At 70.3% G+C, this 56,555-nt stretch carries 54 protein-coding genes and 4 tRNA genes (2 of these 58 cut by a window edge); 16 read left to right on the top strand and 42 right to left on the bottom strand.

What is annotated here, in order from left to right:
* The 11 genes from C1N81_RS27220 to C1N81_RS27170 all read right to left on the bottom strand — a co-directional run.
* Positions 1-2,809, bottom strand: partial view of a DNA-directed RNA polymerase subunit beta' gene (locus tag C1N81_RS27220; RefSeq protein WP_394433401.1) — the 5' portion only. It extends 1,091 nt beyond the left edge of the window; the window shows 2,809 of its 3,900 coding nt (coding positions 1-2,809); its start codon is at positions 2,807-2,809; the stop codon falls past the left edge of the window.
* Positions 2,810-2,906: 97 nt separating this feature from the next.
* The gene (rpoB, locus tag C1N81_RS27215; protein WP_394433399.1) at positions 2,907-6,392 is read right to left on the bottom strand and encodes a DNA-directed RNA polymerase subunit beta; all 3,486 of its coding nucleotides are present in this window, start codon (positions 6,390-6,392) and stop codon (positions 2,907-2,909) included.
* A 582-nt stretch (positions 6,393-6,974) separates the two neighbouring features.
* Positions 6,975-7,358, bottom strand: a complete 384-nt coding sequence (gene rplL / locus C1N81_RS27210; RefSeq protein ID WP_394433398.1) for a 50S ribosomal protein L7/L12 — start codon at positions 7,356-7,358, stop codon at positions 6,975-6,977.
* Between the two features lie 114 nt (positions 7,359-7,472).
* Positions 7,473-8,003 (bottom strand): 50S ribosomal protein L10, encoded by a 531-nt coding sequence (rplJ, locus tag C1N81_RS27205; RefSeq protein WP_394433396.1) that lies wholly within the window; start codon positions 8,001-8,003, stop codon positions 7,473-7,475.
* A 273-nt stretch (positions 8,004-8,276) separates the two neighbouring features.
* Complete coding sequence (locus C1N81_RS27200; protein WP_394433394.1) at positions 8,277-9,212, bottom strand: hypothetical protein; 936 nt, start codon at positions 9,210-9,212, stop codon at positions 8,277-8,279.
* Positions 9,213-9,317: 105 nt separating this feature from the next.
* Positions 9,318-10,031 carry a LolA-like protein gene (locus tag C1N81_RS27195; protein ID WP_394433392.1) on the bottom strand — a complete coding sequence of 238 codons (714 nt, stop codon included), beginning with the start codon at positions 10,029-10,031 and terminating at the stop codon, positions 9,318-9,320.
* A gap of 139 nt (positions 10,032-10,170) precedes the next feature.
* Positions 10,171-10,902, bottom strand: a complete 732-nt coding sequence (gene rplA / locus C1N81_RS27190) for a 50S ribosomal protein L1 (RefSeq protein WP_394433390.1) — start codon at positions 10,900-10,902, stop codon at positions 10,171-10,173.
* Between the two features lie 76 nt (positions 10,903-10,978).
* The gene (gene rplK, locus C1N81_RS27185) at positions 10,979-11,413 is read right to left on the bottom strand and encodes a 50S ribosomal protein L11 (RefSeq protein ID WP_361081096.1); all 435 of its coding nucleotides are present in this window, start codon (positions 11,411-11,413) and stop codon (positions 10,979-10,981) included.
* A gap of 197 nt (positions 11,414-11,610) precedes the next feature.
* On the bottom strand, positions 11,611-12,483 hold the full coding sequence (gene nusG / locus C1N81_RS27180; protein ID WP_394433388.1) for a transcription termination/antitermination protein NusG: 873 nt from the start codon (positions 12,481-12,483) through the stop codon (positions 11,611-11,613).
* Between the two features lie 77 nt (positions 12,484-12,560).
* The gene (secE, locus tag C1N81_RS27175) at positions 12,561-12,848 is read right to left on the bottom strand and encodes a preprotein translocase subunit SecE (protein ID WP_394433386.1); all 288 of its coding nucleotides are present in this window, start codon (positions 12,846-12,848) and stop codon (positions 12,561-12,563) included.
* A gap of 108 nt (positions 12,849-12,956) precedes the next feature.
* A tRNA-Trp gene (locus C1N81_RS27170) sits at positions 12,957-13,029 on the bottom strand.
* A 213-nt stretch (positions 13,030-13,242) separates the two neighbouring features.
* On the opposite strand from C1N81_RS27170, the gene C1N81_RS27165 reads away from it, so the two are divergent.
* Entirely contained in the window at positions 13,243-14,490 is a 1,248-nt protein-coding gene (locus tag C1N81_RS27165; RefSeq protein ID WP_394433384.1) for a pyridoxal phosphate-dependent aminotransferase, read from the top strand.
* A 133-nt stretch (positions 14,491-14,623) separates the two neighbouring features.
* The gene (locus C1N81_RS27160) at positions 14,624-15,667 is read left to right on the top strand and encodes an adenosine deaminase (protein ID WP_394433382.1); all 1,044 of its coding nucleotides are present in this window, start codon (positions 14,624-14,626) and stop codon (positions 15,665-15,667) included.
* A gap of 139 nt (positions 15,668-15,806) precedes the next feature.
* On the opposite strand, the gene C1N81_RS27155 is transcribed toward C1N81_RS27160, so the two are convergent.
* From C1N81_RS27155 to C1N81_RS27110, 10 genes are all read right to left on the bottom strand, one after another.
* Complete coding sequence (locus tag C1N81_RS27155) at positions 15,807-17,222, bottom strand: tetratricopeptide repeat protein (RefSeq protein WP_394433380.1); 1,416 nt, start codon at positions 17,220-17,222, stop codon at positions 15,807-15,809.
* A gap of 91 nt (positions 17,223-17,313) precedes the next feature.
* Positions 17,314-18,378, bottom strand: a complete 1,065-nt coding sequence (locus C1N81_RS27150) for a UDP-N-acetylmuramate dehydrogenase (protein ID WP_394438268.1) — start codon at positions 18,376-18,378, stop codon at positions 17,314-17,316.
* 61 nt (positions 18,379-18,439) lie between these two features.
* Entirely contained in the window at positions 18,440-18,820 is a 381-nt protein-coding gene (locus tag C1N81_RS27145) for a DUF3291 domain-containing protein (protein WP_394433378.1), read from the bottom strand.
* A 33-nt stretch (positions 18,821-18,853) separates the two neighbouring features.
* Positions 18,854-20,299, bottom strand: a complete 1,446-nt coding sequence (locus tag C1N81_RS27140) for a DHA2 family efflux MFS transporter permease subunit (RefSeq protein WP_394433376.1) — start codon at positions 20,297-20,299, stop codon at positions 18,854-18,856.
* Positions 20,300-20,391: 92 nt separating this feature from the next.
* On the bottom strand, positions 20,392-20,949 hold the full coding sequence (locus C1N81_RS27135) for a TetR/AcrR family transcriptional regulator (protein WP_394433374.1): 558 nt from the start codon (positions 20,947-20,949) through the stop codon (positions 20,392-20,394).
* A 139-nt stretch (positions 20,950-21,088) separates the two neighbouring features.
* On the bottom strand, positions 21,089-21,517 hold the full coding sequence (locus C1N81_RS27130) for a MaoC family dehydratase (protein WP_394433373.1): 429 nt from the start codon (positions 21,515-21,517) through the stop codon (positions 21,089-21,091).
* Positions 21,518-21,519: 2 nt separating this feature from the next.
* On the bottom strand, positions 21,520-21,972 hold the full coding sequence (locus C1N81_RS27125; protein WP_394433371.1) for an FAS1-like dehydratase domain-containing protein: 453 nt from the start codon (positions 21,970-21,972) through the stop codon (positions 21,520-21,522).
* A 76-nt stretch (positions 21,973-22,048) separates the two neighbouring features.
* A complete protein-coding gene (gene rpmG / locus C1N81_RS27120) occupies positions 22,049-22,213 on the bottom strand; it encodes a 50S ribosomal protein L33 (protein ID WP_003948671.1) in 165 nt (54 codons plus the stop codon).
* Between the two features lie 90 nt (positions 22,214-22,303).
* Positions 22,304-22,376: transfer RNA gene (locus C1N81_RS27115), tRNA-Met, on the bottom strand.
* Between the two features lie 46 nt (positions 22,377-22,422).
* Positions 22,423-22,495 (bottom strand) — tRNA-Thr (locus tag C1N81_RS27110).
* Between the two features lie 193 nt (positions 22,496-22,688).
* Here C1N81_RS27110 and C1N81_RS27105 point away from each other — a divergent pair.
* Together C1N81_RS27105 and C1N81_RS27100 are read left to right on the top strand one after the other, a co-directional pair.
* Positions 22,689-23,951 (top strand): amidohydrolase family protein, encoded by a 1,263-nt coding sequence (locus C1N81_RS27105; RefSeq protein WP_394433369.1) that lies wholly within the window; start codon positions 22,689-22,691, stop codon positions 23,949-23,951.
* 337 nt (positions 23,952-24,288) lie between these two features.
* Entirely contained in the window at positions 24,289-24,945 is a 657-nt protein-coding gene (locus C1N81_RS27100) for an SDR family oxidoreductase (RefSeq protein WP_394433367.1), read from the top strand.
* Positions 24,946-24,972: 27 nt separating this feature from the next.
* On the opposite strand, the gene C1N81_RS27095 is transcribed toward C1N81_RS27100, so the two are convergent.
* Complete coding sequence (locus C1N81_RS27095) at positions 24,973-25,191, bottom strand: hypothetical protein (protein WP_394438265.1); 219 nt, start codon at positions 25,189-25,191, stop codon at positions 24,973-24,975.
* A 209-nt stretch (positions 25,192-25,400) separates the two neighbouring features.
* Here C1N81_RS27095 and C1N81_RS27090 point away from each other — a divergent pair, with 209 nt between their 5' ends.
* The gene (locus tag C1N81_RS27090; protein ID WP_394433365.1) at positions 25,401-26,165 is read left to right on the top strand and encodes a nucleotidyltransferase domain-containing protein; all 765 of its coding nucleotides are present in this window, start codon (positions 25,401-25,403) and stop codon (positions 26,163-26,165) included.
* 62 nt (positions 26,166-26,227) lie between these two features.
* Here C1N81_RS27090 and C1N81_RS27085 read toward each other — a convergent pair.
* Positions 26,228-26,309, bottom strand: a tRNA-Tyr gene (locus C1N81_RS27085).
* Between the two features lie 225 nt (positions 26,310-26,534).
* Here C1N81_RS27085 and C1N81_RS27080 point away from each other — a divergent pair.
* Positions 26,535-27,023, top strand: a complete 489-nt coding sequence (locus tag C1N81_RS27080; RefSeq protein WP_394433363.1) for a YajQ family cyclic di-GMP-binding protein — start codon at positions 26,535-26,537, stop codon at positions 27,021-27,023.
* An 88-nt stretch (positions 27,024-27,111) separates the two neighbouring features.
* Here the strand turns inward: C1N81_RS27080 and C1N81_RS27075 are convergent, their stop codons facing one another.
* The 14 genes from C1N81_RS27075 to C1N81_RS27010 all read right to left on the bottom strand — a co-directional run bounded on the left by C1N81_RS27075 (position 27,112) and on the right by C1N81_RS27010 (position 39,777).
* Positions 27,112-27,384, bottom strand: a complete 273-nt coding sequence (locus C1N81_RS27075; protein ID WP_394433362.1) for a GlsB/YeaQ/YmgE family stress response membrane protein — start codon at positions 27,382-27,384, stop codon at positions 27,112-27,114.
* Positions 27,385-27,490: 106 nt separating this feature from the next.
* On the bottom strand, positions 27,491-27,883 hold the full coding sequence (locus tag C1N81_RS27070) for a YccF domain-containing protein (protein WP_394433360.1): 393 nt from the start codon (positions 27,881-27,883) through the stop codon (positions 27,491-27,493).
* Positions 27,880-28,743, bottom strand: coding sequence for a zinc metalloprotease HtpX (htpX, locus tag C1N81_RS27065; RefSeq protein ID WP_394433358.1), 864 nt, complete (start codon positions 28,741-28,743; stop codon positions 27,880-27,882). Before htpX ends, C1N81_RS27070 begins: the two co-directional genes overlap by 4 nt.
* A gap of 192 nt (positions 28,744-28,935) precedes the next feature.
* Positions 28,936-29,394: an MscL family protein gene (locus C1N81_RS27060; RefSeq protein WP_394433356.1), complete on the bottom strand. Its 459-nt coding sequence runs from the start codon at positions 29,392-29,394 to the stop codon at positions 28,936-28,938.
* A 167-nt stretch (positions 29,395-29,561) separates the two neighbouring features.
* The gene (locus C1N81_RS27055; protein ID WP_394438263.1) at positions 29,562-31,073 is read right to left on the bottom strand and encodes an NADH-quinone oxidoreductase subunit N; all 1,512 of its coding nucleotides are present in this window, start codon (positions 31,071-31,073) and stop codon (positions 29,562-29,564) included.
* Positions 31,074-31,090: 17 nt separating this feature from the next.
* On the bottom strand, positions 31,091-32,713 hold the full coding sequence (locus C1N81_RS27050) for an NADH-quinone oxidoreductase subunit M (protein ID WP_394433354.1): 1,623 nt from the start codon (positions 32,711-32,713) through the stop codon (positions 31,091-31,093).
* A gap of 6 nt (positions 32,714-32,719) precedes the next feature.
* On the bottom strand, positions 32,720-34,738 hold the full coding sequence (locus tag C1N81_RS27045) for an NADH-quinone oxidoreductase subunit 5 family protein (RefSeq protein WP_394433352.1): 2,019 nt from the start codon (positions 34,736-34,738) through the stop codon (positions 32,720-32,722).
* The gene (gene nuoK, locus C1N81_RS27040) at positions 34,735-35,169 is read right to left on the bottom strand and encodes an NADH-quinone oxidoreductase subunit NuoK (RefSeq protein ID WP_394433350.1); all 435 of its coding nucleotides are present in this window, start codon (positions 35,167-35,169) and stop codon (positions 34,735-34,737) included. Before nuoK ends, C1N81_RS27045 begins: the two co-directional genes overlap by 4 nt.
* Complete coding sequence (locus C1N81_RS27035) at positions 35,169-35,798, bottom strand: NADH-quinone oxidoreductase subunit J family protein (protein WP_394433349.1); 630 nt, start codon at positions 35,796-35,798, stop codon at positions 35,169-35,171. The genes nuoK and C1N81_RS27035 overlap by 1 nt, the downstream gene beginning before the upstream one ends.
* Positions 35,795-36,400 (bottom strand): NuoI/complex I 23 kDa subunit family protein, encoded by a 606-nt coding sequence (locus C1N81_RS27030; RefSeq protein WP_394433347.1) that lies wholly within the window; start codon positions 36,398-36,400, stop codon positions 35,795-35,797. Before C1N81_RS27030 ends, C1N81_RS27035 begins: the two co-directional genes overlap by 4 nt.
* The gene (locus C1N81_RS27025) at positions 36,400-37,368 is read right to left on the bottom strand and encodes a complex I subunit 1/NuoH family protein (protein WP_394433345.1); all 969 of its coding nucleotides are present in this window, start codon (positions 37,366-37,368) and stop codon (positions 36,400-36,402) included. Before C1N81_RS27025 ends, C1N81_RS27030 begins: the two co-directional genes overlap by 1 nt.
* Positions 37,365-38,708, bottom strand: a complete 1,344-nt coding sequence (locus C1N81_RS27020; RefSeq protein WP_394433343.1) for an NADH-quinone oxidoreductase subunit C — start codon at positions 38,706-38,708, stop codon at positions 37,365-37,367. The genes C1N81_RS27025 and C1N81_RS27020 overlap by 4 nt, the downstream gene beginning before the upstream one ends.
* Complete coding sequence (locus tag C1N81_RS27015) at positions 38,705-39,361, bottom strand: NADH-quinone oxidoreductase subunit B (protein ID WP_394433341.1); 657 nt, start codon at positions 39,359-39,361, stop codon at positions 38,705-38,707. Before C1N81_RS27015 ends, C1N81_RS27020 begins: the two co-directional genes overlap by 4 nt.
* Positions 39,352-39,777 carry an NADH-quinone oxidoreductase subunit A gene (locus C1N81_RS27010; protein WP_394438261.1) on the bottom strand — a complete coding sequence of 142 codons (426 nt, stop codon included), beginning with the start codon at positions 39,775-39,777 and terminating at the stop codon, positions 39,352-39,354. The genes C1N81_RS27015 and C1N81_RS27010 overlap by 10 nt, the downstream gene beginning before the upstream one ends.
* A gap of 244 nt (positions 39,778-40,021) precedes the next feature.
* Here C1N81_RS27010 and C1N81_RS27005 point away from each other — a divergent pair, with 244 nt between their 5' ends.
* The 5 genes from C1N81_RS27005 to C1N81_RS26985 all read left to right on the top strand — a co-directional run bounded on the left by C1N81_RS27005 (position 40,022) and on the right by C1N81_RS26985 (position 46,819).
* Entirely contained in the window at positions 40,022-41,191 is a 1,170-nt protein-coding gene (locus C1N81_RS27005) for a sensor histidine kinase (protein ID WP_394433339.1), read from the top strand.
* 146 nt (positions 41,192-41,337) lie between these two features.
* Positions 41,338-42,699: a sensor histidine kinase gene (locus tag C1N81_RS27000; protein ID WP_394433337.1), complete on the top strand. Its 1,362-nt coding sequence runs from the start codon at positions 41,338-41,340 to the stop codon at positions 42,697-42,699.
* Positions 42,700-42,823: 124 nt separating this feature from the next.
* Positions 42,824-43,483, top strand: a complete 660-nt coding sequence (locus C1N81_RS26995; RefSeq protein WP_394438259.1) for a LuxR C-terminal-related transcriptional regulator — start codon at positions 42,824-42,826, stop codon at positions 43,481-43,483.
* 275 nt (positions 43,484-43,758) lie between these two features.
* On the top strand, positions 43,759-45,711 hold the full coding sequence (locus C1N81_RS26990) for a 2-oxoacid:acceptor oxidoreductase subunit alpha (protein ID WP_394433335.1): 1,953 nt from the start codon (positions 43,759-43,761) through the stop codon (positions 45,709-45,711).
* Positions 45,704-46,819: a 2-oxoacid:ferredoxin oxidoreductase subunit beta gene (locus C1N81_RS26985; protein WP_394433333.1), complete on the top strand. Its 1,116-nt coding sequence runs from the start codon at positions 45,704-45,706 to the stop codon at positions 46,817-46,819. Before C1N81_RS26990 ends, C1N81_RS26985 begins: the two co-directional genes overlap by 8 nt.
* A 159-nt stretch (positions 46,820-46,978) precedes the next feature.
* Here C1N81_RS26985 and C1N81_RS26980 read toward each other — a convergent pair whose 3' ends face one another.
* On the bottom strand, positions 46,979-47,359 hold the full coding sequence (locus tag C1N81_RS26980; protein WP_394433331.1) for a winged helix-turn-helix transcriptional regulator: 381 nt from the start codon (positions 47,357-47,359) through the stop codon (positions 46,979-46,981).
* 100 nt (positions 47,360-47,459) lie between these two features.
* On the opposite strand from C1N81_RS26980, the gene C1N81_RS26975 reads away from it, so the two are divergent.
* The 5 genes from C1N81_RS26975 to C1N81_RS26955 all read left to right on the top strand — a co-directional run bounded on the left by C1N81_RS26975 (position 47,460) and on the right by C1N81_RS26955 (position 52,658).
* Complete coding sequence (locus C1N81_RS26975; protein ID WP_394433329.1) at positions 47,460-48,317, top strand: SDR family oxidoreductase; 858 nt, start codon at positions 47,460-47,462, stop codon at positions 48,315-48,317.
* Positions 48,318-48,618: 301 nt separating this feature from the next.
* Positions 48,619-49,563: an EamA family transporter RarD gene (gene rarD, locus C1N81_RS26970; RefSeq protein WP_394438257.1), complete on the top strand. Its 945-nt coding sequence runs from the start codon at positions 48,619-48,621 to the stop codon at positions 49,561-49,563.
* A gap of 37 nt (positions 49,564-49,600) precedes the next feature.
* The gene (locus C1N81_RS26965; protein WP_394433327.1) at positions 49,601-50,050 is read left to right on the top strand and encodes a VOC family protein; all 450 of its coding nucleotides are present in this window, start codon (positions 49,601-49,603) and stop codon (positions 50,048-50,050) included.
* Positions 50,051-50,922: 872 nt separating this feature from the next.
* On the top strand, positions 50,923-51,945 hold the full coding sequence (locus C1N81_RS26960; protein WP_394433325.1) for a M28 family metallopeptidase: 1,023 nt from the start codon (positions 50,923-50,925) through the stop codon (positions 51,943-51,945).
* A 107-nt stretch (positions 51,946-52,052) separates the two neighbouring features.
* Complete coding sequence (locus tag C1N81_RS26955; protein WP_394433323.1) at positions 52,053-52,658, top strand: flavodoxin family protein; 606 nt, start codon at positions 52,053-52,055, stop codon at positions 52,656-52,658.
* On the opposite strand, the gene C1N81_RS26950 is transcribed toward C1N81_RS26955, so the two are convergent.
* The 4 genes from C1N81_RS26950 to C1N81_RS26935 all read right to left on the bottom strand — a co-directional run.
* On the bottom strand, positions 52,648-53,532 hold the full coding sequence (locus C1N81_RS26950; protein WP_394433321.1) for an ABC transporter permease: 885 nt from the start codon (positions 53,530-53,532) through the stop codon (positions 52,648-52,650). The two genes, C1N81_RS26955 and C1N81_RS26950, sit on opposite strands and share 11 nt — an antisense overlap.
* Positions 53,519-54,457, bottom strand: a complete 939-nt coding sequence (locus C1N81_RS26945) for an ABC transporter ATP-binding protein (protein WP_394433319.1) — start codon at positions 54,455-54,457, stop codon at positions 53,519-53,521. Before C1N81_RS26945 ends, C1N81_RS26950 begins: the two co-directional genes overlap by 14 nt.
* Positions 54,458-54,531: 74 nt before the next feature.
* On the bottom strand, positions 54,532-55,755 hold the full coding sequence (locus tag C1N81_RS26940; RefSeq protein ID WP_394433317.1) for a LolA family protein: 1,224 nt from the start codon (positions 55,753-55,755) through the stop codon (positions 54,532-54,534).
* Between the two features lie 193 nt (positions 55,756-55,948).
* Positions 55,949-56,555: the 3' portion of a polyprenyl synthetase family protein gene (locus C1N81_RS26935; RefSeq protein WP_394433315.1), read on the bottom strand. It continues 404 nt past the right edge of the window; 607 of the gene's 1,011 nt are visible here — the last part of the coding sequence; the start codon falls outside the window, past its right edge; the stop codon is at positions 55,949-55,951.

Raw genomic sequence — 56,555 nt, 5'->3', positions numbered from 1 at the left:
CGACGTTGGCCGGCGCGATGACCTTGCCGTCGACGACGATGTCCTCGGCGAGCATACGGGCGTACACGCTGGTCTCGACGTCGTCCGTCTTGCGCAGGACGCCGTCGGCGCCGCGCTCGGCGATCGCGAGCTTGAGGCCACGGTCGGTGCCGCAGTCCTCCTCGCGAATGATGACGTCCTGCGAGACGTCGACCAGACGACGGGTGAGGTAACCCGAGTCGGCCGTACGCAGGGCGGTGTCCGCCAGACCCTTACGAGCACCGTGCGTCGAGATGAAGTACTCGAGCACCGACAGACCCTCACGGAAGGAGGCCTTGATCGGGCGCGGGATCGTCTCGTTCTTGGCGTTCGACACCAGACCACGCATACCGGCGATCTGACGCATCTGCATCATGTTTCCTCGGGCACCCGAGTCAACCATCATGAAGATGGGGTTGGTCTTCGGGAAGTTCGCGTTCATCGCCTCGGCGACCTCGTTGGTCGCCTTGGTCCAGATCGCGATGAGCTCCTGAGTGCGCTCTTCCTTCGTGATGAGACCACGCTCGTACTGCTTCTGGACCTTCTCGTCCTGCGCCTCGTACCCGGCGACGATCTCCTTCTTCGCCTCGGGAACGACGACGTCGGAGATGGCCACGGTGACGCCGGAGCGGGTCGCCCAGAAGAAGCCGGACGCCTTCAGGTTGTCGAGCGTCGCCGCCACGATGACCTTGGGGTAGCGCTCGGCCAGGTCGTTGACGATCTCGGAGAGCTGCTTCTTGCCCACCGAGTAGTCGACGAACGGGTAGTCCTCGGGCAGCAGCTCGTTGAAGAGCGCGCGGCCCAGGGACGTACGCAGCCGGAAGCTGTCGCCCGGCTGGTACTCCGGCTCGCCTTCCTCGACGGCCGGCGGGGTCCAGCCGCGCGGCGGCATGGTGCCGACCGGGAAGCGGATGTCGACCTGCGACTGCAGCGCCAGCTCACCGGCGTCGAACGCCATGATCGCCTCGGCCGTGGAGCCGAACGAACGGCCCTCGCCCTTGGTGTCACGCAGCTCGCCGTCGGTGGTGAGGAAGAACAGACCGAGGACCATGTCCTGGGTCGGCATCGTCACCGGACGGCCGTCGGCGGGCTTGAGGATGTTGTTCGAGGAGAGCATCAGGATGCGCGCCTCGGCCTGCGCCTCCGCGGAGAGCGGCAGGTGGACGGCCATCTGGTCACCGTCGAAGTCCGCATTGAACGCGGTGCAGACGAGCGGGTGGATCTGGATGGCCTTGCCCTCGACCAGCTGCGGCTCGAAGGCCTGGATGCCGAGGCGGTGCAGCGTCGGCGCACGGTTCAGCAGAACCGGGTGCTCGGCGATGACCTCTTCCAGGACGTCGTACACGACCGTGCGGCCGCGCTCGACCATGCGCTTCGCGCTCTTGATGTTCTGCGCGTGGTTCAGGTCGACCAGGCGCTTCATCACGAACGGCTTGAAGAGCTCCAGCGCCATGGCCTTCGGCAGACCGCACTGGTGCAGCTTCAGCTGCGGGCCGACGACGATGACGGAACGCGCGGAGTAGTCCACACGCTTGCCGAGCAGGTTCTGACGGAAACGACCCTGCTTGCCCTTGAGCATGTCGGACAGCGACTTCAGCGGACGGTTGCCGGGGCCCGTGACCGGGCGACCACGACGGCCGTTGTCGAAGAGCGCGTCGACGGCCTCCTGGAGCATGCGCTTCTCGTTGTTCACGATGATCTCGGGCGCGCCGAGGTCGAGAAGCCGCTTCAGGCGGTTGTTGCGGTTGATGACGCGGCGGTACAGGTCGTTCAGGTCGGAGGTCGCGAAGCGGCCACCGTCCAGCTGCACCATCGGACGCAGGTCCGGCGGGATGACCGGCACGCAGTCGAGCACCATGCCCTTGGGGCTGTTGCTGGTCTGCAGGAACGCGGAGACGACCTTGAGGCGCTTGAGCGCCCGGGTCTTCTTCTGGCCCTTGCCGGTACGGATGATCTCGCGGAGGCGCTCGGCCTCCTCGTCGAGGTCGAAGGACTCCAGGCGCTTCTGCAGCGCCGCGGCACCCATCGAACCGTCGAAGTACGTGCCGAAACGGTCACGCAGCTCGCGGTAGAGCAGCTCGTCGCCCTCGAGGTCCTGGACCTTGAGGTTCTTGAAGCGGGACCAGACCTCGTCCAGACGGTCGATCTCGCGCTGCGCACGGTCGCGCAGCTGCTTCATCTCGCGCTCGGCACCCTCGCGCACCTTGCGGCGCACGTCGGCCTTGGCGCCCTCGGCCTCCAGCTCGGCCAGGTCGGTCTCGAGCTTCTTGGCGCGGGCCTCCAGGTCGGAGTCGCGGCGGTTCTCCACCTGCTGACGCTCGACCTGGACGTGCGCCTCGAGGGAGGGCAGGTCGCGGGTACGGCGCTCCTCGTCCACGTACGTGATCATGTACGCGGCGAAGTAGATGACCTTCTCGAGGTCCTTCGGGGCGAGGTCGAGCAGGTAGCCCAGACGCGACGGAACGCCCTTGAAGTACCAGATGTGCGTGACGGGAGCGGCGAGCTCGATGTGGCCCATCCGCTCACGGCGCACCTTGGCGCGGGTGACCTCGACGCCACAGCGCTCGCAGATGATGCCCTTGAAGCGGACACGCTTGTACTTGCCGCAGTAGCACTCCCAGTCCCGGGTGGGGCCGAAGATCTTCTCGCAGAAGAGCCCGTCCTTTTCCGGCTTGAGCGTGCGGTAGTTGATGGTCTCGGGCTTCTTGACCTCGCCGTGGCTCCACTGACGGATGTCGTCAGCGGTGGCCAGACCGATCCGGAGCTCATCGAAGAAGTTGACGTCGAGCACTATGCGTCAATCCCTCTCAGGGTTGTAAGTCTGTGGTCTGAAACGGGGGTCCTGGGGTCGGCCGGGGGCTCGGAGCGAGCCCCCGGCCGGACTCCCGTCAGACCTCTTCGACGCTGCTCGGCTCGCGCCGGGACAGGTCGATGCCGAGCTCCTCCGCTGCGCGGAAGACGTCCTCGTCGGTGTCGCGCATCTCGATGGACATGCCGTCCGAGGACAGCACCTCCACGTTGAGGCACAGGGACTGCATTTCCTTGATGAGGACCTTGAAGGACTCAGGAATGCCGGGCTCGGGGATGTTCTCGCCCTTGACGATGGCCTCGTAGACCTTCACGCGGCCGGTGACGTCGTCGGACTTGATGGTCAGCAGCTCCTGGAGGGCGTAGGCGGCGCCGTATGCCTCCAGCGCCCACACCTCCATCTCACCGAAGCGCTGGCCACCGAACTGGGCCTTACCACCCAGCGGCTGCTGGGTGATCATCGAGTACGGACCGGTCGACCGGGCGTGGAGCTTGTCGTCGACCAGGTGGTGCAGCTTGAGGATGTACATGTACCCGATCGAGATCGGGTCCGGGAACGGCTCACCGGAGCGGCCGTCGAACAGCCTCGCCTTACCGGTCGGCTGCACCATGCGCTCACCGTCCCGGTTCGGGATGGTGTGCTGGAGCAGACCCGCCAGCTCGTCCTCACGCGCACCGTCGAAGACGGGGGTGGCGACGTTGGTACCGGGGTCGACCTGGTCGGCACCGATGACCTGGAGGCGCTGCGCCCACTCCTCGCCGAGCCCGGAGACGTCCCAGCCGCGGCTGGCGAGCCAGCCGAGGTGGATCTCCAGGACCTGTCCCGGGTTCATTCGGGACGGCACACCCAGCGGGTTCAGGATGATGTCGACCGGCGTCCCGTCCTCGAGGAACGGCATGTCCTCGATGGGCAGGATCTTGGAGATGACACCCTTGTTGCCGTGGCGGCCGGCGAGCTTGTCACCGTCCGTGATCTTGCGCTTCTGCGCCACGTAGACCCGAACCAGCTGGTTCACGCCCGGCGGCAGCTCGTCGCCCTCTTCACGGTCGAAGACGCGGACGCCGATGACCTTGCCGATCTCACCGTGCGGCACCTTCAGGGAGGTGTCGCGCACCTCGCGCGCCTTCTCACCGAAGATCGCGCGGAGCAGGCGCTCCTCCGGGGTCAGCTCGGTCTCACCCTTGGGCGTGACCTTGCCGACGAGGATGTCGCCGGCGACGACCTCGGCACCGATCCGGATGATGCCGCGCTCGTCGAGGTCGGCGAGGACCTCCTCGGAGACGTTCGGGATGTCCCGGGTGATCTCCTCCGGGCCGAGCTTGGTGTCACGGGCGTCGACCTCGTGCTCCTCGATGTGGATCGAGGAGAGGACGTCGTCCTGCACGAGGCGCTGCGACAGGATGATCGCGTCCTCGTAGTTGTGACCCTCCCACGGCATGAACGCCACGAGCAGGTTCTTGCCGAGCGCCATCTCGCCGTTCTCGGTCGCGGGACCGTCGGCCAGGACCTGGCCCTCGATCACGCGGGCGCCCTCGTCCACGACAACCTTCTGGTTGACCGAGGTGCCCTGGTTCGAGCGGGAGAACTTGTGCAGGCGGTACGTGGTGTACGTGCCGTCGTCGTTGGTGATGGTGATGTAGTCCGCGGAGACCTCCTGGACCACACCGTCCTTCTCGGCCTTGAGCACGTCGCCGGCGTCGGTGGCGCAGCGGTACTCCATGCCGGTGCCGACGAGCGGCGCCTCGGACTTAATCAGCGGCACGGCCTGACGCATCATGTTCGCGCCCATGAGGGCACGGTTGGCGTCGTCGTGCTCGAGGAACGGGATCATGGCGGTCGCGACCGACACCATCTGGCGCGGCGAGACGTCCATGTAGTCGACGTCGTCACCGGGGACGTAGTCGACCTCGCCGCCACGACGGCGGACCAGGACGCGGGACTCCTCGAAGCGGAGCTCGTCCGTCAGCGGCGCGTTGGCCTGCGCGATGACGAACCGGTCCTCCTCGTCCGCGGTGAGGTAGTCGACGTCGTCGCCGACGACACCGTCGGTCACCTTGCGGTACGGGGTCTCGATGAAGCCGAACGCGTTGATCCGGCCGTACGAGGCGAGGGAGCCGATCAGGCCGATGTTCGGGCCTTCGGGCGTCTCGATCGGGCACATGCGGCCGTAGTGCGACGGGTGCACGTCACGGACCTCGAAGCCGGCCCGCTCACGGGAGAGACCACCCGGGCCCAGGGCGTTGAGACGACGCTTGTGCGTCAGGCCCGAGAGCGGGTTGTTCTGGTCCATGAACTGGGACAGCTGCGACGTACCGAAGAACTCCTTGATCGACGCCACGACCGGGCGAATGTTGATCAGGGTCTGCGGCGTGATCGCCTCGACGTCCTGCGTGGTCATGCGCTCGCGCACGACGCGCTCCATACGGGCGAGACCCGTACGGACCTGGTTCTGGATGAGCTCACCGACGTTACGGATACGGCGGTTGCCGAAGTGGTCGATGTCGTCGGTCTCGACGATGATCGAACGACCGGACTCGCCGACCGTCTCCACCTCACCGGCGTGCAGCTTCACCAGGTACTTGATCGTGGCGATGATGTCGTCGGTGGTGAGCACACCGGCGTCCAGCGGCTCGTCGGCGCCGAGCTTCTTGTTCACCTTGTAGCGGCCGACCTTCGCGAGGTCGTAGCGCTTCGGGTTGAAGTAGAGGTTCTCGAGCAGCGTCTGAGCGGCCTCGCGCGTGGGCGGCTCGCCCGGGCGGAGCTTGCGGTAGATGTCGAGCAGCGCGTCGTCCTGGCCCTGGGTGTGGTCCTTCTCCAGGGTGGCGCGCATGGACTCGTACTCGCCGAACTCCTCGAGGATCTGCTCGGTCGTCCAACCGAGCGCCTTGAGCAGGACGGTGACGGACTGCTTGCGCTTGCGGTCGATGCGCACACCGACCATGTCGCGCTTGTCGATCTCCATCTCGAGCCAGGCACCACGCGAGGGGATGACCTTGGCGGAGAAGATGTCCTTGTCGGACGTCTTGTCGATGGAGGAGTCGAAGTAGACACCCGGCGAACGGACCAGCTGCGACACGACGACACGCTCGGTGCCGTTGATGACGAAGGTGCCCTTGTTGGTCATGAGCGGGAAGTCGCCCATGAAGACCGTCTGGGACTTGATCTCGCCGGTCTCGTTGTTGGTGAACTCGGCGGTGACGAAGAGCGGGGCGGCGAACGTGAAGTCGCGCTCCTTGCACTCGTCGATCGAGTTCTTCGGAGGCTCGAAGCGGTGGTCGCGGAAGGTCAGAGACATCGACCCGGAGAAGTCCTCGATCGGGGAGATCTCCTCGAAGATCTCCTCCAGACCGGACTTCGTGGGGACGTTCTGTCCGCTTTCGAGAGCCGCCTCGACACGAGCCTTCCACGCGTCGTTGCCGAGCAGCCAGTCGAAGCTTTCGGTCTGCAGCGCAAGAAGGTTCGGAACCTCGAGGGGCTCCTTGATCTTTGCAAAGGAGATGCGCAGCGGGGCGGTGCTGGCGCCGTTGTTCGTATTCGCGGTCGAGGCGTTGCGCGAGGCGGCCAAGAGGGGGTCCTTCCGAGGGCTCGGACTCACTACGCGCGTACCGGTCCCAAGCCGGGCCGTGGGGCCGAGCCTCCTGCTCCGTAGCCAAAAGGCCAGGTCAGGGCTGGTTCAGTCCACTGTGCTCAAGCGAGGGCATGCCCCTGGTGACGGGCAGGGAGCAGCTAACAGGCAGCGCAAAGGGACAGTGTAGCCAGAAGGCCCACTGATGTCCAGTGCGGGTTTTTTGACACCCTCGTTGTTCTCAACCGTTCACCGTCTGCGGCATGCCTTGTGCGCTGAGCGCACATCCTTACTGCCCTCTTCGTCGCCGATCCATGCCTCGGAACCGGATCGGATGTGACGACGCGTCCTGAGAATTGCGCGCTGCGTGCGGTTCGTCAAGGCCCCCTCCTGGCCGAGGAGCGTGGCCCCGGACACGACGAAGATCACCATACTCCGCGCGAACGGCTGTGCAAGGCACCGTCGACGGGCGAGCCAGAGACGCCGAAAGGCGACCACCCAGTTGGGTGATCGCCCTTCGGTACGTCAGCGTTACAACCCGCTCAGGGGCAGTTCCGCGGAGGAGTCAGCAGACTCGCGAAGTCACTTGACCTCGACGGAGGCGCCGGCGCCCTTGAGGGCCTCGGCGGCCTTCTCGGCGGCGTCCTTGGCGACCTTCTCGAGGACCGGCTTCGGGGTGCCGTCGACGAGGTCCTTGGCCTCCTTCAGACCCAGGGAGGTCAGCTCACGCACGACCTTGATGACCTGGATCTTCTTCTCGCCGGCGCCGGTGAGGATGACGTCGAACTCGTCCTGCTCCTCGGCGGCCTCGGCCGGGGCGCCCGGGCCCGCGGGGCCGGCGACGGCGACGGCCGCGGCGGCGGTGACGTCGAACTTCTCCTCGAAGGCCTTCACGAACTCGGAGAGCTCGATGAGGGTCATCTCCTCGAACTGGGCGAGCAGGTCTTCCTGGCTGAGCTTCGCCATGATGGGCGATCCTTCCACTAATTCGGCTGGTGCCGGATGTACATGTGAGGCGGGCGTACGTTCGGCCCGCTACGACCTCTCGCCTACGCGGCGAGGGTCACAGTGCGAGCCGAATTACTCGGCACCGCCCTGCTCGGCCTGCTTGACACGAAGCGCCTCCGCGGTGCGGACGAACTTCGAGGGCAGCGCCTGGAAGAGCTGAGCAGTCTGGGACTGCTTGCCCTTGAAGGCACCGGCCAGCTTGCTGAGCAGAACCTCGCGGGACTCGAGGTCCGCGAGCTTCTTGATCTCGTCGGCGGACATCGCCTTGCCGTCAAGGACTCCGCCCTTGATGACGAGGTTCGGGTTGTCCTTGGCGAAGTCACGAAGACCCTTGGCCGACTCCACCGGGTCACCGGTGACGAAGGCAACCGCCGTCGGCCCCGTGAAGAGGTCGTCCAGCGTGTCGATCCCGGCCTCGTTGGCCGCGATCTTGGTCAGCGTGTTCTTCACCACGGCGTACTCGGAGTTCTCACCGAGCGAACGGCGCAGCTGCTTGAGCTGGGCCACGGTGAGACCCCGGTACTCGGTCAGCACGGCGGCGTTCGAGCTGCGGAACTTGTCCGTGAGCTCGGCTACCGCGGCAGCCTTGTCGGGCGTCGGCATAAGCGTCGGCCTCCTTCCGGGTGATGAGGACCGCTCAAAAGGAGGCTGGGAAAACGAAACGCCCCGGCGCAGGCGCACGGGGCGTGAACTCGACCGGATCCCACAGAATCCAGGAGCACTTCCACAGTCACCTGCGCGGGTCGTCCGCAATTACAACGGATCCTTCGGCCACCGAACTCTCTTGCGAGCGGACGGCAACGACCAGCGGTCTTTGGCTTCTGTGAAAGATTACGTCAAGGGGCGCGCGGCAGGCAAATCCGCTGCCGCGCGCACTCAGACGCCGGTGTCCGCGCTCTCGCTCGCGGCGGCGCCGAGCTCCTTCAGCATCTGCATGAGGTCGTAGGTCTGGTTCGCGGGCGGCGCCTGGACCTTGACGGCCGAGCCGTAGTCCGAGAACTTCTCGGAGATCTCGACGGCGCCCTGCGCGCTGTTCATGGTGACGTCGAGGCGGACCGGCAGATCGTCCTCGTTGACCCACAGCTCGGTGTCGTAGTCCTTGATGCCGGCCTTCTTGATGTTCTTGAGGAGCTCGTCGCGGTCGGCCTTGTCGAGGACCTTCAGCGAGTCGCTCTTCGCCACCATCTCGTCGACGCCGAGCTTGCCCTTGTAGTGCTGCGCCTGGACGCCGTCGATCTGCGCGGAGCCGAGGTGCTTGAGGTTCGGCGAGTCGAGGAGGACCGCGATCTGCTGGGCCGGGTCCTGGTTCGCGCTCTCCAGGCTGCCGGTCATCTGGCGGGACAGCGCCTCGTCACCGGCGGACTCCGCCGCGGCGCCGAGGTCCATCTTCATCCAGCGCTTGCCGTCCATGTCCGCGGCGGCCTTGGCCCCCATGTCCATGTACATGACGTTGCTCTGCCAGATCATGCGGATCTTGTCCGGCATGTCGGCGTCGGCCGCGGTGAACGCCGAGCCGGACATCGTCATATCCATGACGGTCGGGTCCCAGCCCATGGTGCCGCTCATCTTCATGGTGCCGCCGTCGGCGCCGAGCGCGGCCGGCGTCTTCATGACCATCTCGACCTTGGCGGACTTGGCGTCGGCGGTCTTCTTGTACGCCGCCGTCAGCGCCTGCGTCACCTCCGCGTGCGACTGGGGGGCGTCGGAAGCCTTGTCGCCCTTGCCCGCGTCACCGTTTCCACACGCCACAGCCCCGGTACAGAGCAGCGCGGTCACGGCCGCGGCGCCGACCGTACGTCGTACAGCAATCATGTCGATCCCACCCCTAGGAACACCGAACTCGGTACACGTGTACTCAACAAACTCATCGCACGATAACTGACGCCACGGACATCGGGCCGGTTCTATTTCCCGGGCTCAGCCGTCGCCCGCCACGTCCTCGAAGTCGACGGTGTCCCGCAGGGGCGGGCGCTCGGCGGCCGCGGCGGCGCCGTAGTCGCGGTAGTGGACGGTGCTGATGAAGTCGCCGGAGCGCTGGGTGCGCCGGACGAGGAGATGGCGGGCGTCGATCCATACGTCGATGTGCTGCCCGTCGGACGTGCCCCGGTAGTGCCGGGCACGGGCGCCCCGTACGGTCTCCTCCCCGACCCTGCGGACGTCCTCGGCGGCGACGAGCGCCTTGAGCGCGTCGGCGGGGCTGAGATCGCTCCCGGCGGCATAGGGGTGGCGTATCCAGTGCCGGCCGCCCTGGGAACGGGCAAAGGAGTCCGACATCCGCGTGTAGTAGGCGTCCGGCAGGAAGCGCGTCTGGGACGGGTCGCCGCCCAACGCGCGCGTGGAGGCGGCCATGTCGCCACCGGTGACGCGGACGGTGAGCGTGCCGCGTACGCCGTCGGACCAGCTGAGCGTGCCCGCGCTGTGCGAGGCGAGCCGGTCGCCGGTGTCCATCGTCGCCTCGACGCGGGCCGAGCCCGCCGCGGCGACCTTCTTCTGGGCCGTGCGCAGGGCGTCCACGGCGTCCTGGTCGGGCGAGGGCCCGCCACCGCAGCCCGCGAGCAGCCCGCACGCCGCGGTGACGCCGAGCAGACCCCGTAGAGCCTGTCGATCCCGTAGGCGCCCTAGGTACGACATCGCTGGCTCCGCTCCCCCGGCCCGTACGGTCACCGCGACGCTAGCGCAGTGCCACGCGCGCGTGGGGCGGAAAAGAGGAACGGGCCCCGCACCTGAGAAGGTGCGGGGCCCGTAGCCGACTTCAGTTGAGCTGTGCAGCTCAGACCGCCGCCGGGTCCTCCTCGGTGAGGAGGTTGCGGGTGCGGTTCGGGTCGACCGGAACGCCGGGGCCGATCGTGGTGCTGATCGCGGCCTTCTTGATGTAGCGACCCTTGGCGGCGGACGGCTTCAGACGGAGGATCTCCTCCAGCGCGGCGCCGTAGTTCTCCACCAGCTTGGTGTCGTCGAAGGACGCCTTGCCGATGATGAAGTGCAGGTTCGAGTGCTTGTCGACGCGGAACTCGATCTTGCCACCCTTGATCTCGTTCACGGCCTTGGCCACGTCCGGGGTCACGGTGCCGGTCTTCGGGTTCGGCATGAGGCCACGGGGACCGAGCACGCGGCCGAGGCGGCCGACCTTGCCCATGAGGTCCGGCGTGGCGACGACGGCGTCGAACTCGTTCAGGCGGTTGCCCTTGGAGATCTCGTCGATGAGCTCGTCGGAGCCGACGATGTCGGCGCCGGCGGCCTCCGCGGCCGCAGCACGGTCACCGGTCGCGAAGACCAGGACCCGGGCGGTCTTGCCGGTGCCGTGCGGCAGGTTCACGGTGCCACGGACCATCTGGTCGGCCTTGCGCGGGTCGACACCCAGGCGGAAGGCGACCTCGACGGTGCCGTCGAACTTGGTCGTGGAGGTCTCCTTGGCGAGACGGACGGCCTCGAGCGGGGCGTAGAGCTTGTCCCGGTCGATCTTGGCGTCCGCAGCGCGGAGAGTCTTGCTGCGCTTGCTCACTTACTGCTCCTGAGTTCTAGAGGAGTCGTGGTCCGGGCCGAGCAGGCCCTTCCACGGTGGTACCTACGGGGTGAGGTCAGCCCTCGACCGTGATGCCCATGGAACGGGCGGTGCCGGCGATGATCTTCGCGGCAGCGTCCAGGTCGTTGGCGTTGAGGTCGGGCATCTTGGTGGTGGCGATCTCGCGGACCTGCGCGTCGGTGATCTTCGCGACCTTGGTCTTGTGCGGCTCGCCCGAGCCCTTCTCGACACCAGCGGCCTTGAGGATCATCTTCGCGGCCGGCGGGGTCTTGGTGATGAAGGTGAAGGAGCGGTCCTCGTAGACCGTGATCTCCACCGGGATGACCCAACCGCGCTGCGACTCGGTCGCGGCGTTGTAGGCCTTGCAGAACTCCATGATGTTCACGCCGTGCTGGCCCAGCGCGGGGCCGACCGGCGGAGCCGGGTTGGCGGCGCCGGCCTGGATCTGGAGCTTGATGAGCCCCGTGACCTTCTTCTTCTTGGGAGGCATGTGCTCTCTCTCCGGGTCTTAGTGAGAGTGTTCAGCCGCCACCCTTGCGAATGATCGTCCGGATCATCCGGATGGAGGCATACCGCACAACGATAACGGGTATTGATGTGCGGCTAAAAACCGAGCAGGTCAGACCGGCTTTTACGAGCCCGTCTGACCTGTTCGGAAGCGGTGTGTCCAGAAGGTGCCAGGTGGTGCTAGTTCTTCTGGATCTGGTCGAAGCTGAGCTCGACCGGGGTCTCACGGCCGAAGATCTCGACGAGACCCTTGACCTTCTTCGAGTCGGCGTTGATCTCGTTGATCGTCGCCTGGAGCGTGGCGAACGGGCCGTCGGTGACGGTGACCGAGTCGCCGACCTCGAAGTCGAGCACCTGGACCTCGACCTTGCGGGCCGGAGCCGGCTTGCCCTCGGCCTCGGCGGCCTCGCGGGCGGCCTTCTCCTCGGCCTCCGGGGCGAGCATCTTGACGATCTCGTCCAGGGTCAGCGGGTACGGGTCGTAGGCGTTGCCCACGAAGCCGGTGACGCCGGGGGTGTTGCGGACGACGCCCCAGGACTCGTTCGTCAGATCCATGCGGACGAGAACGTAGCCGGGCAGCTTGTTCTGCCGGACGTTCTTGCGCTCGCCGTTCTTGATCTGGACGATCTCCTCTTCGGGGACCTCGGCCTGGTAGATGAACTCCTCGACGTTCAGCGAGACGGCGCGCTGCTCGAGGTTGGCCTTCACGCGCTTCTCGTAGCCCGCGTAGGTGTGGATCACGTACCACTCGCCGGGCAGGCCGCGCAGCTCGTCACGGAGGGCGGCGACGGGGTCGACCGGCTCGGCGGGCTCGGCCGCCTCCTCCGCGTCGTCCTCGACGTCGGCTTCGGCCTCGGCGGCGTCGTCCTCGGTGTCGGTGTCGGCGTCGGTCTCGTCGGCCGTGACGGCCGCTTCCTCGGCGGGCTCGCCGGCGGCGATGTCGGCAGCCTCGGCCTGGTCCGGCTCCGCGGCGTCCGCCGCCTCGACGATGTCGCGCTCGTCCTCAGCGGACTCGACGGGCTCGGTCGCCTCGTTCAGGTTCGGGTCAGACACGGTGGCTGCTTCTTCCTGGATACATAGGGGTGGAACATGCGAAAGGGGCGCCGGTCCCGGCGCCCTCCGCTGTCGGCTCAGCCGAAGACGTACTTGACGAGGTGGCTGAACCCATAGTCAATCACGGTCACCAGGCCGATCATGATGACGACGAACACAATCACCACGGTGGTGTACGTGGTGAGCTGGTTGCGAGTCGGCCAGACGACCTTGCGGAGCTCCGCGACGATCTGGCGGTAGAAGAGAGCGAGGCGGCCGAAGGGGCCCTTCTTACCGCGCTTGCCGCCCTTGCGGGCCTTCTTCTTGGACTCCGGCGCCTCATCCTGGGCATCAGGCATGTCGATGGAGCCCACGGCGTCCGTCACTCGTCCTCACCTGAATTCCGGGTCGTGGCCGTGCCGCGCCCGGTTGAGCCGCACGGCGGTGCAATGCAGTACGTACAATCCGCACACATCCTGGCGAAGGAGTGTGAGCAGGGCCGGAGGGACTTGAACCCCCAACCGCTGGTTTTGGAGACCAGTGCTCTACCAATTGAGCTACGACCCTTTGTTTCCCCCAACGTACCGCATCCGCCCAGATGCACGGAGTGCGCTTGGAAGGTGCGGCCCGTGAAGGCCAACGAGCAGTGAGTGTACGTGTTCCGCGGCGCTCCGTCGAACAGATGGGGAGGGTGAGTGGATCAAGAGGGGAGGGGAAGTGGTCCCGACGGTCTTGCAAACCCGTGTGCCCGGCGGGTTTCGGGTCTGGAACGATGGGCCCATGAGCGCTGCAACTCCTTCCTCGTCCGCCGGTTCCTCCCCTACGGAGCGCCGGGTCTCCGCCCGGGTCGGCTCCATCTCCGAGTCCGCGACCCTCGCCGTCGACGCCAAGGCCAAGGCCCTCAAGGCCGCCGGGCGCCCGGTGATCGGCTTCGGCGCCGGTGAGCCCGACTTCCCGACGCCGGACTATGTGGTCGAGGCCGCCATCGAGGCGTGCAAGAACCCGAAGTTCCACCGCTACACGCCGGCCGGCGGCCTCCCCGAGCTGAAGGCCGCGATCGCCGCGAAGACGCTGCGCGACTCCGGCTACGAGGTCGACGCCTCGCAGATCCTGGTGACCAACGGCGGCAAGCAGGCCATCTACGAGGCGTTCGCCGCGATCCTCGACCCGGGCGACGAGGTCATCGTGCCCGCGCCGTACTGGACCACGTACCCGGAGTCGATCCGGCTCGCGGGCGGTGTGCCGGTGGAGGTCGTGGCCGACGAGACGACCGGGTACCGGGTCTCCGTCGAGCAGCTGGAGGCCGCGCGCACCGAGCGCACGAAGGTCGTGCTCTTCGTCTCGCCGTCGAACCCGACCGGCGCCGTCTACAGCGAGGCCGACGCGGAGGCCATCGGCCGCTGGGCCGTCGAGCACGGCCTGTGGGTCATGACGGACGAGATCTACGAGCACCTCGTCTACGGGGACGCGAAGTTCACCTCGCTGCCGGCGATCCTGCCCGAGCTGCGCGACAAGTGCATCGTGGTCAACGGGGTCGCGAAGACGTACGCGATGACCGGCTGGCGCGTGGGCTGGATCGTCGGCCCCAAGGACGTCGTGAAGGCGGCCACGAACCTCCAGTCGCACGCCACGTCGAACGTCTCCAACGTGGCGCAGGCCGCCGCGCTCGCCGCCGTCTCCGGCGACCTGACCGCCGTGGAGCGGATGCGCGAGGCCTTCGACCGGCGCCGCAAGACGATCGTGCGGATGCTCAACGAGATCGACGGCGTGGTCTGCCCGGAGCCCGAGGGCGCCTTCTACGCGTACCCGTCCGTGAAGGGGCTGCTCGGCAAGGAGATCCGCGGCAAGCGCCCCCAGGACTCCGTCGAGCTGGCGGCGCTCATCCTGGAGGAGGCCGAGGTCGCGGTGGTGCCGGGCGAGGCGTTCGGCACGCCGGGCTACCTGCGGCTCTCGTACGCGCTGGGCGACGAGGACCTCGTCGAGGGCGTCTCGCGCGTCCAGAAGCTGCTGGCCGAGGCGCGGGACTGAGTTTTTCCGGCTTTTTTGCACGCGCGCGTGGCGGGCCGTTCCCTTCGGGGGACGGCCCGCTTCTTCGTTCGGCGATGAACCCGAAAGAGGAAGGCGCTACCGGGAGGACACGTGTGTACGGCAGGATCTTGGGATGGAGCGTGTACAAGGTGACGGGCGACGTGATGGACGTGACGTCCGTCAGCTGCCGAAGGCCCATCTGCATCTGCATTTCACCGGGTCGATGCGGCCCACGACCCTGCTCGAGCTGGCCGACAAGTACGGCGTACGGCTCCCCGAGGCGCTGACCAGCGGGGAACCCCCGAAGCTACGGGCCACGGACGAGCGCGGCTGGTTCCGCTTCCAGCGGCTCTACGACGCGGCGCGCTCCTGTCTGCGAGCCCCCGAGGACATCCAGCGCCTGGTGCGGGAGGCCGCGGAGGAGGACATCGCGGACGGGTCGGGGTGGCTGGAGATCCAGGTCGACCCGACGTCGTACGCGCCCCGGCTCGGCGGTCTCATCGCGGCGATGGAGGTCATTCTCGACGCGGTGGACAGCGCCTCGCGCGAGACCGGGCTCGGCATGCGCGTCCTGGTCGCGGCGAACCGCATGAAGCACCCGCTGGACGCGCGCACCCTCGCACGCCTCGCGGTGCGCTACGCGGACCAGGGCATCGTCGGGTTCGGCCTCTCCAACGACGAACGACGCGGCATGGCGCGCGATTTCGACCGGGCCTTCCACATCGCGCGCGAAGGCGGCCTCTTGTCCGCGCCGCACGGCGGCGAGCTGACCGGGCCCGCCTCCGTCCGGGACTGCCTCGACGACCTGGACGCCACCCGCATCGGGCACGGGGTGCGGGCCGCCGAGGACCCGCGGCTGCTGAAGCGGCTCGCGGACCGCCAGGTGACCTGCGAGGTGTGCCCGGCCTCGAACGTCGCCCTCGGCGTCTACGAGAAGCCCGAGGACGTGCCCCTGCGCACCCTCTTCGAGGCCGGGGTGCCGATGGCGCTCGGCGCCGACGACCCGCTGCTCTTCGGCTCCCGCCTGGCCGCGCAGTACGACATCGCCCGCCGCCACCACGCCTTCTCCGACGTCGAACTGGCCGAGCTGGCACGCCAGTCGGTTCGCGGTTCGGCGGCCCCGGAGGACGTCAAGAAGACACTGCTGAGCGGGGTGGAGGAGTGGCTGGCGGCCTGAGCGCCCTCGCCGGGCGATCCCTGTGAGCAGGGTGTGGCGATATGCGCCGCGCACTCGTCCGGGGGCTGCGGTGGTGTGCGGTCCGGGGGCATGTCGTGGGCGACGGCGCTTGGACGGGCGCTAGGCGTCGCCCCTGCCGCTAGGCGGCGCCCCTGCCGCTGGACGGCGCCAGGGTCGCCTGGCGCAGTTCCCTGGCTGTGCGGGCCAGCACCGCGTGGTCGCGGGGACCGGTGATTCCGGTCATCACCATGCCGATGCTGCCCTTGTCGACCCAGAAGCACATGCCGAGATCGGCGGCGCCCGTGGCGTACGACGCGCACTCCATCCGGCCGCCGAGCGGTCCCGCGGCGGCGCTCCACGTGTCCTCCGGTCCGCCTCCCAGGGAGCTGTCGCCCTCCCGCAGGCTCGCGAACAGGACGTCGGGATCCTCGGCGTGCAGGTCGCCCGTAGCCCCTACGAGGATGATCGTTCCACCGGAATCCTCGTCCTGGTACGAGCCCGAGAACGTCCGCGCGCCCGGCGGCAAGGCCATCTCGGAGATGACCGCGTCCATGGCACCGCCCAAGTCCTCGTTCAACGGGACCCCGTGGAACGACTGCGGCACCACCGCCACGTAGCGCGGGTAGGCGGCATAGCGCGTGTACTGCCACCCCACGGACCCCAGCACCGCCGCCGCCACGACCACGATCGCCAGTGCCATGGAGGCCCGTTCGCGGCGCGTGGGGAACGGGATGTCGGGCGCGCCGGGCGCGGGCGCCGCGTACCCGGCGGGCAGTCGGCGCTCGGCTTCGCGGCGGGCCCGCCGCAGCAAGGAGCGTTCCATCCTGACGGGGATGCCCACGACAAGGCCGAGCAGGCAGTACTGCCACGACAGGCCGAGCGCGGGCACGGCGAGCAGCCAGGCGGACACCACTCCGCACAGGACGAGCGCGGTCCGGTACGGGGCGCTCAGCATGGACGCGACGATGCCCCGGTTGCCGAACGGGAAGGCCAGCGCGGCCAGCGTCTCCGCGCGGACGGCCAGGCGACGGTCGTACGGCCAGGCGTCGGCGGCCTCCCGCGCCTGCCGCGCCAGGACGTCGAGGGCGACGCCGCTGTTCAGTGCCGCCCTCGCGTCGTGGCGCTGGACGTAGGCGAGGGACGGCGGCCGGGGTCCCCCGCCGCGCTCGGACGCCTCGGCGACCCGCAGCGCCTGCGGCGATCCGGGTGCCAGCTCCGTCAGCCGGTCCGCCGCCCGCTGACCGCGCGCCCTGCGCCCCGGTTGTTCCATGACGTCCCCGGCGAGCCCGAACTCGGCGTACCCGGCGAGCAGGTCCAGGTCGTCCGGGAAGGCGTCGAGACCGGCCTGGTAGGCGCGCTCCGCCTCGACGTCGTGGTCGTCCTCGTCCTCGGCCGCGTGGGCCCGGCCCAGGACCGCGTAGAGCCCCGCGTGCGGCCCGTACGCGTCGAGGGCCCGCTGTGCCTCGGCGCGCGCCTGCGCCAGTTCCCCCGCGCGCACCAGCCGCTGCGCGTGCTCGTATGCGGGCAGCACGGACTGCCCGTCGTTCTCCTGCATGTGTGGTCCCCGCCCCTGATGTGCGTGCCGATCGGCTCGACGCCGCCACTATCAGGGGCGATGACCGCTGAGGTCAACGAATAATCGCAGCTCAGAGCCGTACGCCGATGGTCACCGGCTCGTTGACCAGCGTGACCCCGAACGCCTCGCGGACGCCTGCCACGACCTCCCGGGCCAGGGCGAGGAGGTCCTCGGTGGTCGCCTCGCCGCGGTTGGTGAGGGCGAGGGTGTGTTTGGTGGAGATGCGGGCCGGCCCGGAGCCGTAGCCCTTGGTGAAGCCCGCCTTGTCGATGAGCCAGGCGGCCGAGGTCTTGGTGAGCCCCTCCCCCGCGGGGAAGGCGGGCGCCTTGACGTCAGGGCCCAGCCGCTCGGCCACGCGCGCGTGGAAGGCGGCGAACTCCTCCTCCGTGAGGATCGGGTTGGTGAAGAACGATCCGGCCGACCAGGTGTCGTGGTCCTCCGGGTCCAGCACCATGCCCTTCCCGGCGCGCAGCTTCAGGACGGTCTCGCGCGCGGTGGCGGCGGGCACCCGGTCGCCCGCCTCGACGCCGAGGGCGCGGGCGGTCTCGGGGTACTTGAGCGGCGCGCTGAGCCCGCCCGCGTCCTCCAGCTCGAAACGGACCCGGAGCACCACGTAGCGGTCGGGTTCGGCCTTGAAGCGGCTGTGGCGGTAGGAGAAGGCGCACTCGGCGTTCTGGAGGGTGACGGTCTCGCCCGCCGTGCGGTCGTAGGCGACCACCTCGGTGATGGTGGCGGAGACCTCCTGGCCGTACGCCCCCACGTTCTGGATCGGCGTCGCGCCCGCCGAGCCGGGGATGCCGGCGAGGCACTCGATGCCCGCGAGCCCCGCCTCGACGGTGCGTTCGACGGCGTCGGTCCACACCTCGCCCGCGGCCAGCTCCAGCTTGGTGCCGTCGAGCGCGAAGCCCTTGGTGGCGATGCGCAGGGCGGTGCCCGCGAAGCCCTTGTCGCCGATGACGAGGTTGCTGCCGCCGCCGATGATCAGCAGCGGGGTGCCCGCGGCGTCGGCCTCGCGCACCGCGTCGACGACCTCGGCGTCGGTCGTCGCGGTGAGCAGCCGGGTGGCGGGGCCCCCGAGCCGGAAGGTGGTCAGGGGGGCGAGGGGCGCGTCGTGGAGTTCCTGCACGCGCTCCAGGGTACGAGAACGGCCCCGCTGCCCAGGGCGGGGCCGTTCTACTGCGGGGAGAGCCACCGGTTCATGCGAAGCGCCGCATGGCGTCCTCCCAGTCGACGGGCAGCTCGTCAGTGGTCGTCCGCCAGGTGCGGTGGGTGAAGGACCGCATATGGGTGCGCAGTCCGGCCGCGACCGGTCCGTGCGGTGCAGAGGCCGCGAAGGCCTTGAGCGCCTCGGCGGACTCCCAGGCGGACAGGGTCCAGAAGGTGCGCTTGAGCGGCGCCGCCTTCAGCGTGGCTCCATAGCCGCCCGCCGCGCGGCTCACCTGGCGCCACACCTTGGGCGTACGAAGGAGGAACTTGAGGGTGCCCCACAGGGTGCGGGTCTCGAAGCGGGAGGCGAAGACGATCGCCTCCGCGCGCGTGGGCGGGGTGTTCGGGGCGGTCCAGGGCAGGGTCGGCATTGCTGTGCTCCCTTCAGCCGGTGCGGGTGGGTGTCAGGCGTGTTCCAGGACGGGGGCGGGCAGGGCGTCCTGCACCCCGTCTGTCGCGGGGCGCCGCCGCGGGATGAACAAGGCGGCGACAGCGGCCAGGGCCACGGCCGCGGAACCCACCCAGAGCGCGGGCTCGATGCCGTTCACGAAGTGCTGCGGGGAGTCGTAGCCGCCGTTCGCCGAGAAGATCGACGACATGATGGCGATGCCGAGCGCGCCGCCGACCTCGCGCAGGGCGTTGTTGGACCCGGAGGCGATGCCCTGCTCGTGCGCCCGGACGCTGGACATGACGAGGTGGGAGGCGGGGGCGAAGTACAGGGACATCCCGATGCCGCTGATGACCAGGGCGGGCAGCTGGGCGCTGTAGGAGACGTCGACCGCGACCGTCATGGCGTAGTAGGCGAGCCCGACGGCCTGCAGGAACAGGCCGACGGCGACGACCGGGCGGCCGCCGATGCGGTCGGACAGATATCCGGCGACGGGCGCGACGAGCATCGGCATCCCGGTCCACGGCAGCATCCGCAGCCCCGCCTCGGTCGGCGAGTAGCCGAGGACGCCCTGCATGAACTGGCTCAGCAGGAAGATCGACCCGAACATGCCGAGGAACATCAGCAGGCTCGCGGCGTTGACCCCGGCGAAGGCGCGGGACCGGAAGAGGCGCATGGGGAGCATGGGGTTCTTGGCGCGGATGCCGTGGTGGACGAAGCCGGCGAGCAGCGCGGCGCCCGCGAAGAGACCGAGCAGGACGACGGGGCTGGTCCATCCGTCCAGGGGCGCGCGCACCAGGCCGTACACGATGCCGAAGAGCCCGCCGCTGGCGAGGAGGGTGCCCGGGATGTCGAGCGGGGCGCCGGAACCGTGGGACTCCTTCAGGCGCAGCCGGGCGAGCGGCAGGAGGGCCAGGCCGAGCGGGACGTTGAGCCAGAAGATCCAGTGCCAGGAGATGTGCTCCGTGAGGCTGCCGCCGATGAGCGGCCCGGAGGCGACGGCGAGCCCGTTGACGGCGCCCCAGATGCCGTACGCCATGCCGCGCTTGGCGGCCGGGACCGCCGCGGTGAGCAGGGTCAGCGTCAGCGGCATCATGATCGCCGCGCCGACGCCCTGGACCGCGCGGGCCGCGATCAGCGATTCGATGCCGGGCGCCATGGCCGCGGCGGCGGAGGCCCCGGTGAACACGGTCAGACCGGCCAGGAAGAGGCGCCTGCGCCCGAACCGGTCGCCGAGCGCGGCGCCGAACATCAGCAGCACGGCGAAGGTGAGCGTGTAGGCGCTGACGGTCCATTCCAGGTCGTCGAGGGCGCCGCCGAGGTCTTCGCGGATGGAGGGCAGGGCGGTGGTGACGACGAGGTTGTCGAGGGCCGCCATGAATCCGGCGACGCTGGTGATGACGAGGGCCCAGACGGCTCCCGCGCGGGTCGCTGTGTCCTGCTGCGGTGTTGCTGATGACATCGGGTCCCCCCAAGGATCCATGTCGACGATGGTTAGTTATTGATGACTAACTTTTACGAGCGTGAGAGAGCGCACCTTTCGGCGCGCAGTAATTACTGCTGCGGCTGGACCGACTCGTAGAAGCCCGTCCAGACCCGGTGGTCGGGCTGGAACCCCATGGACACCAGGACGTTGATCAGCATTCCGTAGGCGAGGAACTGCGTCGTCTCCCCCACGTCGGCCCCCAGCGCGAGGCGGGCCGTGTCGTACATCTCCATCCAGCCGGCCCGCAGCGACTCCCCGAACTCCCGGTCCCCGCTCGCCTCCGCCGAGGCGACGGCGACATACATCTGCATCTGCATGAGCAGCACGTCGGGATCGTCGGCGATGAGCGCTTGGTACGCGGCCCCCATCGCCTGCAGAGCCGCTTCGCCCTCCAGCCCCTCGGAAGCCTCCTTGAACACCTGGGTGGTCCGCTCGCAGCAGCGGCGGGCGGCCTCCAGGAAGATGGCCTCCTTGCCCGGGAAGAGCCGGAAGAGGTACGGCTGCGAGACGCCCACCCGCTTGGCGATCGCCTCGGTGGACGTCCCCTTGTAGCCGCCGCGGGCGAACTCGATCATCGCCGCGCGGATGACGCTCTCGCGTCGCTCCTCTGCGCTCATCCGGACCATGCGAAGAAGTTAGTGGCCAATCACTATCTCCGTCAACCCCGCGTCGACCTGTGCGCAAGGACACACGTACGGACGCCCCCTAGACGTAAGGGGCGCCCTCAATGGAGGACGCCCCTTACCCACAGCTACCGAACGACGGTCAGACGAGCTGGACGACCGCCCGCGCCATGCCGAGCACCTTCTGCCCCGCACTCATGGCCGTCAGGTCGACCCGTACACGGTTGTCGTCGAGCTTGGCCGCGACCTTGGCGCTGACGGCGATCTCGGCGCCCTTGTCGTCATTGGGGACCACGACCGGCTTGGTGAAGCGCACGCCGTACTCGACGACGGCGGCCGGATCCGCGGTCCAGTCCGTGACGACGCGGATCGCCTCGGCCATGGTGAACATGCCGTGCGCGATCACGTCCGGGAGGCCGACCTCGACCGCGAACTTCTCGTTCCAGTGGATCGGGTTGAAGTCGCCGGAAGCACCCGCGTACTGCACCAGGGTGGCGCGGCTGACCGGGAAGGTCTGCGCCGGCAGCTCGGTGCCGACCTCGACCTCGGTGTACTTGATGGTCGTCGCCATGGTCAGGCCCCCTCTGCGGCGCGCGAGACGAGCTTGGTCCATGCGGTGACGACGTGCTCGCCCACCTCGTCGTGGACCTCGCCCCGGACGTCGATGATGTCGTTGCCCGCGAGGGACTTGATGCCCTCGATCGTCGACGTGACCGTCAACCTGTCGCCCGCGCGCACCGGACGCGTATAGGCGAACTTCTGGTCACCGTGCACGACACGGCTGTAGTCGAGCCCCAGCTCGGGGTCGTGCACGACGTCCCCCGCGGCGTTGAAGGTGATCGCGAACACGAAGGTCGGCGGGGCGATCACGTCGGGGTGGCCGAGCTGACGGGCGGCCGCGGGGTCGACGTAGGCGGGGTTGGGGTCCCCCACTGCCTCGGCGAACTCACGGATCTTCTCCCGGCCGACCTCGTACGGGGCAGTGGGCGGGTAGCTCCGCCCCACGAAGGACTGGTCGAGCGCCATGGACTCGGCACCTCCTGGGTGTGTCAACGACACGAGGCCGCCCCCTGCCGGGGACGGCCTCGTGTACGAGCCTTGTTTATCGCGTTTCGCGGTGCGCGGTGTGCGCATTGCAACGCGGGCAGTGCTTCTTCATCTCCAGTCGGTCCGGGTTGTTACGCCGGTTCTTCTTGGTGATGTAGTTCCGCTCCTTGCACTCCACGCAGGCCAGCGTGATCTTCGGGCGGACGTCGGTGGCAGCCACGTGAGTGCTCCTTGACGAACGGATGGGACAGGATTAACGCATAGAAGAGTAGCCGATCGAAGGACCGACCCCACAATCGGCTACTGTCAGTAGCGGTGACCGGACTTGAACCGGTGACACAGCGATTATGAGCCGCTTGCTCTACCGACTGAGCTACACCGCTGTGATGCGATGACCCCTCACCCGAGGGTGAGGGAACTTCACACCAGAGCCCCAATGCGGAATCGAACCGCAGACCTTCTCCTTACCATGGAGACGCTCTACCGACTGAGCTATTGGGGCGAGCGATGAAGACATTACACGGTTGCCCGCCGATCGCCCAAATCCGTTTCGGGCGTCCGGCCCGCCCGTCCCACGGACCCCATCTGTACGACTATTTCGGGTTCCTCGAAGCTCCCCCGCCCTCGTCCTAGGCTCGGACCAGCCTGCGTGATCTTGCCGCGGGCCGAGCCCCCGACGAGCCCTCTGGAGCGCGATGCCCGACAGCCCGCCTCAGCAGCCCCCCTCCCCCGGCGCCCGGGACGACGCGACCGACGGCTCCGGTCTGTTGCTGAGCGGTGCCCGGCTCACCGACGGCAGGACCGTGGACGTACGGCTCGGCGGCGGCCGGATCGAGGCGGTCGGCACGGCCGGCAGCCTCACCACCGCCCGCACCGCGCGCGTGGACCTCTCCGGCTACCTCCTGCTGCCCGCCCCCGCCGAGCCCCACGCGCACGGCGACACGGCCCTGTCCGCCGAGGCGGAGGGCCCGGTCTCCTACGAGGCCGAGGACGTCCAGCGCCGCGCCACCGAGGCCGCTCTGCTCCAACTGGGCCACGGAGCCACCGCGCTGCGCTCCCATGTGCGGATCGGCGACATGGAAGGGCTCGGCTCCATGGAGGCCGCCCTCAAGGCGCGGCGCTCCCTGATGGGCCTCGCCGACCTGCGGACCGTGGCGATGCCCAGGCTGCTCACCGGGGTCGCCGGGGCGGACGGGCTCGCCATGCTGCGCGACGCCGTGAAGATGGGCGCCTCCGTGGTCGGCGGCTGCCCCGATCTCGACCCCGACCCCACGGGTTACGTGGAGGCGGTCCTCGACATCGCCGCCGAGCACGGCTGCCCGGTCGACCTGCACACGGACGGGGCGGACTCGGCGCGCCTTGGCCGGCTCGCGGCCGCCGCGGGCGGGCTGCGCCCCGGGGTCGCCGTAGGCCCCCTCGGCGGGCTCGCGCGGATGCCCGCCGAGGCGGCACGGCGCGCCGTGGACCGGCTCGCGGCCGCCGGAGTGACGGCCGTGGTCCTGCCGCAGGGCGGCTGCGCCGGGGTCGACGGCCGCGACATGGCGCCCGTCGGGCTGCTGCGGGCGGCCGGGGTACGCGTCGCCGCGGGCAGCGGAGCCCTGCGGGACCTGTCGAACCCCGTCGGCCGGGGCGATCCGCTGGAGGCCGCGTACCTGCTGGCCTCGCGGTGCGGCCTGCGCCCCGAGGACGCGTACGACGCGGTCAGCTCCGCGGCCAGAGCGGCGCTCGGCCTGCCCGAAGTACGCCTGGAGGCGGGCTTCCCCGCCGAACTGCTGGCGGTACGGGGCGAACGGCTGGCGGGGGCGCTCTCCCTCGGCTACAGCCGCATGGTGATCCACCGGGGCCGGGTGGTGGCGCGGACCAGTGCGGTGCGCGAGTACTGCGACTCGGCTGCGGACGTGGCGCTGGATCTGCCGCGTCAGGGGCGGGCGGCGAAGTACGGGGGCGGGGCGGGGTAGGGCCCCGCCGGGCTGTGCTCAAGGACACGCGCGCGTGCTCGAAGTCTGGGCGGAGTACAGCCCTGCAGGGCTGTACCTGGATGCACGCACGCGTGCCCGGAGTCGGGTGCGTTGGGCCAAGGCGCTCGAAAGCGCGGACGGGGCCCCGCCGGAATGGCGCCAAGCCAGGTGTTGCGGGGCCTGATTGAGACGTCACCACCGGGCCACGGCACGCGCGCGTGGCCGCGCAGTCGTACGGGCCCGGCGGCGGGCGCCCATGACCGGATTACGGGCCACGCCGGGCCCTCCCCTCATGGTTGCGCGGTGAACTGTCGTCGCCCGGCGTACGGTCGGAGACATGCGCATTGTCATTGCTGGAGGTCATGGTCAGATCGCGTTGCGGCTGGAGCGGGTGCTCTCCGCGCGCGGGGACGAGGTCGCGGGCATCATCCGCAAGGCCGAGCAGGGCGACGACCTGCGGGCCGCCGGCGCGGAACCGGTGCTGTGCGATCTGGAATCGGCGTCCGTGGAGGAGGTCGCCGCGCATCTCCAGGGCGCGGACGCGGCCGTCTTCGCGGCGGGTGCGGGCCCGGACAGCGGTGCCCCGCGCAAGGACACCGTGGACCGGGGCGCCGCCGTCCTGTTCGCGGACGCGGCGGAGAGGGCCGGGGTACGCCGGTACATCGTCGTCTCGTCCATGGGCGCGGACTCCGCGCACGAGGGTGACGAGGTGTTCGACGTCTACCTGCGGGCCAAGGGCGCGGCCGACGACGACGTACGCCGCCGCACCGGTCTCAACTGGACGATCCTGCGCCCCGGGGCCCTGACGAACGACGCGGGCACCGGGCTCGTCCGTCTGGAGGCCTCGACCGGGCGCGGTCCGGTCCCGCGCGACGACGTGGCCGCGGTCATCGCCGAGCTCGTGGACACGCCCGCCACGGCGGGGCTGACGCTCGAACTCGTCTCGGGATCGGCGCCGGTGACGGTGGCCGTGAAGTCGGTCGCCGGGAACTGAACCCCGTAGCCGCTGCCCCGACTACTGCTAGAACAGCGGGAGTTGTCCGGGAACATGCGGCACCGCGTACCCGTCGAGGGTGTCCTGCACCGCGCCGAGCTGAGCCCGGCGGCGCGAGCCGGGGCAGGACACCATCTCGCCCGCGTCGCGGGCGCCCGGCGGGTCGTGGCGGGCGAAGCGGCCCCCGACGACGGCGATGTCGCGCCGGCATTCGGGGCAGGCCCGACGGCGGGACGCTGAGGGCATTGACGACGCGGTCGACGTGAATGACATGGGACAAGTCTGCGTCGTGATCGCGGCGGGCACACAGCGAAGCCTCATGAGGGCGGGCAGGCGCGGTTGCTGCGACTCCGTCAGATCCCTGTGCGGAGCACGGGCCGGAGGGCAGATCGAGGGCAATGCGTCGACGGCAAGGGATGGACGGGGCCCAGGCCGCGCGGGTAGACCCGTACCGCATGGATGATCACGCATCGCCCGCGGAGCGCGTCAGACCGTCCGGGACGGCTCCCGACGCGGCTCTGGCCGCCCAGTCCCTTCGGCTGCTCTCCGAGCGCTTCCCGCACGCCCTGGGGGCCGTGCTGGGCGGCTCGGCGGCGCGGGGCCGCGCACGGCCGACCAGCGACCTGGATCTGGCGGTCCTGCTGCCCGACGAGGAGACCAGCCGCCGCGAGGTACTGCGCCATGAGGGCCGTCCGGTCGAACTGTTCCTGCGCACCGTCAGCACCCTCCCCGCCTCCTTCGAGCGGGACCGCCGTCTGCGCCGCGGCACGATCCTGTTCATCTACGACCAGGGCGTACCGCTGTTCGACCCGCATGGGCACGTTTCCGCGGCCCGTGTGCGCGCCCGGGAACTCCTCGCGGCGGGCCCCGTCCCGCTGACGCCGGCCGAGCGGGAGCGCAGCCGCTACGTCCTGACCTGCTTCATGGACGACCTGCTCGACACTGCGCCGAACGAGCGGTACGAGCAGTTGGCGACCGCCGGCTCCACCCTGCGTGAGGCGGCTCATCTGCTGACCGCCCACCACGGCGCCTGGACGGGCATCGGCCGCTGGCTCCCCCGCCGCCTGCTCGCCGCGGACCCGGTCCTGGGCGCGGCCCTGCTCTCCGGCCACCGCACGGTCGCGGAGCAGGCCGACCCGGGTCCGCTGGCGGCAGCGGCGGGGAAGGTCCTGGAACTCGTCGGAGGGCCGTTGCGAGAGGGCTACGTGGAGCTGCACTGAACAGTCCGCCCCCGGACACGCGGAAGCCCCCTCCGGAATCCGGAGGGGGCTTCCCCCAAGTGTGGCGGCGCCAGGATTCGAACCTGGGAAGGCTGAGCCGGCAGATTTACAGTCTGCTCCCTTTGGCCGCTCGGGCACACCGCCTTGGGTTCGCTGCCTTGTGCTCCGCTCGGTGGCGGTGCTCGCTGGCAACGACGTAAACAATACCCGATGCACAGGGGTGCTTCGCCACCCGATTGATCGACAGTGGCGCACCGGGCGGTGGCTAGGCTTTGCACGCGGCGCAATGCCTTGGTGCGCGCCCGACCAAGAACCCGATCGGATTCCGGTCGGAATCCGATCAGTCCCCGATACAAGGAGCCACAGGACATGGCCGACTCCAGTTTCGACATCGTCTCGAAGGTCGAGCGGCAGGAGGTCGACAACGCCCTCAACCAGACCGGCAAGGAGATCTCGCAGCGCTACGACTTCAAGAACGTGGGCGCCTCCATCTCCTGGTCCGGCGAGAAGATCCTCATGGAGGCCAACTCCGAGGACCGGGTCAAGGCCATCCTCGACGTCTTCCAGTCCAAGCTGGTCAAGCGCGGCATCTCGCTGAAGGCGCTGGACGCCGGCGAGCCGCAGCTGTCCGGCAAGGAGTACAAGATCTTCGCGTCCATCGAGGAGGGCATCTCGCAGGAGAACGCCAAGAAGGTGGCGAAGATCATCCGCGATGAGGGTCCCAAGGGCGTCAAGGCACAGGTGCAGGGCGAGGAGCTGCGGGTCAGCTCCAAGAGCCGGGACGACCTCCAGGCCGTCCAGGCGCTGCTCAAGGGCCAGGACTTCGACTTCGCGCTGCAGTTCGTGAACTACCGGTAGAACGCGTCCCACGCGCGCGTGGGGCGCGAAGGGGCGGCACCCGGCCGGGTGCCGCCCCTTCGCGTTGTCGTCGTCCGGCGCGCCGCGCTCAGCGGCGGTCGCGGGAGTCGCCGAAGAAGATGCGGTAGGCGATCAGCAGGACGAGCGCGCCGCCGATCGCGGAGACCCAGGTGGCGGTGTCGTAGAAGTCCTTGGTGATCGGGCGGTCGAGCCAGCGGGACGATATCCAGCCGCCGATGAAGGCGCCCGCCACGCCGATGAGCGTGGTGCCGACGATGCCGCCCGGGTCGCGGCCCGGGAGCAGGATCTTGGCGATGGCACCGGCGAGCAGTCCGAGAATGATCCAGCTGATGATGCCCATGCCGTGTTCTGCCCCTCTGTCGTGCCGCGTCGTGCGAGGTGGTCCTTTCGCACTGTTGCCCAGAAGGACGAGAAACAGGCGCGCGACGGTTGCGCGCGCCCGGTACTCAGCGGGCCGCGAAGGGGCGGTCCGTGGAGACGATCTCGCGGCCGAGCGGCATCAGGGACACGGGGATCAGCTTGAAGTTGGCGATGCCGAACGGGATGCCGATGATCGTCACACAGAGGGCGATGCCGGTGAAGATGTGCGCGAGGGCGAGCCACCAGCCGGCGAGGACGAGCCAGAGCACATTGCCCACGCAGGAGGGCGCGCCCGCGTCCCTGCGCTCGACCGTCGTGTACCCGAAGGGCCACAGGGCGTAGATGCCGATCCGGAAGGACGCCACGCCGAACGGGATGCCGATGATGGTGACGCACAGCAGCACGCCCGCGAGCAAGTAGGCGAGGAACAGCCAGAAGCCGCTCAGGACCAGCCAGATGACGTTCAGGATTGTCTTCACTGTTGGCGACCTGCCATCTGCTCGAGGCGGGAGATGCGCTCCGCCATGGGCGGGTGCGTGGAGAACATCTTCGACATTCCCTGGCCGGGGCGGAAGGGGTTGGCGATCATCATGTGGCTGGCCGTCTCGATGCGCGGCTCGGGCGGCAGCGGGAGCTGCTTGGTGCCCGCGTCGAGCTTGCGCAGGGCGCTCGCCAGGGCCAGCGGGTCGCCGGTCAGCTGGGCGCCCGAGGCGTCCGCCTCGTACTCCCGCGAGCGGCTGATGGCGAGCTGGATGAGGGAGGCGGCGAGCGGGCCGAGGAGCATGATCAGGAGCATGCCGAAGATGCCGGGGCCGTCGTCGTCGTTCGAGCGGCCGACCGGGATGAGCCAGGCGAAGTTGACCAGGAACATGATCACGGAGGCGAGCGCTCCGGCGACCGAGGAGATCAGGATGTCGCGGTTGTAGACATGGCTGAGCTCGTGCCCGATGACGCCGCGCAGTTCGCGCTCGTCCAGGAGGCGCAGGATGCCGTCGGTGCAGCACACCGCCGCATTGCGCGGATTACGGCCCGTCGCGAACGCGTTCGGCGCCTCTGTCGGCGAGATGTACAGCCGCGGCATGGGCTGGCGGGCCTGGGTGGAGAGCTCGCGGACCATGCGGTAGAGCGCGGGCGCCTCGAACTCGCTGACCGGGCGCGCCCGCATCGCGCGCAGGGCCAGCTTGTCGCTGTTCCAGTACGCGTACGCATTGGTCCCGATCGCGATGACGAGGCCGATGACGAGCCCTGTGCGGCCGAAAAAGCTGCCGATGACGAGGATGAGGGCGGAGAGGCCCCCGAGAAGTACGGCTGTCTTCAACCCGTTGTGCCGGCGGTGCACGGTACGCCCTCCTGATGGTGCGGCAGGGGAACCCACTGCTTGCTCACTGCTTCCACTGGGCCCCGCGATTCGGTGCGGGTGGCTGCGGTTGCCTGTCCCTAGTGGACCCTCCCGTACTGGTCAACGCCAGACGAGCGGGACTAGTTCCCTTGTGCGCGCTCCCGGAGCGGAGGTTCCGGTAGGCCGTACGGGTCAGTGCTGCTGCGGCAGCAGGCCCGCGATCTCCAGCGCTTTGTGGTCGGGCTCGATCTCGCTGGTGCAGTTCGGGCAGCGGGTGGCGATGCCGGGGATCTGGCTGAAGCAGCGGGGGCAGTCGCGCAGGGCGGCCTTGATGTCGACGGGCTTGTTGCGGTCGGCGCGGGCCGTGATCTTCATCATCGGCACGACGATCAGGAAGTACAGCACCGCGGCGGTGATGAAGAAGGCGATGCCCGCGTTGATGAACTTGCCGTACGGGTACCTCACGCCCTCGACAGTGAAGTACGCGTCCGAGTAGTTGCCGATGGAGCCGGTCGCCCAGCCCAGGAGCGGCGTGATGAAGGCGGCGGTGAAAGCGGTCACAAGGGCCGTGAACGCCGATCCCACGGCGAGACCCACCGCCATGGAGACGATGTTTCCACGAAGTATGAAGTCCTTGAATCCGCTCAGCACGCTGCTGCTCCTGGGAAAGATGATGGTGGGGGGAGTGCCCGGTGGCTGCTTAGACATCTGTGGTTGAGCTGTCATCTGCGTGTGCGGTGCTCTCCGCGTTCTCGGGGCCGTCTGTAATCGCTGCGACCCAGAAACGTACCAAAGCGGGGCTTTAGGAGTCTCCCGCGTCACAGAAACAGTCCACTGTCCACAAAGTGGAGGATCAGTTGTGGAGCGCCGGAGAGGGCCACTCCGACGACCGCCGTCGCGGCGATGGCGGCGGTGAGCGGCATGGAGGCCCGGTACGCGGCGGGCTCGCCCTCGGGGGCGCGGAACAGGGCCGCGGTCCACTGCAGGTAGTAATAGAGCGCGATGACGACGTTCACGGCCATGACGACGGCGAGCCAGCCGAGTCCCGCGTCGACGGCGGCCGAGAAGACCGTGACCTTCGCGAAGAGGCCGATGACGCCCGGCGGCAGACCGGCCAGGCACAGCAGGAAGAAGCCCAGGGTGAGCGCGGCGAGCGGGCGGGCGGCGTACAGCCCCCGGTAGTCGCTCAGGCGGTTCAGCGGCCTTGTACGGGCGACAAGGGCGGCCACGGCGAACGCGCCCAGGTTCACGGCGGCGTACATGAGGGCGTACGCGAGCGTGGAGCCGATCGACTTCTGCGGGTCGTCCGAGTACGCGGCCGCGGCGATCGGCACCAGCAGGTAGCCGGCCTGGCCGACGGAGGACCAGGCGAGGAGGCGGACGGCGCTGTACGCGCGCGTGGCCTGCTGACGCAGTGCGGCCACATTGCCGACGGTCATCGTCAGGGCCGCGAGGGCGGCGAGCGCCGGGCCCCACACATCGGCGTACGAGGGGAAGGCGACGACCGTGACGAGGATGAGGCCGGTGAAGCCCACCGCCTTGCCGATGACCGACAGGTAGGCGGCGATCGGCAGGGGCGCGCCCACGTAGGTGTCCGGCACCCAGAAGTGGAAGGGCACGGCGGCCGTCTTGAAGGCGAAGCCCACCAGGGTGAGGGCGACGCCGGCCTGGGCGAGGGTGTGGAACTGGCCGTCCACGCGCGTGAGTTCCGTGGCGACCTCGGTGAGGTGCAGGGTGCCCGTGGCCGCGTAGACGAAGCTGACGCCGAGGAGGGTGACGGCGGTGGCGGTGACCGACGACAGGAAGAACTTCAGGGCCGCGTCGGAGGAGCGCCGGTCGTCGCGCTTGAGGCCCACCAGGGCGAAGGCGGGCAGTGAGGCGACCTCCAGGGCGACGACGAGCGTGGCGAGGTCGCGGGAGGCGGGCAGGAGGGCGGCGCCCGCGGCGGAGGACAGGAGGAGGAACCAGTACTCCCCTTCGGGAAGCGGCTTGTTCGCGCTCTTCGCGTCCTTGAGGGTGTTCATCGAGAGCAGCGCCGTGACCAGCGCGCCCGCGAGGACGAGGAACTGGACGACGAGCGTGAAGCGGTCCGCCGTGTAGCTGCACGCCTCGCGCGCGCCGGTCAGGCAGAACGTGGAGCGCTCGTCGCCGATCAGTGGCAGCAGGGCGAGTCCCGCGGCGGCCAGACCGGCCACGGAGATCCAGCCGAGGACCGGCTTGCGGCGCTCGTCCAGGAACAGGTCGGCGACCAGGGCGACGAGGGCGACGACCGCCGCGATCGTCGGCGGGGCGATCGCGACCCAGTCGACGGACTGGACGAGGGAGGCCACGGAGGGCGCGGCGGCGATCACTGGAGGCCTCCTGCGAGGAGCTTCTGCACGGCCGGGTCGGTGAGGCCGAGCAGGGCGGCGGGCCACAGACCGGCGAGGACGGTGAGGGCGGCGAGCGGCGTCCAGGCGGCGAACTCGTAGCCCTGCACGTCGGAGAAGTCGTTGACCCGTACGCCGGGGAGGTCGTCGCCCCGCGCGTCGGCGTGTGCGGGTGCCTCGTGGTCGCGCGGGCCCATGCAGACGCGGCGGACCACGAGAAGCATGTACGCGGCCGTGAGCAGGGTGCCGAGCGCGGCGATCGACATGAACACGAGGAACGCCGGGCGGCTGAGCCCTTCCGCGGGCTTGAACGCGCCGAACAGGGCGAGCATCTCGCCCCAGAATCCGGCGAGTCCGGGCAGTCCGAGCGAGGCGACGGCGGCGAACGCGAGGAGGCCGCCGAGGCGCGGGGCCTTCCCGTAGAGGGCCATGCCGCTCCGCTCGGCGAGGGCGTCGAGGTCGCTGGTGCCGGCCCGGTCCTTGAGCGCGCCGACGAGGAAGAAGAGGAGGCCGGTGATGAGGCCGTGGGCGAAGTTGGCGAACAGCGCGCCGTTGACGCCGGTCGGGCTCATCGTCGCGATGCCGAGCAGGACGAAGCCCATGTGACCGACGGAGGAGTACGCGATGAGGCGCTTGAGGTCGCCCTTCGCGCCCTGCTTGACGAGGTTCAGGCAGGCCAGCGATCCGTAGATGATCCCGACGACGGCGAACGCGGCGAGGTACGGGGCGAACGTCCGCATCCCGTCGGGCGCGATCGGGAGCAGGATCCGGACGAACCCGTACGTACCCATCTTCAGCAGGACACCGGCGAGGAGGACCGAGCCGACGGTCGGGGCGGCGGTGTGCGCGTCCGGCAGCCAGCTGTGCAACGGCCACATCGGGGTCTTCACAGCGAGCCCGATCCCGATCGCCAGAACGGCGATGACCTGCACGGATGTGGTCAGGTTCCGGCCGTTGTCAGTGGCGAGTGCCATCATGTCGAACGTGCCCGACTTAACACCGATAAGGAGGAGGCCGAGCAGCATCACGACCGAGCCGAGCAGCGTGAAGAGGATGAACTTCCAGGCCGCCGCTGTCCGTTCGGCTCCGCCCCAGCGGGCGATGAGGAAGTACATCGGGATGAGGACCATCTCGAACGCGAGGAAGAAGAGGAGGAGGTCCAGGACGGCGAAGGTGGCGAGCGTGCCCGATTCGAGCAGCAGGATCAGGGCGACGAAGGCTTGGGGGGAAGGACCGCTCGGCGGCTTGAAGTAGGAGTACAGCGCGCAGAGGAAGGTCAGCAGCGCCGTGAGCACCAGGAGGGGGAGAGAGATGCCGTCGATACCGAGGTGGATCCGCACGTCGAGCGCGGGGATCCAGCTGATGTCGGTCGTGGCCTGCATCTTCGACGGCTGGTCGTGGTCGAAGCCGAGCGCGAGGACGATCGCGGCGATGAGGATCACGCCGGTCACGGTCACGCCGTGGCGGAGCACGGCCTGGTCCGGGGAGCTCCCCTTCAGTCCGGGCGGTGCGGGCAGGAGAGCGGCGACGGCGCCGATGAGCGGCCCGACGACGATCCATGCGAGAAGGAACTGCATCACGGATTCGCTGATATCGATCACGGCTGCTCACGCTCCGGCGGTGGCGACGAGGACGACGGCGACCACCAGGACGACGGTGCCTGCGAGCAGTGCGCTGAGGTAGGTCTGGACGTTGCCGGTCTGGGCGCGGCGCACGGCCCGGCCGAGCGCCTTCGGGGTCTCGGCGGCGGCCCGTACGTAGGTGTCGACGACCGTGCGGTCCAGGAAACGGACCAGGGTCGCGGCGGACCCCACCGGGCGGACGAACACCGTCGAGTACAGGGCGTCGAGGTGGAATCCTGCGGCGGCGTGCCGGTGCAGGCGGCCGAGCAGCAGGCGGCCCGGGTCGGCCGGGTCGGCGGCGCCCGCGATGGATCCGTACGCGGCCGTGTGCGAGGCGATCGCCTCGGCCTCGACCAGGCCGCCGTCACCGGTCTCGGTGTCGACGGCGACGGCGCCGATCGGGGTGCGGCGCGCGTCCATCGCGGTGGTGTGGCGCCAGGCCCCGTAGGTGACCAGAGCGCCGACGAGCGCGAAGCCGGTGCCGATGACGGAGGTGGTCAGGGTCGGGGTGAGGGAGCGGCCGTCGAACCAGTCGGGCAGGACGCCCGTGGCCAGACCGAGCGCGAGGGAGGGGATCGCGAGGACCCACAGGACGGCGTTCATCGTGACCGGCTGCTTGCCGTGGTCCGGGGCCGGTGTGCCCCGGCCGTTGAAGGCGAGGAGCCACAGGCGGGTCGCGTAGGCGGCGGTGAGCAGGGCCGTGACCAGGCCCGCGACGAGGACGATCCAGCCCGAGGCGACCGGGACGGCGTGTTCGTGGCCGGTGGCGGTGTGCTCGGCGGCGCCGAGGACGGCCTCCTTGGAGAAGAAGCCGCTGAAGGGCGGGATCGCGGCGAGCGCGAGCAGCGCCACGGTCATCGTCCAGAAGGCGTCGGGGACGCGGTCGCGGAGCCTGTCCATCCGGGCCATCGCGGCCAGGGAGTTGGTGCCGGCGGCGTGGATGATCACGCCGGCCGCGAGGAAGAGGAGCGCCTTGAAGGCGCCGTGGGTGAGGAGGTGGAAGACGGCGGCGTCGCGGTCGCCGACGGCCAGGGCGCCGGTCATGTAGCCGAGCTGGCCGATCGTCGAGTACGCGAGGACGCGCTTGATGTCGTCCTGGGCGAGCGCGGCGAGAGCCGACCCGGCCATGGTCACGGCGGCCATGACGGCGAGCACGATCAGGGCCGCGCGGGAGGCGGCGAAGACCGGGAGGAGGCGGGCGACGAAGTAGACGCCGGCGGCGACCATCGTCGCGGCGTGGATCAGCGCGGAGACGGGCGTGGGGCCCGCCATCGCGTCGGGCAGCCAGGTGTGCAGCGGGAACTGCGCCGACTTGCCCGCCACGCCCGCGAGGAGGAGCAGGGCGATGAGGGTGGGGTGGTCGAGGCCGCCCGCGCTCGTGGCCTTGCCCAGGATCGTCGTGATGCGGAAGGAGCCCGCGTCGGTGGCGAGGGCGAACAGGCCGATGAGGAAGGGGACGTCGCCGAGTTTCGTGACGAGGAAGGCCTTCAGGGAGGCGGCCCGCGCCTCGGGGGTCTCCCAGTAGTGGCCGACGAGGAAGTAGGAGCAGATGCCCATGACTTCCCAGCCGACGAGCAGCACCATCAGGTCGCCCGAGTAGACGACGAGGAGCATCGCGGAGGTGAAGAGGGAGACGAGAGCGGCGTACGACGGGTAGCGCGGGTCGTCGCGGAGGTAGCCGGTCGAGTAGAGCTGGACGCAGGTCGCGACGAGGGCGACCAGGACGGCGACGAGGGCGGCGAAGCCGTCGATGTGCAGGGCCAGTTCGATCGGCACGGAGCCGGTCGGGGTGAGCTGGGTGTGCGCGTCGAGGGCCCGCGTGCCGTTGCCGGTGCCGCCGCCCTGCTGGACCGCGACGGCGACGGCGAGGACCAGCGCGGCGACGGTCGGGAGCACGGCCAGCGGGCGGACGAAGCCGGGCGCGGTGCGGCCGAGGCCCAGGCCCGCGGCGGCGCCGAGGAACGGCAGGAGGGGGACGAGGACGGCGAGGGTCGTGGTGGTCACGCGGTGGCCTCGGCCTTCTTGTCCGGACCGGCGGGGGCGCCAGGTGCGGCCGCGGCGGCACCGGCCGGGTCGTGCGGGCCGGCCGGGCCGGACAGGTCGTCGTCCGGGTCGTCGTCCGGGTCGTGGGGCTCGGCGGAGTCGCGGAGCTTGTCGATGTCGGCGGTGCCGCGGTTGCGGTGGACGGCCAGGACGATCGCCAGGCCGATGCCGATCTCGGCGGCGGCGATGGCGATGGTGAACAGGGTCAGGGCCTGACCGGAGTGCAGGGCGTCGCGCAGCCAGACGTCGAAGGCGACGAGATTGAGGTTGACGGCGTTGAGCATCAGCTCGACGGACATCAGGACGAGGATCGCGTTGCGGCGGGCCAGGACTCCGTACAGGCCCGTGCAGAAGAGGAGGGCGGCGAGGACGGCGGGATAGGCGAGGTGCATCAGCGGTTGCCCTCCCGGCGGGTGGCGGCGGTGGCGCGCGGGCCGGTGCCGGATTCGGCCGCGTTCTTCTTGCGGGACAGGACGATCGCGCCGACCAGGGCGGCGAGGAGGAGGACCGAGAGCGCTTCGAAGGGCAGGACCCAGTGCCGGAACAGGACGGAGCCGGTCACGGCCGTACTCCCCTGGGCGGCGCCGTCCAGGTCGATCCAGGTGGTGCGGAAGGCGTCGACGACGACCCAGACCAGGGCGGCCGCTGCGGCGACCGCGACGGCCAGGGCGGCCCACCGGTTGGGGCTGTCCGCGTCCGGTGACCGGCCGATCGGGGCGCGGGTCAGCATCAGACCGAAGAGGAGGAGGACGACGACGGAACCGACATAGATCAGCACCTGCACCCAGGCGATGAACTCGGCGGTGAGCAGGAGGTACTCGACGGCGAGGCCGCCGAGCGCGACGACCAGCCACAGGGCGGCGTGCACCAGCTGCTTCGTGGTGACCGTGACGAGCGCGGCGCCGAAGGTGACCAGGCCGACGAGGAGGAAGGCGATCTCGACCCCGGTCGGAGAGAGGAATCCGTGCTGCTCGGCTGCCAGGGTGACGGCCGCCCGGAACGGGGTCGCGGCGGGGCTCATGCGGTCTCCCCTCCGGGGTTCGGGTTGTCTCGGGGCGCCGCCGGAGCTGCTTCCGCTGCCTGCGCCGACTCGGTCGCCTGCGCCGCCGCCAGCTTGTCCGCCGTTTTGCGGGCGGCCGCCAGTTCCTTCGGTTCCTCGGCCGACGGGTCCAGGGCGGGCGGGGACGGGACGGTCCACATCCACTCGCGGAGCTTGTCGCGCTCGTGGGTGAGGTCGCGGATGTCGGTCTCGGCGTACTCGAACTCCGGGGACCAGAAGAGCGCGTCGAAGGGGCAGACCTCGATGCAGATACCGCAGTACATGCAGAGGGAGAAGTCGATGGCGAAGCGGTCGAGGACGTTGCGGCTGCGCTCGCGGCCGCCCTCGACGGCGGCCGGCACCGTCTCCTTGTGGGAGTCGATGTAGATGCACCAGTCGGGGCACTCGCGGGCGCAGAGCATGCAGACCGTGCAGTTCTCCTCGAACAGACCGATCACGCCGCGCGTGCGGGGCGGCAGCTCGGGCTGGGCGTCGGGGTACTGCTCGGTGACGGTCTTCCGCGTCATCGTGCGGAGGGTGACGGCGAGGCCCTTGGCCAGGCCGGACCCGGGGATCGGAGGCACTAGTTGATCGCCACCTTCACGATTCCGGTGAGCGCGATCTGCGCGAGGGCGAGGGGGATGAGCGTGGTCCAGGCGAGTTTCTGCAGCTGGTCCTCGCGCAGGCGCGGGTAGGACACGCGCAGCCAGATGACGACGAAGGCCAGGACCGCGGTCTTGAGCAGGGTCCAGACCCAGCCGAGGCCGTCGGCGCCGAACGGGCCGTGCCAGCCGCCGAGGAAGAGGACGGTGGTCAGACCGCACAGGACGACGATGCCCGCGTACTCGGCGAGGAGGAAGAGCGCGAAACGCAGGCCCGTGTACTCCGTGTACGCGCCGAAGATGATCTCGGAGTCGGCGACGGGCATGTCGAACGGCGGGCGTTGCAGCTCGGCGAGGCCCGCCACGAAGAAGACCAGGGCGCCCACGATCTGCCAGGGCAGCCACCACCACGCGAAGGCGTCGAGGATGCCGGGCAGCGAGACCGTGCCCGCCGCCATCGCCACCGACGCGGCCGCGAGCAGCATGGGGAGTTCGTAGGCGAGCAGTTGCGCGGCCGTGCGCAAGCCGCCGAGCAGGGAGAACTTGTTGGCGCTCGCCCAGCCCGCCATCAGCGAGCCGAGTACGCCGACGCCCATCACCGCGAGCACGAAGAAGATGCCCGCGTCGATGACCTGGCCGACCGCGCCCTCGCCCGGGCCCACCGGGATCGCGAGCAGGACGAGGAGGTACGGCAGCAGGGCCACGGCCGGGGCGAGCTGGAAGACGCGGCGGTCCGCGTCGGCCGGGACCACGTCCTCCTTCTGCGCGAACTTGACCCCGTCGGCGACCAGTTGGGCCCAGCCGTGGAAGCCGCCCGCGTACATGGGGCCGAGTCGGCCCTGCATGTGGGCCATCACCTTGTGCTCGGTCTGGCCGACGATCAACGGGAGCACCAGGAAGGCGACGAAGACGACGACGAGGCGCAGCGCGACGTCGAGCACGTCATTCACGGCGTCCCTCCGGGGGTGGGGTCGGGCTTGGTCGGGGCCGGGGTGTCCCGTTCCGGGGTGGTCGGGTCCGGCGCAGACGTTGTCGCGTCCGGCGCAGGCGCGTCCGGCGCAGGCGCGTCCGGCTCAGCCGCATCCGGCACAGGCGTTGTCGCGTCCGGCTCGGCCGCATCCGGCACAGGCGTTGTCGCGTCCGGCTCGGCCGCATCCGGCCCAGGCGCGTCCGGCGCAGCCGCATCCGGCTCCACCGCATCCGGCCCGGTCTCCGGCCCGGCGCTCGGCGCTCGCGGCGGTTGCGGGGGCTCGTCGAACGCCGGTTTGGCGTGGTGCCAGGGGGCGTCGGACGGGCGTGGCTTGGCCGGGGCCTCGGGCTCCGGCTGCTTCTCCGGGGCGGCCGGTCGCTGGCTCGCCGAGCCTTCCGACACGCTCCGCGCACGCCGCGCGGGCCGAGCCGGGCCCGGCTCGGCCGGAGAAGCCGCACCCGTACCCGTACCCGCACCCGCACCCGTACCCGTCGCCTGACTGGCCGAGCCCTCCGACGCACTGCGCGAACGCCGCGCGGGCCGAGCCGCACCCGCCCCCTCCGGAGCAGAAGCCCCACCCGTACCCGCACCCGTACCCGCACCCGTCGCCTGACTGGCCGAGCCCTCCGACGCGCTCCGCGCACGCCGCACCGGCCGAGCCGCACCCGCCCCCTCCGGAGCAGAAGCCGTGCCCGCCCGCGCAGCGCCTCGCGCGGGTCGCGTCGGCGCAGGAGGGAGTTGACCCTTCAGGGGCCCCCACTCGTTCGGGTCGGGGACGCCGGGTGGCAGCATCTGGCGCCGCTTCGGCGCGGTATGCCCGGCACCCGCTCCAGCCGAGGACTCGCCGGGCTCCTTCGCCCCCGGCCACGCCTTCGCGACCCGTGCCGCGAGCACGAAGTCCTTGCGCAGGGGGTGGCCTTCGAAGCCGTCGGGGAGGAGCAGCGGGACCAGGTGCGGGTGGCCCTCGAAGGTGACCCCGAACATTTCGTGGGTCTCGCGCTCGTGCCAGGCCGCGCCCGCGTACACGTCGATCGCGGAGGCGAGCACCGGCGCGGAGTGCGGGACGGTCGTGCGCAGCAGGAGGCGGCGTACGGAACCGGGGGCGACGGCGGCGACGTGCGCGCACACGCGGAAGCCGGTCCCGGGTTCGTCGACGGCGCTCAGCCAGTCGAAGTAGGTGCAGCCCAGGCGCGTACGGGCGGTGTCGAGGGCGGTGGTCCAGGAGGCGGCGGGGACGTCGACCGTGAGCAGGTCGTACGCCTCCTCGACCGTCGCCCCGTCGCCGAACAGCTCCTCGACGGGGTCCGGCAGCCAGCTCATCGCTCACCCGCCGGGGGCTCCGCGGGCGGCCGCACCAGCCCGCTGCTCAGCGCCGCCGCCGAAGGGCGCCCGGCGGCCGCGTCCGCGGACGCGGACCCGTAGCGCTCGCCGAGCGACTCGCGCGCGATCTTCTCCTGGAGCTTGAGGATGCCCTGGAGCAGCGCCTCGGGCCGTGGCGGGCAGCCGGGCACGTACACGTCGACGGGGATGATCTGGTCGACGCCCTTGGTCACCGAGTACGAGTCCCAGTACGGGCCGCCGCAGTTGGAGCAGGCGCCGAAGGAGATGACGTACTTCGGCTCGGGCATCTGCTCGTACAGGCGCTTCACGGCGGGGGCCATCTTGTCGGTGACCGTGCCGGAGACGACCATCAGGTCGGCCTGGCGCGGGCCGGGCGCGAACGGGATGACGCCGAGGCGGATGAAGTCGTGGCGCGCCATGGACGCGGCGATGAACTCGATGGCGCAGCAGGCGAGGCCGAAGTTGAAGACCCAGAGGGAGTAGCGGCGGCCCCAGTTGAGGACCACCTTCATCGGTTCGGGCGCCAGGCGGGAGAGCACGCCGAGGCGCTTCGGCTCCGGGAGAAGAACGGGCGCGGGTTCGGGTGACACGGGGCTCACCGGGCTCACGGGGCTAACGGGGCTCACGTCCATGCGAGGACGCCCTTCTTGTATGCGTACAGCAGGCCCACGGCGAGGAAGCCGAGGAAGATGAACATCTCCACGAGCGTCGTCGCGCCGTAGCCGGGCGCGGCGAAGACCGTCGCCCAGGGGAAGAGGAAGATCGAGTCGACGGCGAAGATCACGTAGAGGAAGGCGTAGACGTAGTAGCGGACCTGGGTGTGGGCCCAGCCCTCGCCGACGGGGTCGACGCCGCACTCGTACGTCAGGAGTTTCTCGGGGGTCGGCACCACCGGGCGCAGCAGCCGTCCCGCGCCGAAGGCGACCGCGACGAAGAGCACGCCGACGACGGCGAGCAGCCCGACCACCGCATACGTGTGGAAATAGCCGGCCGCGTACGCGTGGAGGTCGTCGGCCGCGCCGACGGTCACGGCCGTCCCGTCCGTCACGTCCGTCGCCACGTCTGTCGGCACCTCTCTCGCCCCTCGCGTGTTGATGTGTTCGTGTTCGACGATGTACGGACGGGAGTCTAGGGCCTGTTAAAGGGCGGGTAAGCAGCCCGTACGGAGCGCGGCGGCCGGAAGGGGCGTCGGGCCCGTTGTCCGGCCGCCTCTGGGGTGGGGTTATCCCCCGTCCGTCCCCGGCGGTCCACCTCATGGCGGAGCGGCCCGCGCGCAAGGCAGTCTTTGGCTTATGACCGACCCACTCGACTTCTCGGACGACCGGCCGGTGCCGCCACCGCCGCGCTTCGCCTACGACAAGCACACCTGGAAGGAGATCTCGTTCCTCCTGTCCAGTTTTCCCCTGGCCGTGTTCGGTTTCGTGTACGCGGTCACGCTGCTCTCGGTCGGCGCGGGGCTGACCGTGACGGTGATCGGGCTCCCGCTGATCGCGGCGGGGCTCTCCGGGGCGCGGATGCTGGGCAGGGCGGAGCGGGCGCGGGCGCGGAAGCTGCTCGGGGTGCGGATCGAGGAGCCGAGCCCGTTGCCGCGCCGGAAGGGCGAGGGGTTCTTCGGCTGGCTGTGGACGGCGCTGAAGGACTCGGTGGGCTGGCGCGCGGTGCTGTACGAGGTGATGCGGCTGCCCTGGGGCATTTTGACGTTCACGGTGACGCTCGTCGGCCTGTTCGTGCTGTGGCCGGTGCTCCCCTTCCTCGTGCGCGGTCTGACCAACGCGGACCGGGCGATGGTGCGCGGCCTGCTCTCCCCCTCCGACGAGCTGGAGCGGCGGATCGCCGAGCTGGAGTCGGACCGGGGCGTCGTGGTGGACACGGCGGCGGCCGATCTGCGGCGGATCGAGCGTGATCTGCACGACGGCGCGCAGGCCCGCCTCGTCAACCTGGCCATGGGGCTCGGTCTCGCCAAGGAGAAGCTCCTGGAGGACCCGGACGCGGCGGCGGACATGGTCGACGAGGCGCACGGCGAGGTGAAGCTCGCGCTGCAGGAGCTGCGGGATCTGGCGCGCGGCATCCATCCGGCGGTCCTCACCGACCGGGGTCTGGACGCGGCCCTGTCCTCGGTGGCGTCGCGCTGCACGGTCCCCGTGAAGGTGACGGCCGATCTGCCGGCGCGGCCCGCCGCCGCGATCGAGGGCATCGCCTACTTCACCGTCTCGGAGCTGCTGCAGAACGTCAGCAAGCACAGCCGCGCGCGGACGGCGTCCGTCGAGGTGTGGCGGGCTGAGGAGCGGCTGCTCATCCAGGTGAGGGACGACGGGCAGGGCGGCGCCAGCGTCGACAAGGGCACCGGTATGGCGGGGCTCGCGGAGCGGCTGGGCGCGGTCGACGGGCTGTTCGTCGTGGACTCCCCCGAGGGCGGCGGAACGACGGTCACCGCCGAACTGCCCTGGCGGGACCGGTCGTAGCGGGTGGAGCGGAGGCCGGGGGTAGGGAAAACCCCCGGTCCAAGACGCCGACCCGCCGCATGGCCGGACGCCCCCGCCGCCGGGGATTCTGAGAACGAGGCGGAAGCAGCGGACCCGCACGAAGCGACCAGGAACGGACGACGCCCATGGCCACGCACCAGTACGGATACCGGAGCGAGTACTCGTACGACGACGAGCCGCGCCCCGAGCGCCGCGGCCTCGGCCGGCTGCCGGCCGGGCTGCGCGCCCCGGTCGAGGGCCGGGCCTGGCGCGAGTTCGGATACCTCCTCCTGAGCCTGCCGATCGCCATCGCGGCGTTCGTCTGGTCGGTGACGATGGTGTCGCTCGGCGCGGGGCTCCTCGTCACCTTCATCGGCGTGCCGGTGCTCGCCGGGGCGCTGGCCGGCGCACGCGGCATCGGCGCCCTGGAGCGGGTGCGGGCGCGGGCCCTGCTCGGCCTGGAGATCGGCTCGCCGGAACCGGTGCGCCCGCGCAAGGGCGGCCCCCTCGCCTGGATCGGCGCGACGCTCAAGAGCGGTGCTTCCTGGCGCCACCTCGTCTACACGGTGCTGCACTTCCCGTGGGCGGTGTTCGCCTTCTCGGTGGCGGTCACCTTCTGGACGACCGGCTGGACGCTGCTCACGTATCCGCTGTGGCAGTGGATCTACCCGATGTACGGCGGCCAGGGCGGCCTCCAGCTGTACGGGGACGAGGCGCACTCGGTGTACCTGGACAACCCGTTCGAGATCACGCTGACCGCGGCCGTCGGCCTGCTCGTCACCCTTGCCACGCCGTGGATCGTGCGGGCGCTGACGACGGTGGACCGGTTCCTCGTCGTCGGGCTGCTCGGCCCGTCGCGGCTCGTCTCGCGCGTGGTGGAGCTGGAGTCCGACCGGGGCGTCGTCGTCGACACGGCCGCGGCCGACCTGCGGCGCATCGAGCGCGATCTGCACGACGGCGCGCAGGCCCGCCTCGTCAACCTGGCCATGGACCTGGGCCTGGCGAAGGAGAAGCTGAGCGAGGACCCGCAGACGGCGGCGCGGATGGTCGACGAGGCGCACGGCGAGGTGAAGACCGCCCTCCAGGAGCTGCGGGACCTGGCGCGCGGCATCCACCCGGCGGTCCTCACCGACCGCGGTCTGGACGCGGCCCTGTCCGCGGTGGCCTCGCGGTGCACGGTCCCGGTGACGGTCGAGGTCGACCTCCGCGAGCGTCCGGCGCCGGCCATCGAGGGCATCGCCTACTTCACCGTCTCGGAGCTGCTGCAGAACATCAGCAAGCACAGCCGGGCGACGCGGGCCGGCGTCGACGTGTGGCGCTCGGGCGACCGCCTCATGCTCCAGGTCAGCGACAACGGGGTGGGCGGCGCGGCCGTCTCCGCCGGTTCGGGGCTCGCGGGTCTGACGGAGCGGCTCGACGCGGTCGACGGCATCCTCCTCGTCGACTCGCCGCCCGCCGGTCCGACCCGGGTCACGGCGGAGCTGCCGTGGCGGTCCGCCAGGCCCTGAGTTCGCCTCTTTTCCACCGCGTGGGGGCGCCCCGCCCGCGATCCTGGAATGCTGGCCCTGTCAGAACTGGCCCCTGTGACAGGTGCACAGGGGCGCTGGGGGGCCGAGAAACGTGGAGGACAGGGTGCGGGTGGTCATCGCCGAGGATTCAGTGCTGCTCAGGGAGGGCCTGACCCGGTTGCTGACCGACCGCGGGCACGAGGTCGTCGCCGGTGTCGGTGACGGGGAAGCGCTGGTCAAGACCATCACCGACCTCGGGGCGCAGGACCAGCTCCCCGACGTCGTCGTCGCGGACGTCCGGATGCCGCCGACGCACACGGACGAGGGGGTGCGGGCGGCGGTGCAGCTGCGCGGCCGCTACCCCGATCTCGGTGTCCTGGTCCTGTCGCAGTACGTGGAGGAGCAGTACGCCACCGAACTGCTCGCCGGGTCGAGCCGCGGGGTGGGTTATCTGCTCAAGGACCGGGTGGCCGAGGTGCGGGAGTTCGTGGACGCGGTGGTCCGGGTCGCGCAGGGGGGCACGGCGCTCGACCCGGAGGTGGTCGCGCAGTTGCTCGGGCGCAGTCGCAAGCAGGACGTGCTGGCCCATCTCACGCCGCGCGAGCGCGAGGTCCTCGGCCTGATGGCGGAGGGCCGGACCAACTCGGCGATCGCCCGCCAGCTCGTCGTCAGCGACGGCGCGGTCGAGAAGCACGTGAGCAACATCTTCCTGAAGCTGGGGCTCTCGCCGAGTGACGGGGATCACCGGCGTGTTCTGGCCGTTCTGACCTATCTCCGGAACTGACCGGCCGGCTCCCCGCCGACCGCCGGGCCGGGGCGGGAACCGGCCAACGACCCGCCCAGAACCGTGTGGCGCGTTCGCGGCGTCCTCCAGAACGTCTCAAGGACGGCTCAGGGGGGTCGGCAGAGCATGGCAAAACGGGACGACATGCCGTCTCATTTCCAGGCCCATCGTGCGAACGTTCCGAGGTGGGCACCCCCTGCGGACGTAGGGTGGGCCTGGGGAAGGCCAGTGGGACGGCCCTGCCCGAACAGCCGCCTCGAGGGAGGTCCAGTTCAGTGACCAGCCAGGTCAGTAGTCCAGCCGAGAAGGCAGGCGGGACGGACAGCGCAGCGGTCGGGGAACAGCGCACAACCGCGGGTGAAGGTGGATCGGGCAAGGACGTCCGGCGTCTGGACCGGGTGATCATCCGTTTCGCGGGTGACTCCGGTGACGGCATGCAACTGACGGGCGACCGGTTCACGTCGGAGACCGCGACGTTCGGCAACGACCTGTCGACGCTGCCGAACTTCCCCGCCGAGATCCGGGCACCCGCCGGGACGCTGCCGGGCGTGTCGTCGTTCCAGCTGCACTTCGCCGACCACGACATCCTCACGCCGGGCGACGCGCCGGACGTGCTGGTGGCGATGAACCCGGCGGCGCTGAAGGCGAACATCGCGGACGTGCCCCGCGGCGCCGAAATCATCGTCAACACCGATGAGTTCACCAAGCGGGCCATGGCCAAGGTGGGCTACGCCGCCTCGCCCCTCGACGACGGATCCCTCGACGGGTACGCGGTGCACCCCGTGCCGCTGACCACGCTGACGGTGGAGGCGCTCAAGGAGTTCGAGCTGTCCCGCAAGGAGGCCGAGCGCAGCAAGAACATGTTCGCGCTGGGCCTCCTTTCGTGGATGTACCACCGGCCGACCGAGGGCACCGAGCGGTTCCTGAAGGCCAAGTTCGCCAAGAAGCCCGAGATCATGAAGGCGAACCTGGCGGCGTTCCACGCGGGCTGGAACTTCGGCGAGACCACCGAGGACTTCGCGGTCTCCTACGAGGTCGCCCCGGCCGCGTCCGCGTTCCCGACCGGCACCTACCGCAACATCTCGGGGAACCTGGCCCTCGCCTACGGGCTGATCGCCGCCTCCCAGCAGGCGGACCTGCCGCTGTATCTGGGCTCGTACCCGATCACGCCGGCCTCGGACATCCTGCACGAGCTGTCCCGGCACAAGAACTTCGGCGTGCGCACCTTCCAGGCGGAGGACGAGATCGCGGGCATCGGGGCGGCGCTGGGCGCCGCGTTCGGCGGTTCCCTCGCGGTCACGACGACATCCGGTCCGGGCGTCGCCCTGAAGTCGGAGACCATCGGCCTCGCCGTCTCCCTGGAGCTGCCGCTCCTCGTGGTGGACATCCAGCGGGGCGGGCCCTCGACCGGACTCCCGACCAAGACCGAGCAGGCCGACCTGTTGCAGGCCATGTACGGACGCAACGGCGAGGCGCCGGTCCCGGTCGTCGCGCCGCGCACCCCGGCCGACTGCTTCGACGCGGCCCTGGAGGCGGCCCGCATCGCGGTCACCTACCGCACACCGGTCTTCCTCCTCTCCGACGGCTACCTCGCCAACGGCTCCGAACCGTGGCGCATCCCGGAGCTGGACGAACTCCCCGACCTGCGCACCCAGTTCGCCTCCGGGCCGAACCACACGCAGGACGACGGCACCGAGGTGTTCTGGCCGTACAAGCGGGACCCCGAGACCCTCGCGCGGCCGTGGGCGGTACCGGGCACGCCCGGCCTCGAACACCGCATCGGCGGCATCGAGAAGCAGGACGGCACCGGGAACATCTCCTACGACCCCGCCAACCACGACTTCATGGTCCGCACCCGGCAGGCCAAGGTCGACGGTGTCCGGGTGCCCGACATCGAGGTCGACGACCCCTCCGAGTCCGCCACCACCCTTGTCCTCGGCTGGGGTTCGACCTACGGGCCGATCACCGCCGCGGTGCGGCGGCTGCGCGTCGCGGGCGAGCGGATCGCGCAGGCACACCTGCGCCACCTCAACCCGTTCCCGCGGAATCTGGGCGAGGTCCTGGGACGTTACGACAAGGTGGTGATCCCCGAGATGAACCTCGGTCAGCTCGCCACCCTCATCAGGGCCAGGTACCTGGTGGACGCGCACAGCTACAACCAGGTCAACGGAATGCCGTTCAAGGCGGAGCAGCTCGCCACGGCTCTCAAGGAGGCCATCGATGGCTGACACGCAGACCAGGGAGTCCACGGAGGGGACGGAGAAGACGACGGACGGGGGCGGCGGTACGGAGACGCTTCTGTCACTCGTCCCCAAGGCCGAGGCCAAGCAGTCCATGAAGGACTTCAAGTCCGATCAGGAAGTGCGCTGGTGCCCCGGCTGCGGCGACTACGCGATCCTCGCCGCCGTGCAGGGCTTCATGCCCGAACTCGGCCTGGCGAAGGAGAACATCGTCTTCGTCTCCGGCATCGGCTGCTCCTCCCGCTTCCCGTACTACATGAACACCTACGGGATGCACTCCATCCACGGCCGCGCCCCCGCCATCGCCACCGGCCTCGCCTCCTCCCGCCGCGACCTGTCCGTGTGGGTCGTGACGGGGGACGGCGACGCCCTCTCCATCGGCGGCAACCACCTCATCCACGCGCTGCGGCGCAACGTGAACCTGAAGATCCTGCTCTTCAACAACCGGATCTACGGGCTCACCAAGGGCCAGTACTCGCCGACCTCCGAGGTCGGCAAGATCACCAAGTCGACGCCGATGGGGTCACTCGACGCCCCGTTCAACCCGGTGTCGCTGGCCATCGGCGCCGAGGCGTCGTTCGTGGCCCGGACCGTCGACTCCGACCGCAAGCACCTCACCGAGGTCCTGCGACGGGCCGCCGAGCACCCCGGCACCGCGCTCGTGGAGATCTACCAGAACTGCAACATCTTCAACGACGGCGCCTTCGAGGTCCTCAAGGACAAGCAGCAGGCCGAGGAAGCGGTGATCCGGCTCGAACACGGGCAGCCAATCACCTTCGGCGCGGACCAGTCGAAGGGCGTCGTGCGGGATCCGCTGAGCGGAGATCTCAAGGTGGTCGCCGTGACCGCCGAGAACCGGAGCGACGTGCTGGTCCACGACGCGCACGCCGCGTCGCCGACCACCGCCTTCGCGCTGTCCCGGCTCGCCGATCCCGACACGCTGCACCACACGCCCATCGGCGTCCTGCGCGACGTCGAGCGGCCCGTCTACGATACGCAGATGGCCGATCAGCTCGACGCCGCCATCGAACAGCACGGCAAGGGGGACCTCGGCGCGCTGCTCGCCGGGGGCGACACCTGGACCGTCGTGGGCTGACGACTCGGCGGGGGTACGGCTGCCCCTCGGCGCGGATGCGCGCGGATGTGCGGCTGTGCGGCTGTGCGCGGATGCGCGCGGATAACGTCGGATACGGGCATCACGGCGGGATACGAGAGAAGGACCCGGGCGCTCATGTCGCGTCCGGGTCCTTTCGCGTCAGGCCGTACTTTCCGTACTTTTCGCCCGCGCCCCGTCGTACCTCGCGCGCGCCCGCGCCACGTCCGCCATACGGCGGTCCGTCCAGTCGGAGAGCGCGCGCACCTGCGCCGCCGCCTCCCTGCCGAGATCCGTCAGCGAGTAGTCGACGCGGGGCGGGATGACCGGCTTGGCGTCGCGGTGCACCATGCCGTCCCGCTCCAACGTCTGCAACGTCTGCGTCAGCATCTTCTCGCTGACCGTGCCGATCTCCCGGCGCAGCTCGCTGAACCGGAACGACCGCTCCTCCAGCGCGAGCAGGACGAGTACGCCCCAGCGGCTCGTCACGTGCTCCAGGACCAAACGCTGAGGGCAGTCGACGTCGATGGCGCTCACTTTCATGCCAGTACCTTACTTCAAAGTGGGTACTTTCGAAATGACAGTGCCGGTCTTACGGTGAGGAGAGAACCACGCACCTGGGCTGTATAGGGAGATAACCGTCATGAGCCTCGTCATCACCGGAGCCACCGGGCACCTCGGCCGTCTCGTCGTCGAGCAGCTGCTCGACACGGGCGTGCCGGCCGCGGACATCGCCGCCGTCGTCCGCGCCAAGGAGAAGGCCGCCGACATCGCGGCCCGCGGCGTCGAACTGCGCGTCGCCGACTACAGCGCGCCCGAGACGCTGACCGACGCCTTCCGCGCCGGCGACAAGGTGCTGCTGATCTCCGGCAGCGAGGTCGGGCAGCGCGTCGCCCAGCACCAGGCCGTCATCGACGCCGCGAAGGCCGCGGGCGTGGCCCTCCTCGCCTACACCGGCGTGCTCGGCGGCCCCGACGCCGACTTCGCGCTCGCCGACGAGCACAAGGTCACCGAGCAGGCGATCCTCGACTCCGGGCTGCCCTACACGTTCCTGCGCAACGGCTGGTACCACGAGAACTACACCGGCAACCTCGCCGTCGTCCTCGAACACGGCGCCGTCCTCGCCTCCGCCGGTGAGGGCCGGGTCGCCTCCGCCTCACGCGCCGACTACGCGGCCGCCGCCGTCGCCGTCCTCACCGGGGAGGGGCACGAGGGGCGTGCGTACGAGCTGAGCGGGGACGACGCCTGGTCGCTCGCCGAGTACGCCGCCGAGGTCGCCCGGCAGTCCGGGAAGGACGTCGTCTACAAGGCCGTCACGCCCGAGCAGAACCTCGAGGTCCTGACGGGCGCCGGGCTGCCCCGGCCGTTCGCCGAGATCCTCGTGGGCGTCGACACCGCCATCGAGCAGGGGCTGCTCGCCCGGCGGAACGGGGATCTGGCCCGGCTCATCGGGCGGCCTACGACGCCGGTCTCGGACGCGATTGCTGCTGCCTTGAAGTGAGGGTGCGTCCGCGTCGAGGGGGGCGGTGCGTCGGGGCCGAGTGAGGGGGTGCGCCCGCGCTGAGTGAGGCGGTGCGTCAGCGCTGAGTGAGGCGGTGCGTCCCGTCAGGACCGTATAGCGATACGGGCATGACACGGGTGGGCTCGCGGCGCTACCTTGCTTGTGGCCGCCGCGGGGCTGCCAGCCAGTGTCATGAGGAGGGTCCGTGTCCGTGCGGGACGGGGCGGCCGACGGGTCGGCCGCAGCAGCAACCAGGAACGAAGGGCGCGCCGGGCTGATCAACGGCTTCGCCGCCTACGGCATGTGGGGGCTCGTACCCCTCTTCTGGCCGCTGCTCAAGCCCGCCGGGTCCGTGGAGATCCTCGCCCACCGCATGGTGTGGTCGCTGGCCTTCGTCGGCGTCGCCATGCTCTTCATACGCCGGTGGGGCTGGGCGCGTGAGCTGCTGCGCCGGCCCAAGCGGCTCGGGCTCGTCGCGCTCGGCGCCGCCGTCATCACCGTCAACTGGGGCGTCTACATCTGGTCCGTGAACTCCGGACACGTCGTCGAGGCGTCCCTCGGCTACTTCATCAACCCCCTCGTCTCCATCGCGCTCGGCGTCCTGCTCCTCAAGGAACGGCTGCGGCCCGCGCAATGGGCCGCCGTCGGGGTCGGGCTGCTCGCCGTCCTCGTCCTCGCCATCGGGTACGGGCAGCCGCCCTGGATCTCGCTCGTCCTCGCCTTCTCCTTCGGCACGTACGGGCTCGTCAAGAAGAAGGTCAACCTCGGCGGGCTCGAATCCCTCGCCGCCGAGACCGCCGTCCAGTTCCTGCCCGCGCTCGCCTATCTGCTGTGGCTCGGGGCGCAAGGGCGGTCCACGTTCGGCTCGGAAGGGGTCGGGCACGGCGCGCTGCTCGCGTCGACGGGGCTCGTCACCGCCGTGCCGCTCGTCTGCTTCGGCGCGGCCGCGATTCGGGTGCCGCTGTCCACGCTCGGGCTGTTGCAGTACCTCGCGCCCGTCTTCCAGTTCGTCCTCGGGATCGTGTACTTCCATGAGCGGATGCCGGCGGAGCGGTGGGCCGGGTTCGGGTTGGTGTGGCTGGCGCTGGCTCTGCTGACCTGGGACGCGTTGCGCTCCGCTCGGGCCGGGCGGATCGCGTTGGCCCGGGCGGAGGCGGTTGCGGCGCAGGCGGTTTCGGCGGAGATTGTCGCGGCGGGGCCTGTCGAGGCGGCCGGTGAGGTCGAGGTCCGGCTGAAGTCCGAGTAGGTCTGCCCGTGGCCTACTTCTCTTCTATAAGTGGGCCATGACCTATGACTGGAAGCTCGTCGTCGACGCCGCCGACCCGCACGCCCAGGCCGAGTTCTGGGCCGCCGCCCTCGGCTACGAGGTCGAGGACAACTCCGCGCTGATCGAACGGCTCCTCGGGGTCCACGCCGTGCGGCCCGACGAGACCCTGGAGCGGTGGGGACGGCTCACCTTCCGCGACCTCGTCGCCGCCCGGCACCCCGACGACCCCGTCGACGAACAGACCGGGACGGGGCTCGGGCGGCGCATCCTCTTCCAACGCGTGCCCGAGGCCAAGTCCGGCAAGAACCGGCTGCACATCGACGTGCATGTCGGGGCGGAGGGGCGGGACGGGGTGGCGCGGCGGTTGGTGGGGTTGGGGGCGCGGGTGGTGCGGGATGTGGAGGAGCGTGGGGGGCGGTGGGTGCTGATGGCCGACCCTGAGGGCAACGAGTTCTGCGTCCAGTGACGCGTCGAGGCGCCCGAGCAACACGCTGACGGCGTCACCGCCGCCCACTGGCAGGCTGGTGGGCGCCGCCTGTTGTGCCGCACGGGGAACATGCCAGGGCGCTGGGGAGCGCCGTCCGTTGTGTCATGGGTCCGGGGCTTGCGCGCTGGGTGCGCCGTCCCCCGTGTCGTGGGGCGGGGCCGCGCCGGGGTACCTCCTCGGCCGGATAGGCCTCATCCCCCACGGTCCGCCATAGGCGAGTGATCCTGGACTGCATTCCCGCGGAGTCCTGCGGGGGCACCCCGACACGTCCCCTCCCGTCGAGACGCGAGTGCACCCCGGTGGCCCATACGGACTCCGGGTACGCCTGAATGCCCATCCCCTCGCCGGGCGGGGCCCGGGCGAGATCCGCCCCGCCCTGGGCAACTACCGCTCCCCGCCCCCCGCCCCCACCCCGGGCAAGACCCGCCCCGCCTCGGGCAACCGCCGCCCCCGCCCCCACCCCGGGCGAGGCCCACCCCGCCCCGCCTTGGGCAATCTGCCGCCTGGGGCGGCAGGGTGGGCAAGGCGGCAGCCCAGCGCCGGGGAACCGGGTAATCAGGGCCGCGCACGGGTGCAGCTCGCCTTGCGTCGCGCTGGGCGCCGATGCGGACAGGCACGTGCGGGAATCCCGGCAACCCCAGCGGAGCTCAGCCGCAGAAGCAGGCCCGGGCAAGAAGCACCCGGCCCCCGCACCCGTTCTGGTCACCTCCCCGGCGACGGAACTTCGCGTACCCCGACCTCAGCCCCACCCCGCCCGATAAGCGGACACCGGTGACCAGAATCCGCTCTTGACGGTATGTCAGGCCCCCAGGACCATCGGGCCACCCACTCAAGGAATCAGGAGCCCCCACATGCCCCTGCACCCCTGGCACCCCGCGCACCCCGTGCGCCCCGCACACCCCTCCCACCCCATACGCGCGCGGCTCACCGCCGCAGCCCTCCTCACGGCCGCCGCCCTGATCGGCACGGGCGCCACCCCGGTCGGCGCCACCCCGGCCAGCGCGGCCCCGGCCCCAACCAGCGCCCCAGCCGTCCTCGCCGCCCCCGACATCCCCGTCGCCTCCGTCAAGGCGCACCTCACCTCCCTGCAGTCCATCGCCACCGCCAACGGCGGCAACCGTGCCCACGGCCGCCCCGGCTACAAGGCCTCCGTGGACTATGTGAAGGGCAAGCTGGACGCCGCCGGGTTCACCACGTCCGTCAAGCAGTTCACGTCCGGCGGCCGCGTCGGCTACAACCTGGTCGCGGACTGGCCCGGCGGCGACACCAGCCAGGTCGTCATGGCCGGCGCGCACCTGGACAGCGTCACCGCAGGTCCTGGCATCAACGACAACGGTTCGGGCTCCGCCGCGATCCTGGAGACCGCGCTCGCCGTGTCCCGCGCGCAGTTCAAGCCGACGAAGCATCTGCGGTTCGCCTGGTGGGGCGCCGAGGAGCTGGGGATGGTGGGGTCGCGGAACTACGTGAACTCCCTCTCCGTCACCGACCGCCAACGCATCGACAGCTACCTGAACTTCGACATGATCGGCTCACCCAACCCCGGCTACTTCGTCTACGACGACGATCCCGCCCTGGAGAAGGTGTTCAAGGACTACTACGCCGGGCTCGGCGTGCCGACCGAGATCGAGACCGAGGGCGACGGGCGGTCGGACCACGCCCCGTTCAAGAGCGCCGGGATTCCGGTCGGCGGGCTCTTCAGCGGCGCCGACTACTACAAGACCGCCGCGCAGGCGCAGAAGTGGGGCGGCACCGCGGGGCGGGCCTTCGACCCCTGCTACCACTCGTCCTGCGACCGGTCCACGAACATCGACACCACCGCCCTGGACCGCAACAGCGACGCCATCGCCCACGCCATCTGGGAGCTGGCCCAGTAGGGCACAGTAGGGCGCCCGTGAACCCCTTACGCGACGTACTTGCGTGTGCATATACTGCACGCGCAAGTACATCGTTCGTCGCGTCCATCCACCGCGCAGGGGGAACCATGTCCGGCCGCACCTTCCTGTTCGTACTCGGCAGCAGCCGCACCGGCGGCAACACCGAGATCCTCGCCCGCGCCGCCGCCGAGCAACTGCCCTCCGATGTCGGTCAGCGCTGGATCGACCTGGCCGCGCACCCGCTGCCCGACTTCGAGGACCTGCGGCACGACTCCGACCACGTACGCCCGCGCGGCGACAACGTGGCGCTGCTGCTCGACGCCACGCTCGCCGCCACCGATATCGTCATCGCGTCACCGCTGTACTGGTACGCGGTCTCCGCCTCCACCAAGCGCTACCTGGACCACTGGTCGGGCTGGCTGCGCACGCCCGGTGTCGACTTCAAGGCCACGCTCGCCGGGCGCACCCTGTGGGGCGTGACCGCGCTCGCCCACGAGGAGGAGGTCGTCGCCGATCCGCTGATCGGGACCCTGCGCAACTCGGCCGCGTACATGGGTATGCGCTTCGGCGGCGTGCTCCTCGGCAACGGCAGCAAGCCCGGTGACGTACGCAAGGACACGCGGGCGCTGGCCCGCGCCAAGACCTTTTTCACCGCCGACGAGGCTCCCCTCGCCCGCTTCCCCTACGAGGAGGGCCGCGCCTCTACGCCGTGATGTCCTTCGACGTGAAGCGCGCCCACGCCGCCGAGCCGAAGACCGCCGCGTACAGCGCCTGCAGTTCGAGGTTCTTCAGCAGGTCGTCCCAGTAGATCGGCTCCCGCATCAGGTCCGCGAACGACAGCCAGTGATGGGAGAAGAAGTACGGCTGGATCGCGTGCAGCTGCGGGATCTGGTCCAGGATCTGGATCGTGATCAGCAGGCCCACCGTGGTCGCCATGGCCGCGATCCCGCTGTTGGTGAGCGTCGAGACGAACAGGCCGAGCGCCGCTATGCCGATGAGCGACGCCGCCACCGTCAGCGCTATGAGCAGCGCTCGCCACAGGCCCTCGGTGAAGGTGATGCGGGTGCCCGAGATCGTCACCACGTCGCCCAGCGGAAACAGCAGCGCCCCTGTCAGCAGCGCCGACACCGCCACCACCAGCGTCGCCAGCACGCAGAACGCCAGTGTCGTCGCGTACTTCGTCAGCAGGAGGCGGGTGCGGCCCGCCGGGGCCACGAGGAGGTAGCGGAGCGTTCCGGCGTTCGCCTCGCCCGCCACCGCGTCGCCCGCGATCACTCCTACCGCCATGGGCAGGAAGAACGGGAGCGTCGCCGCCAGCGCCGTGAACACCAGGAACAGACCGTTGTTCGTGATCTGCGCGATGAACGCCGGGCCGCCGCCCTCGGGACCGCCCCCGCCGAGCGAGGAGCCGTCGCTCGTCTCGATCTTCACCGCCACGCCGATCAGGACCGGGACGCCCGCCAGGACGGCGAGGAGCGCCAGCGTCCGCCAGCGGCGCAGCGTCGTCGTCAGCTCGCTGCGCAGCAGGCCCAGGGTCCACAGGGGGTTCGGCCGCGCGTCCGTTGCCACCGGTTCAGCCTGCGACATCGAAGCCCTCTCCTGTCAGGGCCACGAACGCGTCCTCGAGCGACGCCCGCCGCACGCCGAAGCCGCGGACCCGGACGCCCGCGGCGACCAGTGCCTCGGTCAGGTCGGACAGTTCCGTGCCGGGGGGCGGTGGGTCCGCCGTCACGTCCGTGTCCGTCGTCTCCAGGACCGTGAGTCCTTGTTCCTTCAGTACGCGCGCCGCGTCCGCCGGGTCCGGGGTGGTGACGTGCAGCGTGCCGCGCGTCCCCGCCGCCAGGTCCGCGACCGGGCCCTGGGTCAGCAGGCGGCCCTGTGCCATCACCGCCGCGTGGGTGCAGACCTGCTCGATCTCGTCCAGGAGGTGGGAGGAGAGGAAGACCGTGGTGCCGTCCGAGGCCAGTTCCCGGACGAGCGTGCGGATCTCGCGCATGCCCTGCGGGTCGAGGCCGTTCGTCGGCTCGTCCAGGACGAGGAGGCGGCGGGGCTGCAGCAGCGCCGCGGCCAGGCCCAGGCGCTGTTTCATGCCGAGCGAGTACGCCTTCGCCTTCTTGGTCGCCGCGGCCGTCAGGCCCACCCGGTCCAGGGCCCGCGCGACCCGCGCCGCCCGGGTGCGGGGGTTCGCGGTGGGGTCCGCCGCGTCGTAGCGGAGCAGGTTGTCGCGGCCGTTCAGGAAGCCGTACAGGGCCGGGCCCTCGATGAGCGCGCCGACGTGCGGCAGGACGGCCCGGGTGGCGCGCGGCATCGGCCGGCCGAGGGCGCGGGCGGCGCCCGCGGTCGGCTCGATCAGGCCCATCAGCATCCGGATGGTGGTGGTCTTGCCCGAGCCGTTGGGTCCGAGGAAGCCGAAGACGGCGCCTTCCGGGACGGTCAGGCTCAGCCGGTCGACGGCGAGCTGCCCGCCCCGGTACCGCTTGGTCAGCTCCCGGGTCTCGATGACCGGCGCCATGCCCCTCCCCTGTCACGTGCGGCGGCGGGGGACCGGGTGCGCCGGTCCCCCGCCACCTCTCGGCCTCTGCCGGGTCAGCCCGCGTCCGCCGCCTTCACCAGCGCGGACTTGGTGACCGCTCCCGCGTACACCTTGCCGTCCTCGGTGATCAGTACGTTCACCAGGCGGGTCGAGTAGACCGTGCCCGTGCCGAACTTCCCGGTGACCTTGTCGCCGAGGGAGTCCAGGAACTTCTGCGCGTCGGCCGGCACACCGCTCGGCGCGGAGCCGGAGGCCAGGCCCGCCGCTCCGGCGCCGCCGGGCAGCTTCAGCTCGGCGACCGACGTCCAGCCCTTGCCGAGCACGTCGAACCCGTCGAGCCCACCGAGCCCGCCGGGTCCGGTGGCCTTCGGGGCGCGGCCGGGGCGGTCCTGCTTCGGCAGGTCGTCCGCCTCGGTGACCTTCGTGCCCTTCGACGGCTTGAAATCGAAGGTCGACGCGGAGGGCTTGGCGAAGTCGACCTTGGTGAAGCCCGCGTCGACGACCGCCGCGCCGCCGCTCGCCGGGGTCAGCGTGAACTTCAGCGGCGTCCCCGTCTTCGCGTCGACGGAGACCGTGATCGCGCCGACCGTCGAACCGGACTGCTTCGGCTTGATCTGGAGCCGGTACGCGTCACGGCCCGCGACCTGCGCCGTTCCGTCGACCGTGAACGACGTGGTGTCGGCGGACGCCTCCAGGATCTCGTCCGTCAGCTGCTTCGGTGTCGCGGGGACGTCGCGGGGCTGCTGCTTCGCCCGCTCGTCGCCCCGCTTCTGGTCGGCCTTCGTGTGGAACGCCTGGTCCGACGCGCTGTCGTAGGCCCAGACGTCCGTGCCGTTGTGGATCACGCTGTACTCGGACGCGGCGTCCAGGATCGACAGCTTCTGGCGGTCCTCGCCGTCCGCCGCGACGCGGAGGGTGTGCGTGCCGGTCGCCAGCTCGGTGAGCTTCTCCCGGGGGTCGGCCGATGCCGAGCCCTTGCCCCCGCCGTCCCCGCCCGCCCCGCCGGTCAGGCCCGAGGCCGCGCCGCCGAGCGACGGCAGACCGAGGTCCGTGTGGATCTTCACGGTGCCGGAGAGCCGCTCGGTGTCCGACGCGGCGATCTTCTCGATCAGTTCCTGGGCCGTGATCTTCGGCAGGTCCGGGTCGCCGGAGTCGGCGAGCGCCGGGACGAGGCCGATCGTCGCCGCCGCCACCCCCACGACGGCCACAGGGACCGCGTACCGGGCCAGCTTGCGGCGCGCGGCGCCCTGGCTGTCTTCGGATTCGTACGGTGCCATGCTGATGCCCTACCTCCGTCTTCGGCGGCGGCGCCCTGCGTACTGACTCGTCCACCCCAAGCCGCCATTCTCACCCGAATTGGTAAGGAGTGGTGTACCCCATCTGACCAAACCGGCCACGCCGAAGCGTCAGACCGCGGGATCAACTCCGCGTACGCCTGTGGGATGACAACCGGGCCCGCCCTCTCAGGGTTCAGCCGGCCCGGTGCACCACCGCGTCGCACAGTTCGACGAGCGCCGCCTTCGCCTCGCACTCCGGGAGCGGGTTCAGGGTGGCGCGGGCCTCCTGCGCGTATCGCACGGTGTCGCGGCGGGCCTGCTCCAGGGCCGGGTGGGCGCGGAGCCGGGAGATCGCCTCGGCGAGCTTCGCGTCGTCCGTGAGGTCCGAGTCGAGGAGGTCGACGAGGGCCTGGTCCTCGGGGAGGCCGAGCAGCCGTGCACGCTCGCGCAGGCGCAGGACCGGCAGCGTGGGGATGCCCTCGCGCAGGTCGGTGCCGGGGGTCTTGCCGGACTCGTGGGAGTCGGAGGCGATGTCGAGCACGTCGTCGGCGAGCTGGAAGGCGACGCCGAGGCGCTCCCCGTACTGGGTGAGGACGTCGACGACCGTCTCGTCGGCGCCGGACATCATGGCGCCGAAGCGGCAGGCCACGGCGATGAGCGAGCCCGTCTTGCCGCTGAGCACGTCCAGGTAGTGGTCGACCGGGTCGCGGCCGTCGGCCGGGCCCGCGGTCTCCAGGATCTGGCCGGTGACCAGGCGCTCGAACGCCTCCGCCTGGATCCGGACGGCGTCCGGGCCGAGG

Source organism: Streptomyces sp. SGAir0957 (genome assembly GCF_043523415.1).
This window is presented reverse-complemented; position numbering and strand designations above follow the sequence as displayed.

Bases quoted from the DNA above. Each gene is read 5' to 3' on its own strand.
- rplL (WP_394433398.1), bottom strand. From the start codon at position 7,358: ATGGCGAAGCTCAGCCAGGAAGACCTGCTCGCCCAGTTCGAGGAGATG.
- rplJ (WP_394433396.1), bottom strand. From the start codon at position 8,003: ATGCCGACGCCCGACAAGGCTGCCGCGGTAGCCGAGCTCACGGACAAG.
- C1N81_RS27200 (WP_394433394.1), bottom strand. From the start codon at position 9,212: ATGATTGCTGTACGACGTACGGTCGGCGCCGCGGCCGTGACCGCGCTG.
- C1N81_RS27195 (WP_394433392.1), bottom strand. From the start codon at position 10,031: ATGTCGTACCTAGGGCGCCTACGGGATCGACAGGCTCTACGGGGTCTG.
- rplK (WP_361081096.1), bottom strand. From the start codon at position 11,413: ATGCCTCCCAAGAAGAAGAAGGTCACGGGGCTCATCAAGCTCCAGATC.
- C1N81_RS27165 (WP_394433384.1), top strand. From the start codon at position 13,243: ATGAGCGCTGCAACTCCTTCCTCGTCCGCCGGTTCCTCCCCTACGGAG.
- C1N81_RS27160 (WP_394433382.1), top strand. From the start codon at position 14,624: ATGGAGCGTGTACAAGGTGACGGGCGACGTGATGGACGTGACGTCCGT.
- C1N81_RS27155 (WP_394433380.1), bottom strand. From the start codon at position 17,222: ATGCAGGAGAACGACGGGCAGTCCGTGCTGCCCGCATACGAGCACGCG.
- C1N81_RS27145 (WP_394433378.1), bottom strand. From the start codon at position 18,820: ATGCCGACCCTGCCCTGGACCGCCCCGAACACCCCGCCCACGCGCGCG.
- C1N81_RS27140 (WP_394433376.1), bottom strand. From the start codon at position 20,299: ATGTCATCAGCAACACCGCAGCAGGACACAGCGACCCGCGCGGGAGCC.
- C1N81_RS27135 (WP_394433374.1), bottom strand. From the start codon at position 20,949: ATGGTCCGGATGAGCGCAGAGGAGCGACGCGAGAGCGTCATCCGCGCG.
- C1N81_RS27130 (WP_394433373.1), bottom strand. From the start codon at position 21,517: ATGGCGACGACCATCAAGTACACCGAGGTCGAGGTCGGCACCGAGCTG.
- C1N81_RS27125 (WP_394433371.1), bottom strand. From the start codon at position 21,972: ATGGCGCTCGACCAGTCCTTCGTGGGGCGGAGCTACCCGCCCACTGCC.
- C1N81_RS27105 (WP_394433369.1), top strand. From the start codon at position 22,689: ATGCCCGACAGCCCGCCTCAGCAGCCCCCCTCCCCCGGCGCCCGGGAC.
- C1N81_RS27100 (WP_394433367.1), top strand. From the start codon at position 24,289: ATGCGCATTGTCATTGCTGGAGGTCATGGTCAGATCGCGTTGCGGCTG.
- C1N81_RS27095 (WP_394438265.1), bottom strand. From the start codon at position 25,191: ATGCCCTCAGCGTCCCGCCGTCGGGCCTGCCCCGAATGCCGGCGCGAC.
- C1N81_RS27090 (WP_394433365.1), top strand. From the start codon at position 25,401: ATGGATGATCACGCATCGCCCGCGGAGCGCGTCAGACCGTCCGGGACG.
- C1N81_RS27080 (WP_394433363.1), top strand. From the start codon at position 26,535: ATGGCCGACTCCAGTTTCGACATCGTCTCGAAGGTCGAGCGGCAGGAG.
- C1N81_RS27075 (WP_394433362.1), bottom strand. From the start codon at position 27,384: ATGGGCATCATCAGCTGGATCATTCTCGGACTGCTCGCCGGTGCCATC.
- nuoK (WP_394433350.1), bottom strand. From the start codon at position 35,169: ATGCACCTCGCCTATCCCGCCGTCCTCGCCGCCCTCCTCTTCTGCACG.
- C1N81_RS27035 (WP_394433349.1), bottom strand. From the start codon at position 35,798: ATGAGCCCCGCCGCGACCCCGTTCCGGGCGGCCGTCACCCTGGCAGCC.
- C1N81_RS27020 (WP_394433343.1), bottom strand. From the start codon at position 38,708: ATGAGCTGGCTGCCGGACCCCGTCGAGGAGCTGTTCGGCGACGGGGCG.
- C1N81_RS27015 (WP_394433341.1), bottom strand. From the start codon at position 39,361: ATGGACGTGAGCCCCGTTAGCCCCGTGAGCCCGGTGAGCCCCGTGTCA.
- C1N81_RS27005 (WP_394433339.1), top strand. From the start codon at position 40,022: ATGACCGACCCACTCGACTTCTCGGACGACCGGCCGGTGCCGCCACCG.
- C1N81_RS27000 (WP_394433337.1), top strand. From the start codon at position 41,338: ATGGCCACGCACCAGTACGGATACCGGAGCGAGTACTCGTACGACGAC.
- C1N81_RS26985 (WP_394433333.1), top strand. From the start codon at position 45,704: ATGGCTGACACGCAGACCAGGGAGTCCACGGAGGGGACGGAGAAGACG.
- C1N81_RS26980 (WP_394433331.1), bottom strand. From the start codon at position 47,359: ATGAAAGTGAGCGCCATCGACGTCGACTGCCCTCAGCGTTTGGTCCTG.
- C1N81_RS26975 (WP_394433329.1), top strand. From the start codon at position 47,460: ATGAGCCTCGTCATCACCGGAGCCACCGGGCACCTCGGCCGTCTCGTC.
- rarD (WP_394438257.1), top strand. From the start codon at position 48,619: ATGTGGGGGCTCGTACCCCTCTTCTGGCCGCTGCTCAAGCCCGCCGGG.
- C1N81_RS26965 (WP_394433327.1), top strand. From the start codon at position 49,601: ATGACCTATGACTGGAAGCTCGTCGTCGACGCCGCCGACCCGCACGCC.
- C1N81_RS26960 (WP_394433325.1), top strand. From the start codon at position 50,923: ATGCCCCTGCACCCCTGGCACCCCGCGCACCCCGTGCGCCCCGCACAC.
- C1N81_RS26955 (WP_394433323.1), top strand. From the start codon at position 52,053: ATGTCCGGCCGCACCTTCCTGTTCGTACTCGGCAGCAGCCGCACCGGC.
- C1N81_RS26950 (WP_394433321.1), bottom strand. From the start codon at position 53,532: ATGTCGCAGGCTGAACCGGTGGCAACGGACGCGCGGCCGAACCCCCTG.
- C1N81_RS26945 (WP_394433319.1), bottom strand. From the start codon at position 54,457: ATGGCGCCGGTCATCGAGACCCGGGAGCTGACCAAGCGGTACCGGGGC.
- C1N81_RS26940 (WP_394433317.1), bottom strand. From the start codon at position 55,755: ATGGCACCGTACGAATCCGAAGACAGCCAGGGCGCCGCGCGCCGCAAG.